Consider the following 55975-nt stretch of genomic DNA (forward strand, 5'->3'; position numbering starts at 1 on the left):
TCTCTTAGTTCACGCCGCTTTTGGTTCCAAAAACTTTGACGACGGACAGCTGAACCTAGGCCGCCTTGCCTCTTTGGGGCTTTATAGCGGAAGTGTGCGGGGAATGCACTCTTTTCCACACAGTTTTCCACAGGATCATAGCTCGGTGATTCAAAAGAGTGACACCAGTATTCCGCTCGTACGGCGCCAAGAACAAAAAGATAGGAGCGGTTAAGCAGGCATCACTTAGAGAGATCAGTCTCTGTTCCGGCCTGAGAATGGATTTTCCACAATCCCCAGGCTGCCACGTGGTGCATCACGCCAACTTCACCGTTCACGATCGCTTGGTCGATTTGAGCAGGACTCAGCGCTTCGTAGGCAAAGTCTTCCAGATCGCCGGGATTGGGTTCGGTGATGCGCTCACACACGGGCGCGGTAAAATAATGGCCCTGACACACACGTTGATTGCCATGATCGACAAACGAGCCCAGATGGATGAGTTTTTCGGCCTTCAGTCCGGTTTCTTCCAACAGCTCGCGCTGTGCCGCAGTGGCCGGATCTTCCCCGGGATCGACGTGACCGGCGGGAAATCCCAAAACCTCGCGCGCCGGTCCATGTTTGTACTGGCGGATCATCTCGACACGGCCGTCCGCAAGAAACGGAATGACCAGTGCGAAGTCCATCAGGTGCACTTTGTAAAAGTCGTCGATGACCTGCCCCGGGCGAACCTCAACCTGTTCCTGCCGAACATCCACAAAGGGAGGTCGTTTGAGCAGGCTTTGAGACGAAAGGGTTTTCCAGAACATGCTGAGTACCTTTTACCAAACAGACTAGAGGCCGTTGCCGTCAGCCTTCGATGCGCGAGAAACCGGTTCGCCCAATGCTTTCGTATGCTTCAAAGCCAGCTCGCTTGGCATCGCGGACGGAATAGATGTTGCGCAGATCTGCAAGCCGTGGTGTCGCCATTTTGCGGGCCACTTTTTTGAGGTCCAAGGCGCGGAATTCATTCCATTCCGTCAGGATCACCAAAACATCGGCGTTTTGCGCCGCTTTGTAGGCGTCTTCGACCCAGCTTACGCCGGGCAGAAGCGCCTCGCCTTCATGGCGTCCTTGTGGGTCGGTCACGCGCACTTTGGCGCCGCCGCCCACCAGAGCCGGAATGATCGCCAGGCTTGGGGCATCACGCATGTCATCGGTGTTGGGCTTGAAGGTCACGCCAAGCACACCAACGGTCTTGCCATTAAAGCTCCCGCCGCACAGATCGAGCAGTTTGTCGACCATGCGGCGCTTGATCTCTTCATTGACCTGAATCACCGTTTCCGTGATCTGCATCGGCACCGCGTTGTCCTGACCGATGCGGGCCAAAGCTTTGGTATCTTTGGGGAAACAGGAGCCGCCATAGCCGGGCCCCGCATGCAGGAACTTGTTGCCAATGCGGCCGTCCATACCCATGCCTTTGGACACTTGTTTGACATCTGCGCCAACACGCTCACACAGGGCGGCAATTTCATTGATGAAGGTGATCTTGGTCGCCAAGAAGGCGTTGGCGGCGTATTTGATCATCTCCGCGCTTTCCAGATCGGTTGTGACAATCGGGAAGTCACGCAAGTACAGAGGGCGGTAGATGTCATTCATCACTTCGCCGGCGCGCTCGTTATGCACCCCAATCACCACGCGATCCGGCTTCATGAAGTCTTCGATGGCCGCGCCTTCGCGCAGAAACTCCGGGTTGCTGGCCACATCAAAATCCAGATCGGGATTGGCTTTGCGCACCACCTGTTTGACCTGACGGTTGGTGCCGACGGGGACGGTGGATTTGGTCACAATCACCACATAGTCCTTGGCGGTGCGGGCAATCTCTTCGGCAGCCGCCATGACGTAAGACAGGTCAGCGTGCCCATCTCCACGCCGGGTGGGAGTGCCAACCGCAATGAACACGGCTTGCGCACCGTCCATGGCTTTTTCGAGATCCAAAGTGAAACTGAGCCGGCCAGCTTCGACGTTTTTTGCCATCAAGGCATCGAGGCCGGGTTCGTAGATCGGAACTTCGCCGCGTTCGAGCATTTCGATTTTTGATGGGTCTTTGTCGACGCAAACAACTTCATGTCCGAAGTCAGAGAAGCACACCCCGGAAACCAAACCGACGTAGCCCGTACCGATCATTGCTATTTTCATGTGTGCCACCCTTATTTTGGTTCTGCTCGTATTGGTCTTTTAATGGGCGCGGCAGAGAGGCCTGTCAACGTAGCAACAGACATTGCATGAGTTACATATCCGGAAAGTATCCTTCGATCTCGGCCAAGCGCAGCAGGGAGGTGCGGTCAAATAATAAACCAGCGGCGTCAGAGCCGCTGGCTGTTCGTTTCAAAGCCGTCCATCAGGGGTCAGACTATGTCAATCATGCTCGCATCAAATTGGCCTGCCCAACCAGTGATCCTAATGATATCGGATCCGAAGGTCAGTACAAAATCTAGGCCAACATCGGCGCCAAAATTGTTTATCACGTCCGTCTCGGTCAAGACTGGCCCATTTCCTGATGGTGCCCAAAGCAGATCGTCAAGTTGAAGAATATCGCTCTCCGTGGAACTGAAATTATTCACTGTATTACTGGCACCAACGCCGGTCGAGAAGACAAAAATATCGGCACCAAGGCCACCATCACCGATGTCATTCCCTGCGCCAAAATCCAGCACATCATCGCCGCCGCCGCCCAGCAGTGTGTCGTTACCGGAACCACCCAGAAGCGTGTCTGAGCCAGTGTTACCATTGAGCAAGTCAGCGTCATTGCCACCGCTCAAGGTATCGTTTCCGCTGCCACCGCTAAGAGTGTCGCCATTATCTCCGCCAAGCAAGTTGTCATCGCCGGTACCGCCGTTGAGCCTGTCAGACCCAGCATTGCCGTAGACAACGTCATTGCCATCATCGCCGCTCATCGTGTCGTTTCCACTACCCCCGTAGAGGGTGTCGTCACTGCCGCCACCGAACAGTTTGTCGTTGCCATCGCCACCAAAGACGGTGTCAGAGCCAGTATTACCGTTGACTAGATCATCACCATCGCCGCCGTTCAACGTATCTCGACCGCCGCCGCCAAAAACATTGTCAGAGCCGCCGCCGCCAAAGAGTTTGTCGTTGCCTGCCCCGCCAAACAAAGTGTCTGAGCCAGAATTGCCATCCAGAGAGTCATTGCCGTTGCCGCCAATGAGAGTGTCCAACCCTGAGCCACCGAACAAACTGTCGTTGTGGTTGCCGCCAATCAAAACGTCGTTGCCTGCACCCCCTCTCGCGAGATCGGCACCATTGCCAGCGTTGACCCAATCATTACCACCGTTTGTGTTGATCACGTTGCCAACGCCATTTCCGGTTATCCGATCGTTGCCAGCTCCTGTGTTCACATTTTCGATCACCGTGCCTAAAGCGATGCCTAGGTTTCCGATCAAACCTCCGACATCAGAGAATTCACCACCATTCATATTGATCCGAGCGTTCTGGCTATAGAACTTTAAGTCCATCAAATCAGTGCCGTTGCTGTCAAAGATTGTCATAGCAACTGGGCCATTTGAGGTGATAACCCCGTTAAAGAAATCGCCAAGATATCCGATAAGATTTGAACCCGGCCCCCAAACAGTATTTCCATACGTTCCGCCACTTGGTCCAGCCGCGCCATACAGATCCTGAATTGCCACGATGTCCACCATCATCGCACTGATGATGTTGGCATAACTTGCATTGGTACCAAGACTATCAGCCTGATCGAAATACGACATAATGGACATTTGCCAGCTGTCGTTGCCGAAGTCCTCATCGATCCCGTATTCAGCGGAACCGTTGTATCCGCCTTGATGGCCAAGCCCCAAAGCGTGACCGATTTCATGGATATAGGTCTGGAAGGAATAGCTGTTTAGGGACGTGCCGTATGTCGACAGCCAATCCGTTGACACATTGACGGTAGAAGACAAGATTTCGCCAGAGGAAACGGTAGAACTGGACCAAGCCCCCGCATCTGTGTCCTGAAAATTGATATCCGCAACGGTTAAGACTTCTTGAAAGACGATGTCCGCGACCATTTCCCAAGCCTCAAACGCCCAACGAGCCAGTATCTGACCTTCCGCACTCAAACCATTGATATTAACGGTGATCATATTGCTGACCGAGGTGTCAAACGACCGCGCTGTTGAGCCATTGCCAGTCCAATACCCAGTGGTGAGGAAATCCGCCATGTCCTGGATCGACCCATCCGCGATTGGAGTAAATGTATTGACGCTCAAATCGTAGTTAGAAGCCACCGCGTTAAAACCGTTTACGGCAAAATAGTAGGTGCCTGTGTACGTGGCCTCGAAGGTCAAAAAGGAGTTGTAGTTACCGCCATTAAAATCAATATCGTCGTTGAACTCGATGGTATTGCCGCTGGCATCCAGAACCCAGATCCGTGGATCGTCACCCGTCACGGACACCTGGTAAAAATCACCTTCGTTCAGGGTGATCGCAACAAAATCTACGTCTGTGGTATCGATGGTCCCGCGAAATGTATCTCCAACCGACATTGTGTAAGGCGTGCTTATATTTGCCGGTGCATCGCCTGCATCTTCAAGAACAAGGGCACCATTTGGATCGCCAACAATGGGAGTTTCTTTGGGGCCATCATCGTGACCATCGTCATGCCCCTCGTGAAAAATGGGTTCATCCATAGTCGGAATAAGTGCGTTCTGAATGAGCATTAAAAATCTCCTGTATCGTCGCGGCTGCTAAGAGGTCTGATCGATTTCTCGTTTTCAGCGGTGGTTTAAATTACTTTTCCCAAGGTGGCTGGCTCACGCGCAGCACATCCCTGGCGAATTTTTCTACGAGGCGCCCAAGCGGCGCGCCGTCTATCCCATCAACTTGCAATGACGGGCCTTTGTAGTTTTCGTTTGTCGCAGGGTTCTTCCATTTCAAAACCCCTTTGACATGATCTGGTCGAAAGGCTTCGACGACCAAAGTTGCCAGAACGCCCTGTGCGGCCCCGGTGTTGCTCTCCCCGGAGACAACAACCTTCCGTTCTGGAAATTGTTTTTCGATTTCATGGTGTAGCATGTCACATACAGCCTCAAGATCAGTCTCGCGCAGCTCATCAAGAGGCGTTTCACAGCTGAGATGGATTGGAGACAGGTTGGTTTGAGCATTACCGGTCATGGCGAGCCCCCCCAACATCATTGCACACAGAAAAAGATATGCCGCGGACTTCAACCACACAAACACACGCTCCACCCGGTTCCTCAACCGCCCGCACCAAACTCCGCGAATTCAAGCACAAACCTGACCCGGAAATAAGTCTGGGAAACCGTAAAAGTTAAGGATGCGTTAATCAAGTAGCAAGGGCCGTCAGCATGTCGCATGTGGGTTTTTCCCCATGGGCAAAACGGATTTTGAGGTCTCGGCTTACACAAAAAAGCTCCCGATAAACGGGAGCTTTCCAGACATCTCTTGCGGGTATGTTTAGCCCGGGTTGGAGCTGACGCCAACTTGCGCGGGACGCAGCAGGCGATCATGCAGCATGAAACCCTGCGCAGAAACCTGAATGATGTCCCCCGATTTGGTGTTTGGCACAGGGGCTTCAAACATGGCTTCGTGCACGTTTGGATCGAACTTGTCGCCCACTTCTGGCGAAATCACTTCGATGCCGTGTTTGGAGAAGGTTTTCAGCAGCTCGCGCATGGTGAGCTCAATGCCTTCGATCAGCGCGGCAGAGGCTTCCTTCTGCTCGTCCGTGATGGTCTCAACCGCGCGCTTCATGTTGTCAAACACGGGCAGCATGTCACGAGCCAGTTTGGAGCCGCCGTATTGCTCGGCATCCCGGCGGGCTTTGTCGCCTCGTTTGCGGGCGTTTTCCGCATCGGCCAGCGCGCGCATCCAGCGGTCTTTTAACTCGTCGCGTTCGGCACGCAGCTCATCCAGCTCAACAGCTTCATCTTCGAGTTCGTCCAAGCTGGCAGCAAATTCTTCTGCTTCAGCATCTGCGATGTCGTCCAGAAACTCGTTGTCTTTCGGCTCAGCCATAATCCACCTCTAACCGCGGTCGGTGATGAGTTTCCCGACCAGTTGTGCCGTGTAATCCACGATCGGCACGATGCGTCCATAGTTCAGGCGCTTGGGTCCAATGACCCCAACAGCACCCACGATCTTTCGATCAGCGTTCATATAGGGAGACACCACCAAAGAGGAACCCGAAAGTGAAAAAAGTTTGTTCTCAGAGCCAATAAAAATGCGCACGCCGTCGCCCTGTTCAGCCAATTCGAGAAAATCAGCAATGTCTCGTTTACGTTCGAGGTCGTCAAACAACGTGCGGATGCGTTCGAGGTCCTGTTCTTCCTCATCGGTGCCAAGCAGATTCGAGCGGCCCCGCACAATCAGGCGCTCTTGTTGACCTTCCTCATTGGCCCAAAGGGCAAGACCGTTTTCCACCAGGTCCGCAGCAAGACTGTCGATTTCCTGACGGCGCTTTGTGATCTCTTCCTGCACGGCTTTGCCCAGGTCACTCAGCGTGCGGCCTTCGGCAACGGCATTGAGAAAATTGGCTGCTTCGCGCATGGAGCTGGGAGTCTGGCCGGGCGGCGGTGTGAACAGACGGTTTTCCACATGGCCGTCAGCAAAAACCAGCACCACCAGCGCACGGTCGGCACCAAGACTGACAAACTCAATGTGTTTGATTGGAGCTTCATGTTTGGGCGCCAGGACCAGTGAGGCGCCTTGGGTCACGCCAGATAGCGCGGTTGAAACACGGTCAAGCATGTTGGAGACATCGCCATCCACGTCGCCCATGGTGGCGTCAATTTTTTTGCGGTCACCTTGATCCAGATCGCCGACCTCAAGCAGGCCATCAACAAACATACGCAGCCCTTGTTGGGTTGGGACCCGTCCAGCAGAAACGTGCGGGCTGTCCAGGAGGCCGAGAAACTCCAGGTCCTGCATCACATTTCGAATGGTGGCGGCGCTGACTTTCTCCGACAAAGTGCGGGTCAACGTGCGGCTGCCGACAGGATCGCCGGTTTCCAGGTAGCCTTCGACCACGCGGCGGAATACCTCGCGGCTGCGGTCATTCATTTCTGCGAGAATTTTGCTGCTGTCTGTCATTCGCCCGTGCCTTTGCCCTCTCAATAAAATAGCCTCAAAGGCAAAGGTCAATCGGGGTTGCGTCCAACCTTATCCCGCGGTTATCCCCAGCCCAAACCCAGAAAAGGATATTTGCCATGCGCCCTTCCGGCCGTCAGCTTAACGAAATGCGTGAAGTCTCGATTGAAACCAATGTGACCAAACACGCCGAAGGCTCCTGTTTGATCAAGATGGGCGACACCCATGTGCTGTGTACAGCATCCCTGGAAGCGCGTGTGCCGCCGTTTATCAAGGGTTCCGGTCTGGGTTGGGTGACCGCAGAGTATGGCATGCTGCCACGTTCCACCTCCTCCCGTATGCGCCGCGAGGCGTCCGCCGGTAAGCAGGGTGGTCGCACCGTTGAAATTCAGCGTTTGATTGGCCGCTCCCTGCGCGCCGGTGTCGACCGTGTTGCTTTGGGCGAGCGCCAGATCACCGTGGACTGTGATGTGATCCAAGCCGATGGCGGCACGCGCTGTGCCTCCATCACCGGTGGCTGGGTGGCGCTGCGTTTGGCGGTGAACAAGCTAATGAAAGCCGGGGATGTGATGACCGACCCGCTGATTTCCCCAGTGGCCGCCGTGTCTTGCGGCATCTACGCCGGTCAACCCGTGCTCGATCTGGATTACCCTGAAGACAGCGAAGCGGGTGTGGACGGCAACTTCATCATGCTCGCCAACGGCCAGATGATTGAAACTCAGATGTCGGCCGAAGGCGCCACTTACTCCCGCGCGCAGATGAACGAACTGCTGGATCTGGCGGAAAAAGGTGTGGCGGAACTGGTCTCAGCACAACAGGCAGCCAGCGCATGACCCGCAAATTTGAGGGCGACCAGCTTTTGGTCGCCACCCACAACGCCGGCAAATTGGCTGAGATCACAGAGATCCTCGCGCCTCACGGCGTTTCGGTTGTTGGCGCGGGCGACATGGATTTGCCGGAGCCCGAAGAAACCGAAGACACTTTTGTAGGCAACGCCCGCATCAAGGCCCATGCGGCAGCCAAGGCAACCGGCCTCCCTGCCCTTTCTGACGACAGCGGCATCACCATCGACGCGCTGGACGGCGCGCCGGGGGTTTACACTGCGGATTGGGCGGAAACCGCCAATGGCCGCGACTTCATGAAAGCCATGACCCGCGCCAATGACGAAATCACTGCCAAAGGGCCAGATGCGCCACGTTCCGCGCAGTTCCGCTGCACATTGGTTTTGGCCTGGCCTGATGGACATGACGAGGTGTTTGAGGGCGTGATGGCGGGCGATCTGGTCTGGCCTATTCGCGGCGAAGGCGGGTTTGGCTATGATCCGATGTTCATGCCAGACGGTTACGGCGTGACCTGCGCTGAGATGCCGAAAGAGGAAAAGAACCAGATCAGCCACCGTGGACGGGCGCTCAAAGCCTTTGTGGAAGGCTGTTTTGGCTGAGGATTGGCAAAACGGGGGCTTTGGCCTGTATATTCATTGGCCATTTTGTCAGGCCAAATGCCCCTATTGCGATTTCAACAGCCATGTCAGTCGCGAAATCGATCAATCCCGCTGGCTTAGAGCCTATTTGAGCGAGTTGGATCGGGTTGCAAAGCAGACCTCTGGGCGGGTTTTGAACACGGTTTTTTTTGGCGGCGGCACGCCCAGTTTGATGGATCCAGACGTGGTTGCCGCAATTCTGGCGCGAGTGCGCCAGCTGTGGCCCACATCAAACGACATGGAAATCACCCTTGAAGCGAACCCCGGATCGGTGGAGGCCGGCCGTTTTGCGGCCTATCGCGATGGCGGCGTGAACCGGATTTCTATGGGTATTCAGGCGCTGAACGATCATGATTTGAGACGTTTGGGCCGAATTCACTCAGTTGATGAAGCCAAACAGGCCTTTGACATTGCGCGAAAAACCTTTGAACGGGTGAGTTTTGATCTGATCTATGCGCGTCAAAATCAAACACTTGAAGACTGGATGTCCGAGTTGCGCGAAGCCCTCTCGATGGCAATTGACCACCTGTCTCTCTATCAACTTACAGTTGAACAAGGCACCGCCTTTGGCGACCGGTACAACCGAGGGAAACTGCGGGGGTTGCCCGAAGACGATCTCGCTGCAGATATGTATGAAGTGACACAAGACATCTGTGCCGACGCCGGTATGTTGCCTTATGAAGTGTCAAATTACGCTGCAATAGGCTCTGAATCACGACACAATCAGATTTATTGGCGCTATGGCGACTATGCGGGAATTGGGCCCGGCGCCCATGCGAGGCTGACGCTCAATGGTCAACGCCACGCGATTGAAACCTGGCGCAATCCAAACAAATGGTTGGAAGAAGCCGAGGCCGGAAATGGCGAGAACTTGAAAGAGGCGGTCGCTCTGGTGGATCAAGTCGCCGAGTTTCTGATGATGGGTTTGCGCCTTTCAGATGGAGTCGACTTGCGCAGATACGAAGCTCTGGCGGGTCAACCTCTAGAGGGACCACGTGTCGCAGAGTTGCAGGCCTTAGGTATGATTGAACTCAACGATCATCACCTTAAGGTGTTGCCACAGGGACGTATGGTCCTGAACGCTGTTTTGGCGGAACTCCTGGTGGAATAAATGCGCATTATTTGGCTGATTTGTGGATTGAGCTGTGTGGCCTTGGCCTTGATTGGCGTGGTGTTGCCGCTCCTGCCAACAGTGCCGTTTCTGCTTCTGGCCGCCTTTTGCTTTGCACGTTCCTCAGAACGGCTTCACGATTGGCTTTTGGCGCACAAGACTTTTGGTCCGATGATTGAAGACTGGAACAGCAACGGTGCGATCCGCCCTTCGGCAAAAAGGGCAGCAACACTGTCCATTGCAGTTGTATTTGGAATTTCTCTGGTTGTTGGCGTCAAAACCACCGTTTTGCTCATTCAAATGGTGGTTTTGAGCGCGGTACTTTTTTTCATCTGGACTCGGCCTAATTCGTAGCCGTCAAAATCCGACACAACTCATCCAACTCATCAAGCGTTTGATAAGTAATGGTAATTTTTCCATGCTCGCCGCCGGAAACGTGATCCACTGCAACTTTCATGCCCAAATTAGCCGAAAGATCGCCCTCTAGCGCGACTGTGTCGGCGTCCTTATGGGTCTTTGGTCGAGATTTTTTATTTTGCTCGACGAGAGAGCCTGTTTTTTTCGCCAGTTTTTCGGTCTGACGCACCGACAAACCATCCTTCACCACTTTGCGGGCCAACTCGGATGCGTTGTCGGTGGTGACCAGAGCGCGGGCATGACCAGCCGATAGCTGGCCCTCGCGCAACATAACCTGCACGTCATCCGGCAGATTTAGCAGACGCATCAGGTTGGCAATGTGGCTCCGACTTTTGCCGAGCGCTTCCGAAACCTTTTCCTGCGTATGACCAAACTTCTGCATCAGTTGACGATAGCCCATCGCCTCTTCCACAGGGTTTAGATCGGCGCGTTGGATGTTTTCAATAATCGCGATTTCGAGCACTTCGGTGTCGTCGTAGTCACGCACGATGATGGGCAGCTCATGTAGCTGCGCCATTTGAGAGGCGCGCCACCGACGCTCGCCCGCGACAATTTCATACCGATCGCCAGATTTTTTCCGCACGATCAGCGGCTGAATCACACCTTTCTCACGGATCGAGTTGGACAGATCTTCCAGTTGTTCCGGCGTAAAATCGCGTCGTGGCTGATCCGGATTGGGCTCAATGCGTTCGATTGGCACCACAAGATCCGCGCGACGAGGCGCAGATCCGGTTTCCTGACGTGAGGTGTCTTCGGTCACATCTGCCATCAAGGCGCTCAAACCGCGGCCAAGACCGCGTTGTTTTTTCTTATCGGCCATGCTGGCTCTCCTTTACGCGGCGACTTGGAAGTTCTTGGCGAGCAGTTCTTTGGCCAACGCGCGATAAGCCTCGGCCCCCTTGGAGGTTGGATCGTAATCCAGGACCGGCTGCGCAAACGATGGCGCCTCAGACACGCGCACATTGCGCGGGATTTTGGTTTCGAACACCAACTCACCCAGGTTGTCGCGCGCATCCTGCTCAACCTGTTGGGACAGATTATTGCGCGCATCAAACATGGTTAATACAATGCCTTCGATCCGCAGTCCTGCATTGGCAGTTTGGCGGACTTCGCGCACAGTCAACATGAGCTGGGACAGGCCTTCCAACGCAAAAAACTCGCTTTGCAGCGGGATCAAAACGGAGTTGGCCGCGATCATCGCGTTGACAGTCAGAAGGTTTAGAGAAGGTGGACAATCAATCAGGATGTAGTCCAGATCATATTTGTCCATAGCGGTCTGGCGCAGCGCGTCGTGCAAAAGAAAGCTGCGCTTTTCGTTGGACATCAACTCAATATCCGCTGAACTCAGGTCCACTGTTGCTGGTACAATCGACATAGTGCCAGATTCTGTGGTCTGGATTACCTCGTCCAGTTCCACATCTCCGGTCAAAAGATCGTAGGTGGTGTGTGTGCGATCCTCGACCTCAACCCCCAAGCCGGTAGACGCGTTCCCCTGAGGGTCCAAATCGACAAGAAGAACCTTACACCCCTCTTCAACCAAAGCTGCAGCAAGGTTGATAGCGGTTGTTGTTTTGCCCACACCACCTTTTTGGTTGGCCACTGCGATGATTTTAGGCCCTTTAGGGCGTGTGGGATCCGACACGTTTGAGCTCTCCAATCTTAAGAATGACCGCTTCTGGGTCCGTGATACTTTTTACCACTTCGCAATCAAATAACCACGATTCCTGCGCGGATTTGAGCTCTTTTTGCCAACGTGCGCCTTTTGGGAACACTGCGGTTCCGGATGCCGTCAAATGACGCTCCGCGAATTCGCACAGCAAAGACAAGTCCGCAAGGGCGCGGGCCGACAAAACATCCGCATTCTGAGGCGCAGCTTTCTCGATGCGGTCTGTAGTAACAGTTCCAGAAACACCGGTTTCGCGCAAAACCGTGCGCAGAAAGGCGCATTTGCGCTGGTCACTTTCAATCAGCGTCACTTTTTTTGGCGCTTCGGGTTCCGCTGCCATCAAAGCAATGACAAGACCAGGAAAGCCGCCTCCACTGCCTATGTCCACCCAATGAGCGGCTTTAGATGGCCCGCTGCGCAGAACTTGCACGGAATCCAGAATGTGGCGTGTCCAAAGATCGTCGATTGTAGATTTGGAGACCAAGTTGATACGCGGATTCCACTTCACCAGAAGATCCGCGAGTGTTTCAAGTCGGGTCAATGTTTCACGTGAAACATTCAGTTTGGTTTGGATGTGATCTGGACAGGACATTACGCAGATTTTGCCTTCTTGGCTTGGCGCAGTTTGGCGAGCAGCAAGGTCAGTGCGGCTGGAGTCATGCCATCAATACGACCGGCCTGCCCCAAATTCGAGGGACGTACGGCGTTTAACTTCGCCTTCAACTCGTTGCTGAGACCTTCAATCACGTCAAAATCAAAGTCGGACGGAATGATCTGCGTTTCATCCCGGCGCATCGCTTCGACATCCCGCTTTTGGCGCTCAATGTAGTTGGCATAAAGCGCATCCCGATCAAGCTGATCTTGGATCTCGGGCTCAATTTGGCCAAAGCGCTCATCCAGGGCTGTCAGTTCAGAAAAACCAACTTCAGGGAAGGCCAAGACTTGAAACGCGGTACGGCGATTTCCATCCTGGTTCACTGCAATCCCGGCAGCGTTGATTTCTTTTGGTGTGTAGCCTTTTTCTTCCAGAAGAGATTTCCCCGATGCAAGCTTCTCTGCCTTCTTTCCAAAGGCAGCCTTACGTGCCTCACCGATCAATCCCAATTTTTCGCCAATGGGTGTAAGGCGTTGATCCGCATTGTCAGCCCGCAGAGACAGACGGAACTCCGCGCGCGAGGTGAACATACGATACGGTTCCGTCACACCTCGAGTGATCAGATCATCTACCATTACGCCGATATAGCTATCCGACCGGCTGAAGTGATGTGGCTCTTTGCCTTGCGCGGAAAGTGCGGCGTTGAGACCGGCAACAAGGCCTTGGGCGGCGGCTTCCTCATAACCAGTGGTGCCATTGATCTGCCCCGCCAAGTAGAGACCAGGCACGCCCTTCACCGCAAGTGCGGCATCCAGCGCCCGCGGATCGACATAGTCATATTCAATGGCATATCCGGGCTGCAGAATCTCCACATCCTCAAGGCCAAAGATCGAGCGCACATAGGCTTCTTGCACATCCACCGGCAGAGAGGTGGAAATGCCGTTTGGGTAGACGGTGTCGTCGTCCAATCCTTCTGGCTCCAAGAAGACCTGATGGGAATCTTTATCCGCAAAGCGCACAATCTTGTCTTCGATAGAGGGGCAATAGCGTGGCCCTACCCCCTCAATATGGCCGCCATACATGGCGGAGCGATCCAAGTTGTCGCGTATGATATCATGTGTTTTGGCGTTGGTATGGGTGATACCGCAGGCGATCTGACGGGCGGAAGGCTTCTTGTTCAAGAAAGAGAACATCACCGGGTCTTCATCGCCAGGCTGGCTGTCGAGCAGATCCCACTTGATGGTCTTGCCATTTAGCCGAGGCGGTGTACCGGTTTTCAGCCGCCCCAGAGGCAGCGCGAAACTGTCGATACGTTCGGCAAGTTTGACCGAGGCGTTGTCGCCCATCCGACCTCCCGAATGAGAGACATCGCCAATGTGGATGACACCGCGCAGGAATGTGCCTGTTGTGAGAACAACCGCGTGCGCAGCGATCTCTGATCCATCGGAAAGCACGACACCCCGCACCGCTCGGCCGTCCATGCGGAAATCAATCGCTTCGCCTTCAATTACGGTCAGGTTTCGAGTAATCTCAATCTCCGACAACATTTCTGTCCGGTAGATTTTCCGGTCAGATTGCGCGCGGGGACCTTGGACTGCAGGGCCTTTACGACGGTTGAGCAGACGAAACTGAATACCTGCCTTGTCGGCGATACGCCCCATGACACCATCAAGCGCGTCAACCTCTCGCACGAGGTGCCCTTTGCCAAGCCCCCCAATTGCGGGATTGCAGGACATGACGCCTATGCCGGACTTTTTCAAAGTCACGAGTGCGGTTGATGCGCCCATGCGCGCGGAGGCCGCCGCGGCGTCTGCACCAGCGTGGCCGCCCCCAACAACAATGACGTCAAAATGTTTCACGTGAAACACTCCTCAAATTTGAATCATTTTCCGATGCAAAAACTCGAAAAGATCTCGTCCAGTAAGTTCTCTACATCGACATGACCAACGATGGAATCAAGGGCACGAATCGCGGTACGCAGCTCTTCCGCGCCGATATCATAGTGATCCGGACCCAAAGCGAGAACGGCCCGAGCGGCATCCAAGGATTCAGACGCACGCTTCATCGCGATACGGTGACGTTCGCGCGTCGCGACGCCAGACCGCCCCGCCTGTTCCAAAAGCTTCTCCGTAATTTCAGCAACAAGCTCAGAAACGCCAAACCCGGTTTTTCCGGAAATCGCGTTCTGTGGGTCAGAGAGCGTATCCGCTTTGGCTGCGCGGATCACATCGTTTGGAAGCGGGGCGAAGTCTGGCACTTCGCCTTCCGACTTAAGGAAAACCCTTAGATCAGCAGCCTCTGCCCGGTCGCGGGCGCGTTGGATGCCAATACCTTCTACATGATCGTCGGTTTCGCGCAGGCCGGCGGTGTCCAGTAAAGTCACCGGAAGACCGTTGAGTTCCATGCGCACTTCGATCACATCGCGTGTAGTGCCCGCATATTCAGAGGTGATCGCGGCCTCGCGACCAGCAAGCGCATTTAGCAAGGTGGATTTGCCAACATTGGGCGCGCCAAGAATGGCAACTTCAAAGCCGGTGCGGATACGTTCGGCCGTATCGACGCCCGCGATTTCCTTATCGAGTTCTGTACGAACGCCAGAGAGAAGTTCTGTGACTTCCGGGGTCACATCAACAGGCACATCTTCGTCCGCAAAGTCGATGGTAGCTTCGATCAAAGCGGCGGCGCGGATTAGATCCGTGCGCCATTTTCCGGCGAGATTTCCGAGGTCACCGGAAAGAACGCGCAAAGCCTGACGACGTTGAGCTTCGGTTTCCGCGTCTATCAGATCGGCGAGACCTTCGACCTGCGCAAGATCAAGGCAGCCGTTTTCCAAAGCGCGGCGCGTGAACTCCCCCGCTTCGGCCAAACGCAAGCCGTCCATCTCGGACAATTCTCGGAGCACTGCATTCACCACGGCGGTGGAGCCGTGCAGGTGCAATTCGAGGACTTCTTCGCCGGTGAAGCTAGCGTTCTCTTCGAAATACAAAACCAAGGCCTGATCCAGACGGCGGCCTTCGCTGTCTTTCAGCAGTTTCAGTGCTGCATAGCGCGGCGCGGGCAAATCGCCAAAGAGCGCCCTTCCCGTCTCCGCCACCCGCGTACCGGACACACGAACGACAGCGACCCCCGCTTTACCGGGGGCCGTTGCAAGAGCGAAAATTGTGTCAGCCACATAGGCCATCACAGCATCCTTAGGTGTTCATCGAGTCAAAGAACTCGCCATTGGTTTTGGTTTGCTTGAGTTTGCCAAGCAGGAACTCGACCGCATCGGTGGTGCCCATCGGGTTGAGGATGCGGCGCAGCACAAAGGTTTTCGCAAGATCGCCTTTGTCGACCAAAAGGTCCTCTTTCCGGGTGCCCGATTTGAGAATGTCGATCGCCGGGAAGACACGTTTGTCTGCCACTTTACGATCCAGCACGATCTCAGAGTTACCGGTGCCTTTGAATTCTTCGAAGATCACCTCGTCCATGCGCGAACCGGTGTCGATCAGCGCGGTGGAGATGATGGTGAGCGAGCCACCTTCTTCGATGTTACGGGCCGCACCAAAGAAACGTTTGGGGCGTTGCAATGCGTTGGCGTCCACACCACCGGTCAGAACTTTACCGGAAGATGGCACCACGGTGTTGAAGGCACGACCAAGTCTTGTGATTGAGTCTAGAAGGATAACAACATCTCGTTTGTGTTCCACCAGACGTTTGGCTTTCTCGATCACCATTTCAGAGACGGCCACGTGGCGTGTGGCCGGTTCGTCAAAGGTGGAGGAAATCACCTCACCTTTCACGGAGCGCTGCATGTCGGTCACCTCTTCCGGGCGTTCATCGATCAGCAAAACGATAAGGTAGCACTCCGGATGGTTCGCCTCGATACTATGCGCGATGTTTTGCAGCAGCACGGTTTTACCGGTGCGTGGCGGCGCAACAATCAAGGAACGCTGGCCTTTACCAATCGGCGCGACAAGGTCGATCACGCGGGCGGAACGGTCTTTGATGGTGGGATCTTCGATCTCCATCTTCAAACGCTCATCCGGGTAGAGCGGTGTGAGGTTGTCAAAGGCGATTTTGTGCTTGGCCTTCTCAGGCGCCTCAAAGTTGATCTGAGACACGCCTGTGAGAGCAAAGTAGCGCTCGTTGTCCCCTGGAGCCGTCATAACGCCGTTCACGGTGTCACCGGTGCGCAGAGAGTACTTACGGATCATCTCCGGGGAGACGTAGATGTCATCGGGACCCGGCAGGTAGTTGGCCTCTGGCGAGCGCAGGAAGCCAAAGCCGTCCTGGAGCACCTCAAGCACACCATCGCCAGAGATTTCCCATCCATCATCTGCGCGTTCCCGCAGAATTTGGAACATCATCTCGCCTTTGCGCATTGTGGAGGCGTTTTCGATCTCCAACTCTTCGGCCATTGCCAAGAGATCTTTCGGGCTTTTGGCTTTCAACGTGCCAAGAGCAAGCTTTTCTTGTGTCATGAAAATATCCTGTGATGCCCAGGTGAAAGGCAGTTCATGTACTCTGTATTTGGAAGACACTTAGCCCGGACGGGCCAGTTGGCGGCTTTTCTAAGCTACTTTCTTTGCCTGAGTCAAACGATTCAGAATTTCACCACAACCGAGACCACGATCAGAACCATCAAAACCGTCGGAACTTCGTTCATCATGCGGTACTGTCGACCGGTGAGCGTGTTTTCATCCCGACCAAATTTCTTGCGCATGATCATCAGCCAATGATCAAACACGGTCATAGAGATGACGCCGAACGCTTTCGTATACGGCCAGATCGCAGACCAATCGACAATGCCAGGAGTAAAGACAAGCGTGAGGCCTGCGGCCCAGGCAACAACGCTTGCAGGCGCCATGATATAGCGCTGAAGCTTGTATTCCATGATCTTCAGGGTTTCATCAAGTTGATCCCCCTTCTCTGCCCGCTCTGCGTGATACACAAACAAACGGGGAAGGTAGAAAATACCTGCCATCCAGCTGATCACTGCGATGATGTGAAGCGAGAGTACGTATGGGTAAATGTCGACGAGAAAGTAACTCATGCCGGTTTGTTCCTGAACGAAGCCCGACCCTCTCTATAATAAATAAATATATATAGAAAAGGATGATGATTAAGTAGGAACGCCCAATCCTGTGGATTATCAATTTCCCCTATGACTTACCCACATCTGAACTCTTTGCTCTGATCTGTATCAACATCTGGTGAGAAAGTTAAAAGGTCTTAATGATTTCAGCGCTTTGAAAGAAATATGACAGGGGCGTGACTGTGGATAAGCGGGTGGAGAAACAGGTATGCGGGTGATTCTTCCCACAGGCAAAGTTTTCCCCGTCCACCGTGCAGAAAATCGGGGGATTTCCGTGAGACGGCGGGGAGTTTCCCCAGCTTGCAAAACCCCACAGAAATTTCCAGAAAGGACTCTCAAGAAGTTCCTTCCCTTCTCCACGGATTTATCCACATGACCGCACCCCTGATCCTTGCTTCGGGCTCTGAGATACGGGCTCAGCTCCTATCTAAAGCCAATGTTGGTTACGAAACCGTTAAGCCGCGCGTAGATGAAGAGATGATCAAGCGATCTTTGCAGGTGGAGGGGGCCACGCCGCGGGATGTGGCGGACGCGTTGGCGGAGTCCAAAGCGCGGAAAGTCAGTTTGAAGCGGCCAGAGGCGTTGGTTTTGGGCTGTGATCAGGTGCTGGATTTTCAGGGTACGATTTTTTCAAAGCCCGCCAGTGTGGATGATGCACGCAATCAGTTGCTTTTACTACGTGGGCAGCGCCACATGCTGCTTTCCGCCGCGGTGATCTATCAGAATGGCGAGCCGCTTTGGCGCCATGTGGGTGTTGTACGGCTGTTCATGCGGCAATTCAGCAACGACTTTCTTGAGGGCTACCTGGATCGCAACTTTGACAGCATCCGTTATTCGGTTGGCGGTTATAAGTTGGAAGAAGAAGGCGTGCGGCTGTTTGATAAGATCGATGGGGATTATTTTACCGTCCTTGGTATGCCGCTTGTAGAAATTCTGTCGTTTCTGACGACACGGGGAGAACTGCCACAATGACATTGCCGTCCATTCCTTTGGCGGGTGTGATCGGGAACCCGATTGCGCACTCAAAATCACCGGTCCTGCATGGGCATTGGCTGAAGACGTATGATATTGCCGGCCATTATGTACCGCTGGAGGTCGAGGCGGATGCTCTGGGCGATGTTTTGAAAGCCATGCCAAAGATGGGGTTTGTCGGTTGCAACGTGACGATCCCGCATAAAGAGCGGGTGATGCAATTTGTGGATCAGATCACGGATCGCGCAACGCTGATAGGGGCGGTGAACACGCTGATCTTTCTCAACGACGGAAGTATTCTGGGCGACAATACCGATGGCTATGGGTTTATTGAAAACCTGCGCCAAGGGGCGCCGGAGTGGGATGCCTCGGCGGGGCCAGCGGTTGTGCTGGGCGCGGGGGGTGCCGCGCGGGCGGTTGTGGCGTCTTTGCTCGATGCCGGTGCGCCAGAGATTTTACTGACCAACCGGACGCGCGTGCGGGCCGACAAGTTGCGTGAAGACTTTGGTGCGCGGGTGAAGGTCGTTGAGTGGGTGCAGGCGGGCAATATTCTGGAAGAAGGTGCCACGCTGGTGAACACCACGTCTCTGGGCATGACAGGCAAATCAGAGTTGCGCGTGCCGATGGATGGGCTGCGCAAAGAAACCGTGGTGACCGATCTGGTGTATACGCCGTTGACCACAAACTTCCTGCGCACAGCCAATGAGATTGGCTGTGTGACCGTGGATGGATTGGGCATGTTGCTGCATCAAGCGGTTCCCGGTTTTGAACGCTGGTTTGGTCGTCGTCCCGTTGTGGATGATGAAACACGGCGCGTGGTTTTGGGATGAGCTTTAAGCTTGGTCTGACAGGGTCGATTGGCATGGGCAAATCGACCACGGCGCAGATGTTTGTCGATCTCGGCTGCGCGCTTTGGGATGCGGATGCGGCGGTGCATCGGCTTTATGATGTAGGCGGCGCGGCGGTTGCGCCGATGCAGATAAAGTTTCCGGAAGCTGTGGTTGTAGGCGCTGTGTCACGTGACAAGCTCAAAGAGGTGATTGGACGCGATCCTTCTGCGCTCAAAATGATTGAAGACATTGTGCACCCTTTAGTGGCGCAAGACCGCGCCGCCTTCATCGCCTCGGCCAAAGCGGACATTCTGGTGTTTGACATTCCGTTGCTGTTTGAAACCGGCGGAAATGAGGCAATGGATGCGGTTGTATGTGTCTCTATTCCAGCGGAACTGCAGCGAGATCGGGTTTTGGCACGAGGCACGATGAGCGAGGTTCAGTTTGAGCAAATCCGCGCCAAACAGATGCCAAATGAGGAAAAAGTGGCCCGCTCGGACTATGTTGTGACCACGGACACGCTTGACCATGCGCGCCAGCAGGTGGAGAAGATTGTGACCACCATCAGGGGACACATTGCCAATGCGTGAAATCGTACTCGATACTGAAACCACTGGGTTTGATCCGTTCTCCGGCGACCGGATTGTCGAGATTGGGGCATTGGAATTGTACAACCACTTGCCTACTGGCGAGACGTTTCACGTCTATATCAACCCGATGCGGAACATGCCGGAAGAGGCTTTTGGCGTGCATGGGATTGGGCCGGATTTGCTCGACGTGCCACGGGATGCGCAGCCGGGTGAGGTGACGCTGAAGGACAAGAAGGTCTTTGAGGCGCACGGACAAGCGTTTCTGGATTTCATCGGCAATGACAGCAAACTGGTCATTCATAACGCCAAATTTGACATGAAGTTCCTGAATGCGGAGCTGAGCTGGATGAACCTGCCGGAGATCCCGATGGATCGGGCGGTGGATACGCTGGCCATGGCGCGCAACAAGTTCCCGGGATCGCCCGCCACTTTGGACGCTCTGTGCCGTCGCTATGGCATCGACAACTCTTCGCGGGCATTGCACGGCGCGTTGTTGGACTCCGAAATTCTGGCGGAAGTCTATCTGGAGCTGATTGGTGGCCGGCAGCCTGATTTGGTTCTGGCCTCTGGCGGTGGTGGTAAGACCAAATCAGTGCAGGTGGATGATTGGCGGCCAACAAAACGCGCAACGCCCCTACCCTCGCGTCTGACCGAAGAAGAGGCGACAGCGCATAAAGAGTTTGTCGAAAAGATGGGCGACAACGCCCTTTGGACCAAACTGGGATAATCCACAAAAAAGGCGCCGCCCGCGAAGGCAGCGCCTGAACTCTTAAAAGCGGATCGTTTAGTTGGCGATAGGCTGCTCTGCGGCCTGCTGCTCTTGCGCCCGGCGTTGCAGTTCGGAGCGATACAGAGCCACAAAGTCGATGGTTTCCAGGTTCAGTGGCGGGAAGCCACCGTCGCGGGTTACGTCAGATACGATGCGGCGTACAAATGGGAACAACATGCGTGGGCATTCGATCAGCAGGAATGGGTGCAGCTGGTCTTCTGGCACACCTTCCACGTGGAACACACCAGCGTAGTCCAGTTCCAGAATGAACATTTCAGCGCCGTCTTCTTTGTTCTTGGCGGTGATGTTCAGCTTCATGGCCACTTCGAACTGATGGTCCGCGGTGCGCTTTTTCGCATCAAGGTTCACCTGAACCTGAACGTCAGGCTGCGGGTTACCGGCAGAACCTTTCTGAGCCAGGATGTTTTCGAACGACATGTCGCGCACGAACTGGGTCAATACGTTCATTTTCAGCTGCGGCGCTTGTGCTGCACCGTTTTCGTTTTCCGCCATGGGAAGTCTCCAAAAGAATTCGTTTGCCCTGCTTTATCAGGTCAAATTACGGGGCTCAATGTTTAGTCCAACCGGATGGTTTATGCGTAGGTTTTTTGACGCTGTCCACCTGTGGATGCGGGCTTTCTGGAGCGGGATCTACTTCGGAGAATTCACCGTCAATCACATCAGAGCGTGCTGGACGGTGGCCTTGATTTGCGGGACCTGAATGAAAAGAGGCAGAGTGTGTGCTGCCCATGGTAAAGCTCTGAACGCGCACGCGTTTTCGGGCAAATTCAAACATGATTTTGCGGAAGGCTGGAGTCAGGAGGGCAAATCCAACGGCGTCTGTGAAGAAACCTGGCGTCAACAGCAAAACACCAGCGATCAGGATCATGGCGCCGTGGGCCAAAGGCTCGGTTGGATCGTTGAGTTCATTGAAGGATTGCTGCACGTTTACGATGGCGGCAAGCCCCTGAGAACGCACCAGATGTGTGCCAAGAATGGCCGTCAGCAGGACAATCGCCAAGGTCGGCCACAGGCCAATGGCGCCGCCAACGCTGATGAACAGGGCGATTTCGATCATCGGGATCGCGATAAAGGCCAACAAGAGCCACATCTTAGCTTTACTCCATTGCTACATTTGGCGAGGTGGACTTGACCCCGCCCGTGACTTACATAAGTGCGAGAGAACAGTGTTTCCATGCCCAACATGAGGTTTAAATGAACTCCTCCCTAATTCAACTTCTGGTTCTTGCCGGTATTGCCGTGTTTCTGATCTTGCGTTTGCGCAGTGTTTTGGGGACTCGAGAGGGCTATGAAGAGCCACGTCAGGAAGGTGCTTCTCAGGCCCGTCGCAAGGGGCCGGACCTTGAGGTGATCGAAGGTGGACCGGATCAGGACATTTTGGACCACGCCGAAGAGGGCAGCGTGAATGCGCTGGCATTGGCGAAGATGAAGTCGATGGAGCCGCAGTTTGGCGTGAACGACTTCCTGGGCGGTGCGCGTGGGGCCTATGAGATGATTTTGATGGCCTTTGAGAAAGGTGATCTGGCGAGCATCCAGCCGTTCCTTGGCGAGGAAGTTTACGAGAGCTTTGCGCATGTGGTGGAGATGCGCGCGGACAAAGGTCTGACCGTGGAAAGCGAATTTGTTGGGGTGCGTGAAATGGTGCTGCAGGCGGCGCATTTTGACGAGACCACCAAAGAAGGCGAAATCACTGTGCGCTATGTGGGTGAGTTGACCCATGTTGTGCGGGACAATTCCGGTGAGATTGTTGAGGGCAGCGAAAGCCAGATTAAGCGGCAGAAGGACGTTTGGACCTTTGCCCGCGTGATGGGATCGGACGATCCAAACTGGCAGCTTGTTGCCACGGGCGAATGATCCGGGCGTTTCGGGCGGCTTTGGCCGCGGTCTTTGTGATGGCCGGAGGGGTAGCCATGTCCGAAACACATATGAAAATCCTGTCGTTTGACGACCTGGACGGGTGGGCCGCGGATGATCACGAGGCCGCCCGTCAAGTTTTTCTGAACACCTGTGCAGACTTTGACGCGCCGGATTGGCAGACTTTATGCGCGGCGGCGACGGGTATTGAAGATGCGCGCAAATTCTTTGAGCTTCTGTTTCGGCCGGTGCTGATTGAAGAAAAAGACAAATCGGCACTGTTCACCGGTTACTTTGAGCCGGAGCTGGAAGGGTCTTTGACACCAAGCGGGCGGTATCGCTTCCCTGTCTACAAAATGCCGCGTGAGGCCAAAGGCGGCCAGTGGTTGACCAGGCGCGAGATTGAGACCAGCGGCGCGCTTCAAGGGCGCGGGTTGGAGATTGCTTGGGTGGATGACAGCGTGGAGCTGTTTTTTCTGCAAATTCAAGGCTCGGGGCGCATTCGCCTGCCCAATGGGTCCTACATTCGTGTCGGCTACGGTGGCGCCAATGGCCACAAGTACCGCTCTATTGGCGCGGAGTTGGTGCGGCGCGGTGTGTATAATGCGCATCAGGTGAGCGCGCAGGTTATCAAGAATTGGGTGAAACGCAATCCGGTGGATGGGGCGGAACTGCTGCGCCACAACGACAGCTTTGTGTTCTTCCGCGAAGTGAACCGCGTGCCAGCGCACAAGGGCCCGTTGGGGGCGATGAACCGCTCGATCACGGCGATGCGGTCGGTAGCGGTGGACCCGAAGTTTACGCCTTTGGGCGCGCCGGTTTGGGTGGAAAAAGATGGTGCGGGACCGCTGCGGCGGTTGATGATCGCCCAGGATACCGGATCGGCCATCAAAGGTGCGCAGCGGGCCGATATCTTTTTTGGCACTGGGGATGAGGCCGGTAAGGCGGCGGGAACGCTCAAAGATCCGGGTCGCATGGTAGTGCTTTTGCCCATTCAGCGGGCCTATGCGATGTTGCCGGAGTCGGTGCTGTGACACGGCGGAAACTGAGTGAAGAAGAAGTCACCCTCTGGCGGAAGGTGGCAGATACTGCTGAGCGGTTGCATCCCGGCACAAGCGCGCATGAGTTGCCAAAACCCAAGCCAAAACCGATCAAGAAGCCAAGGCCACATCTTTCCCCTGCTCTGCCGGATTTCGAAGTTGGCTCAAAAGCCAATGCCAGCCCCTCGATGCATGATTTGATGGGATCGGTCTCCGAACGTGTGGCACGGCAGCCCGTGCAGATGGATAAGAAAGCCTTTGGCCGCATGAAGCGCGGGAAGCTGGTGCCTGAAGGCAAGATCGACCTACATGGTATGACGGCAGATCAGGCACATGGAGCGCTGACCGGCTTCATTATGCGCTCTCATGGGGAGGGCAAGCGGCTGGTTCTGGTGATCACAGGCAAGGGCAAAACCAAACGGGACGAAGGGCCGATCCCAACCCGGCGTGGGGTGCTCAAACATCAAGTGCCACAGTGGTTTGCATTGCGGCCAATGAAGCAGTGCATTTTGCAGGTGGCGGAGGCGCATATCCGGCATGGCGGTACCGGGGCGTATTACGTCTATCTACGCCGCCGTTGAGTTTCGAGCGCGCTCGAAAGGCACCACCATCACAGCGCTGGCGACAGCGAAGCAGATCGCAAAGCCTTGCAGTTGCGATTGGTAGTTGATGCCTTGATCAATCATCCAACCGGACAGACCCGGACCCAAAGCAGACCCCAACACGCCAAAGGCGGCAACGGTTGCTTTGATGGCGCCCAGATGCTGAGTTCCAAAAAACTCTGACCAGACTGACGCGGGCAAGGTGGCCATGCCGCCGCCCGCCATGCCCATGAGGATGACGCCCACAGCGACCCAGCTGACCGATGGCGCCCAAGCGTGGATGGTGAAGGCGGCGACCAGTGGCAAGAGGTAAAACGGCATAAGACGCGCAGCTCCAAGTTTGTCGATCAACCAGCCATAAACGATTGTGGATATGCCAAAGGAAAGCGTTCCCAACGGAAACACCGCCACCAAAGACAAGTGCGACCAGCCTTTGATTTCCGCAAAATAGGCTTGCTGAAAGAAGAACACCGTGGCGAAGGCGGGGAAGGCCATCATGGCGGGAATGGCAGAGAGAAATACAGGGTGGCGGACGGCTTCCCAGCGGGTCCAGTTGCGTCCATCCATGCCAAGTGCCTTTTCGTCTTTGGCAAGGCTTTGCGGTTCACGCTCTTGCCGCAGCAACAAAAACACCACTGGCGCCATGGCAAGACAAAGAAGGCCTGCTGCGAACCATATCCACTGCCAGTGAAATTGCGTTTTGAGGCTTACAGCCGTGATTGGCATGACGGCTTCGGCGCACATGAACCCCATGGTGGCAAAAGCCAGTGCGCGTCCACGCGAAGCGGCAAACCATCGTGCCATGGCCACGCCCGCGGTGTGGGTCAACATGCCCTGTCCTGTCAGGCGCAGCGCAACGATCACAAAAGGCAGAAGCCAGACCGAAGATAGCTGAGATAGCGCGATGCACGCAGACGCCAGCAAGAGCAGCATGAGTGGGCCAAGAATACGGACACGGATGTGGTCAGCGGGTGTCCCTGCCCAGAGCATGATGACCGCCGAGGTGCCGGTGCCTAACATGTAGATGGCACCCCAAGCCCCGTGGGTGAGATCAAAATGCATCCGAATGTCGGCAGCAAAGGTACCAATAAAGAAAGTTTGTCCGAAGCAGGACATAAACATCAGCATCGCGCCGGGCAGCAAGTAGCGGCCGTTTTGTTTGACGAAGGCCGTCGTGGAAATCATGTGCCGCCACCAGGCCCAGCAACCTGAATGGCAATCGCCTCATTGGACACGCGCACCCGCTCTGCCTGACGTAGCAGGAAATTCGGGTCGTCTGGTGCCAGCAGTTCATCAAAGGTGCGCGCGTCACGAAGCAAGGCGATCAGTGCCGGGCTTTCGGCAAAGGTCATGTGGTTGCTGCTGCCATCTGCAAAGCTGGATACGTCAAACACGATCACAGGGAGGTCTGCCAAAACGTCGGGGTTGGAAAGTTGTCCGAGCCTTTGAGATGAGCGGTTGATGCGGCTGGAAAGGCGCAGGGCGCTGTCTTCGGTTGAGGTCAAAATTACTGTGGAACCCGGCAAGGCGTCAAAGGGCTCCAAATTGCGCAGAAACAAATCCACCGGCATGTCTGGGGAAATCAGGGCCAAGGCGTCAATGTTGAGCGCAGTCCAACCAGGCTCTTTTTGTTCGATCTGGCGCAGGGTTTCGGTGATTAAAAACGTGCCCAGGGAATGGCCAACCAGCAGCAGGCGATCTGATCTTGATTTGGCGAGTTCACGTAGGGTGCGTTCCAGATCATCGCGCGAATACAGTGCGCTTTCACGATCATGCGCGTAACCAAGCGGACTGCCAGCGCTGGCCCAGGCGAAGTTCACCACGGTGCCGGGTAGATTAAAATCGTTCTGCAACTGAGCGATGCGGAATAAGCTGTCCTGATAGGTGTTGTAGAACCCGTGCACAAAGACGGTGACCTCCCGATTGCGGCGAGGATTGCCCGCGAGGCTGGCGGAGACTTTCCTGGCGAGGTCCGGAAGCGTGGCAATGGGGGTCTCTTTGGCAATCACAAAGTGTTTTTCCGGGTCGGGGTTGGCCTTGAATGTGGGGGCTTCGCCTGATGTGTGGGACGGCGGGATAGAGACGGTTGTGTCCAGAAAGGTCAATTCGTCATTGCGGGATGTTGCGAGATAGCCCTCGGCGTTGCGTTGGCGGTTGGTCACCACAAAGATCTGGCGTGTGTTGGGTGCGTTGAGCGCCTCTGGTTGGATGGGCGCGGTGATGCGATCTGCGCAAGCAGACAGTATCAAGCAGGTGGCAATGAGGATGAGGGTACGCACGAAAAATCCCGGCAAAACTGGTTTGCCGGGACTATGCAAGTGAATGCGCGGAGCTGCTAGGGGGAAATCAGAGCACGTAGCGGCTGACGTCCATGGATTTGGCCAACTCGCCGAGATTCGTCTCTACAAAGGCAGAATTCACAACAATTTCCTCGCCTGAGCGGTCTGGGGCGGAGAAGCTGAGTTCCTCAAACACGCGCTCCATCACTGTGTAAAGCCGACGTGCGCCGATGTTTTCCACCGACTGGTTCACTTCGGCAGCAATTTTCGCCAGTGCCGCGATGCCATCCTCAGTGAAGGACACAACAACCTCTTCAGTGCCCATCAGTGCGGTGTACTGGCGGGTCAGGGCGTTGTCGGTTTCGGTGAGGATGCGCACGAAGTCTTCTTCCGTCAAGGCGCGCAGCTCGACGCGGATTGGCAGGCGACCTTGCAGTTCCGGCAGCAGGTCCGAGGGTTTTGCAATGTGGAATGCGCCGGAGGCGATGAAGAGGATGTGGTCGGTTTTGACCGGGCCGTGTTTGGTGGAGACGGTGGTGCCTTCGATTAGGGGCAGCAAGTCACGCTGCACACCTTCGCGGGAGACATCGCCGCCACGGGCCTCCTGACGGGCGCAGACCTTGTCGATTTCGTCGAGGAAGACGATGCCGTTTTGCTCCACCGATTGCAGCGCGGCGGCATTCACGGTTTCGTCGTCTAGCAGTTTGTCCGCCTCATCCGAGATCAGGACTTCGTAGCTTTCTGCGACGGTCATGCGCTTCTTGGTGGTGCGGCCGCCCATGGCTTTGCCAAAAATGTCGCCAAGGTTCATCATGCCCATCTGGCCGCCTGGCTGGCCCGGAATATCAAACATGCCGCCCAGGGGATTGGAACTGTCCGCCACTTCAAGCTCAATTTCGGTGTCGTCGAGTAAGCCGTCCTTGAGTTTCTTGCGGAACATGTCGCGGGTGCCTTCACGCGCATCCGGACCGGCGATCGCGTCAATTACGCGATCTTCGGCTGCGGCGTGGGCTTTGACCTTCACGTCTTCGCGCATGTGTTCGCGGGTTTGAATGATGGCGGCGTCGACCAGATCGCGAATGATCTGTTCCACGTCGCGGCCCACGTAACCCACTTCGGTGAATTTGGTGGCCTCAACCTTGATAAAGGGCGCGCGGGCCAGTTTGGCCAATCGGCGCGAGATTTCGGTTTTGCCGACACCGGTGGGGCCGATCATCAGAATATTCTTGGGGTAGACTTCATCGCGAATGTCATCAGCCAGCTGTTTGCGGCGCCAGCGGTTGCGAAGGGCGACAGCGACTGCGCGTTTGGCGTCTTTCTGGCCGATGATGAAGCGGTCGAGTTCAGAGACAATTTCGCGAGGCGTGAGATCAGTCATAAGGGTGTCCAATCAGTGGGATGGCGGCAGGCGGTGCAGCGGCAAGATGCTGGACAGCGGCGCAAGAAGGGCCGCGCGGAAACGGGACCAGAAGGCGCCCAGCACCACCAGAAAGATGCCGAGGAAGAGAATGGTGAAGGCGGCGCCTTCGCCGTCAAAGACGATGCTGGCCAGTGCAACGGTGTAGCCGATGGCAGCAATCAGGAAGGAGCGGCGGTCGATGATGATGGCGATGGCGGCAAACCCCAGAAGGAAGAGCATAAGCGCCAAGTGTGCGCCGTTGCTGCCGGCCTCTAGCAGCGTGAGAGCCACGGTGTTGATCAACGCGGGCGCGGCGACAACATGCAGCCAGAAGCCTTGCGCGCTTCGGCGGGTGACGCGGTGCGGGTCGGACATGTCAAAATGCATGGCAACGGCAAATACGGCGATGCCCACGCCCAAAGTGATGAAGGCAAAGGGTCCCCCGGCGGAGAGCAGGAAAAGGTCTTGCGGGCTGGTTGGTGTGCCGGATTGGTTGGCGCCGATCATGAGCGCGATGCCAAAGACGCCAAGCGCGATGAGCGCCATGGCAAAGGGCACGCGAAAGCGCAGCCAGAAGATCAGTGTGGCCAAAGTGGTGAGCGCCAACGGAAGCGGTAAGCTGGAGAAGTCTTCTTGAGCGAGCATGAAAGGCTGCGCGAAATAGGCGGTGATGCCGGAGCCAGCGTTGATCGCCCAAAGGATGGACAGCGCAATGGCCGGGGCCACCATACGGCGGCGGCGGATGAAGTACTCTGCCAGCGCCCAAATCACAGCGCCGGAGATGGCGGTGGTGGTCACAATCTTGGTTTTGTAGTTCACCACCTCGGCGGCCATGGCGATGCCGTTGACCGCTGCCCAGCCGCTAGCGAGGATCAGCAGACCAACTACAATGAAGATCTCGTTGAAGCCTTTGAACAGCTCAAACGGTTCATCTCCTACCGCAAGGTCTTCGCGTGCACCGCGTCGGCTGTCGGCAAGTGCTGCGAGGGACGCAGCCTGTTGTTCGTTTAGCAGGCCAGAGCCAACCGCGGCGCGAAGATCATCTTTGTCAATCATGAGGTGTGGGTCTCTCGTTACGCGAGCACTTTGGCAAACAATTCGTCTTTCATCATGTCGTCAAACCACTCTGGATAGCGACGACCCGGTGCAGCGGCGGCGTCCAGAGTGGCCATTTCTGCCTTGCTCAACACGATATTGGCCGCAGCGATGCCGGTTTCAAGCTGGCTAAGCTTTGAGGCGCCGATGATCACCGTGTGGTCGCGGCGTTTGTTTAAAATCCAGGCTTGAGCAATTTGCGCCGGTGTTGCGTTGTGCGCTTCGGCGGCGTCTTTTAGCGCGGTGATCGCGGCCAGCGCTTGTTCTTTGGAGACTTGCAGGAAATCGCCTTCGGCCAGACGGCCGTCGCTGTCTTCCAGCTTGTTGAGATCATATTTGCCCGTCAGCAGGCCGCCGGCCAATGGTGACCACGCCATCAGGCCGATGCGAAGCTCCGCGCCCATGCGCAGAATGTCCATTTCGATGTCGCGACCCACAGCGTTGTAGAGGTACTGACCGGCGATAAACTGGCTCATGTTGTTGTCGCGCTGGAACTGAACTGCCTGTGCCACCTTCCACGCGGGCCAGTTGGACACGCCAATGTGGCGCACTTTGCCTGCGTCGATCACCGATTGTAGGGTCGACAGGGTTTCTTCCATTGGCGTCGTGAAATCGGTTTTGTGCAGCACCAGAAGGTCGATCCAGTCAGTATCGAGCCGTTTCAGGCAGCCATCCACGGAAGACAGGATGTGTCCACGTGAGAGACCGGCGTCGGTGACGCGATCGCTTTGGCGGAACCCAAGTTTGGTACAGATCACCGCGTCGTTGCGCTTGCCTTTGAGGGTTTTGCCAAGAATGTCTTCGGCTTCGCCGTTGGAATAGCCGTCTGCGGCGTCAAAGAAATTGATGCCGCCGTCCAGCGCCACATCAACCATGCGCTGGGCATCGTTAAGGCCAACTTTGGCAACGCCAGGGATCCAATCGGAGCCATGAGTGAAGGTCATGGTGCCAAGCGCCAGACGGGAAACAACCAGACCAGAATTGCCCATGCGGGTGTAGGTCATGTCGCTCATTGTTTGATGGTCTCCACTGTCAGGTTGCCATTTGTGTAGACGCAGATGTCGCCAGCGATGCCCATGGCTTTGCGCGCCACCTCTTCGGCAGACAGATCGGTGTCCATGAGCGCGCGCCCTGCGGCCAGCGCGTAGTTGCCGCCAGAGCCAATGGCGGTCACGTCGTGCTCAGGCTCAAGCACGTCCCCTGCCCCAGTGATCACAAAGATGTCGGCGCCGTCCGAGACAATCAGCATGGCTTCGAGCTTTTGCAGGTATTTGTCGGTGCGCCAGTCTTTGGCCAGTTCCACGGACGCGCGGGCCAGTTGGCCGGGGGTGGCTTCCAGCTTGGCTTCCAAGCGTTCCAGCAGCGTAAACGCATCTGCGGTAGAGCCTGCAAAACCTGCGACAATCTCAAAGCCGCCGGGGCTCAGGCGGCGCACCTTACGTGCAGTGCCTTTGATCACAGTCTGGCCAAGCGAAACCTGCCCGTCGCCGGCAATCACAACTTCGCCACCCTTTTTTACACCAATGATGGTGGTGCCGTGCCAACCGGGGAATTGATCCTCAGACATCCCAAAGCTCCTTTTGTCCTTCGCCCTATATGAGCCTGCGATCAGAAAGGCACAAGAGTTTGGGTTGTTTGCTGGGGTTGCCCCTGCGATTTCAAGCGCATAGCCTCGCCCTATGGACGAAGAACAGGATGTTCGCATAGAATCTGCATTGCAGGACTTCTTGCGTTTGCAGCGAGATTTGGACCTACCTGATGAGTTGGTGACACATGAATTGCTGTGGCAAAAGAATGACCACCGCAGCCATATCGTTTTGCGGCTTGATTGCGGTGACAAGTCCTATGTCCTGAAACGGGTGTTTGGTGCTGATAATTCTGATCAGTTGATACAAATGGCCCAGGCGCAGGTTGACGCCAGCAACGCCATGGGAAATGCGCGGCGGATGCGGGCGCCGAAAGTACACTATGTGAGTGAGGACGGCGCTGTCCTGTTAATGGATCACGTGACCGGAAACACATTGGATACGTTGCTTTACCGTGGCCGCGATCCAAAAAGCCTTCTGAAGCGGAGCGGGCGGTGGTTGGCCACTTTTCATCGGGTCATGGACCGTCGAAAGCGCCCTTTTCGGCCAGACCAGATGGTCGCGCATATTGAGCAGTTGGCACGTCAAATCGAAGATGGATCTCGGCGCGTAGTTGCGCCAAAAAGATTTCTAAAATGCGCCTCTCAGATTCCTGAACGGGCGGCACAGTTTGCAGGTCAAAAGACAGTCGTGGCACGACGTCACGGGGATATGAACCTTCGAAATTTGATCTTTGCCCAAGACGGCCTCTACGGCATAGATTTTCATCCACCCAATCAGCTGTCTGTTGGGTTTGATATCGTTCGGCTGTTGTTAGATTTTGCCGAGATCCATCAAGATAACACTGCACTCAAATCCGGCGCGTTTCTGCTCGATGACGTGGTGTCATCGTTTTTTGAAGGTTACCGTTTGATCAAACCCGATGATCCCGGTTTTCGGTTTCTTCAACCTGTTCGTCTGCTTCTGGATTGGTGCGCTATTCCAGTTGACCCAGTGGACCGCAGTTGGCGGCAACAGGATCGATGGCAGAACATGGAGTTACTCATAGAAAATGGGTTCGAATAAAAAAGGCGCTCCGAATGGAACGCCTTATTATCTGGTATCTGATACGGATCAGAGGGAGTCTTCGATCCAGCTTTGCAGCGCGGCTTTAGGCGCGGCGCCTGCGCGGTTGGAGATGACTTGACCGTCTTTGAAGATGAACAGCGCAGGGATGCCGCGCACGCCCAGAGCGGCGGCTGCGCCCGGGTTGCTGTCCACGTCAACCTTGGCAATTTTCACCTTGCCGTCCATCTCAGCCGACAGCTCTTCGAGCGCTGGGCCGATTTGTTTACATGGGCCACACCATTCGGCCCAGAAATCTACGACGACGGGTACGTCGGCGTTTTTTACTTCTTCGTCGAAGGTGGCATCGGTGACAGCAACAGTTGCCATTGTGGAGGTCTCCTGAAAGAGGGTGCTGGTAAGTCTTGGTTCGAGGGAACCTAGGTTTGCGAGGCGGGGGCGTCAAGATATCCTGTGGCCGCAAGGGACTTTGTCACAAGATCGTGTGGCAGTTCCATCAACTCTGCTGTTGCCGTCCACAGGATTGCAGCGCGGATTGGCAGGTCAAAAATTTGTTCCAAAGCATGGGTATAGGCCCCCATTTGCCGCAAAATGCCATCTGGTGTGGTTTTCGCAGTGGTCGGGACCGTGGCGTTGGTTTTGAAATCGATGGCCCAGACACAATCTTCCTGTATCACCAAGCGGTCGATGATTCCGTGCAAGCGGTTGGGGCCAAGGTTGGCGGTCACTGGCACTTCTGCCAAAGCGGATGGATCAAACAGCCAGGCGAGCTCTGATTTAGACAGAGTTTTCGTGGCTTCGGCCAACAAGTCTTCGAACTGCCCATCCTGCATCTCAACCAGATCATCTTGCAGAAGTGAGTGGGCAATTTCTGACCAGTCAGCTTGTGGATGGTTGGGCAAATGTTCGAGCAGAAGGTGTAGCCAGGTGCCGCGTTGCATGGCAGCTTCCTGATCTAATCCTTGCTCACCTCCCAAAGCTTTTGCGCCGCCAAGGTCGGACGGGCTAAGCGCGTGTGGTGGCGCTGTCAGCAGTGGGGCGGCGGATTGCAGAAACGCCGGAACTTCGACCTTTGTGGGTGCGGATTCGTCTGCTACATCAGAGACTGTTCCTGCCCAATTCCCATGATCCAGGCGCAGACCTTCGCCTCCGTCAAACTGACAAGGCGTGGCATTAGAAGCGATCATCGCGGAGCGAATAGTGTCATACCAACTCTTGCCGTCTTTGCCTAAGTCCCCGGCAGCCGCCACGATCAGCCATTTCTCTGCGCGGGTCATGGCCACATAGAGCAAGCGCAGCCGTTCGGCTGCTTGCGCCTCGGCCAGAGTTTCACGCGCAGTAGCCAAAGGAGCCGGTGCGCTGTCGGACGGCATGTTCCAAAGCGCGGCGTCGCCTACGGGCACAATTGGGGCATCGGTTTTTATCAGCCGTTTGCCGGTGTCGGGCATGATAACAATCGGGGCTTCCAAACCCTTGGAGCCATGCACCGTCATCACGCGGATGCGGTTGGTGGCGCTGTCCATCTGCCGCTTGATTTCCAGATCGTCGGTTTGCATCCATTGCAAAAAGCCAGTGAGGCTGGGCACTGAGGATTTTTCATAGGCCAGTGCTTGGGACAGTAGCGCGTTGATGCCATCTTCCGCCTCTGCCCCGAGCCGGGCGAGGAAAGCGTGGCGGCCTTTGTGGCGGGTCAGCACACGTTCGATTAGGTCGTAGGGGCGCAGGAAATCGGTGTTCGCGCGCAAATCATCCAGCACGGCCATGGTTTTAGCGAACTCATCGCCCCTGTCACGCAGTGCCGCCCAAAGGTAGGTTTTTGGGGCACGGCGATGTGCGAGGTCAAACAGCGCCTGTTCCGACCAGCCAAACAACGGAGACCGTAGGATCGTGGCCAGCGACAGGTCGTCTTCCGGAGTGGCGAGGAAGGACAACAGCGCGCCGAGGTCGCGCACCGCCATTTCGCCGCCGACTTTCAGGCGGTCGGCACCGGCAATAGGCAAACCATGCAGTTTGCAGGCGCGGATGATTTCGTGGAACAGATCAGAACGACGTTGCACCAGAATGAGGAAATCACCGGGTTCAATTTGGCGCTGGGTGAACTGTCCGTCGGGCCCGCGCTTGTAGGCAATGGTGTCTTGTTTGATCATCCGTGCGATCTGCGCGGCGATGCGATCTGCCAAAATGACCGTATGGTGGGTGTCGCCGAGGCGGTCGACAGGATCAAACCAGTCATCTTTCTCCGCCTTTGCGACAGGTTCTACCACCGGCCAGAGGTCCACGCGGCCCGGCATGTCGTCGTTAAACGCAATGTGGCGATTGCCGGTTGGAAAGCCTGCGTCCGTGTGGTTTTCAAAACATTTGTCGACGAGGTTCAGAACCGCCGGCGAAGAGCGGAAGGAGTATTCTAGGCTCAGGTCTTGCAGTTGGTTTTCCGTGGCATGCAGCCGGTTGGCAAATTCATCACGCATGCGGTCAAATTCCGCTGGGTCCGCGCCCTGGAAGCTGTAGATCGACTGCTTCTTATCGCCCACCACAAAGATGGTGCGGGTGTCCTCGCCCCGTGCGCCGGAGCCGGAGGTGAACTCTTGCGCGAGACGCTCGATCACCTGCCATTGCACCGGACTGGTGTCTTGGGCTTCATCCACGAGGATGTGGTCAATTCCGCCGTCCAAGCGATACAACACCCACTCCGCCACCGCCGGCTCGTTGAGGAGGTTGCGCGCCCGCAGGATAAGGTCATCAAAGTCGAGCCATCCGCGATGTTGTTTGGCGGTGTCATAACGTTCCAGGAAGCGCGCGGCGAAGGCGTGCAAGGCGGCACTGCGATCTTTGGCTTGAAGTGCAAGGCGGCGCGCCCGAGCGTCTTCAACACGAAGCATGAACGGCCTGATACGTTCCATCAAATCCGCATGGCTGGTGCGCAGCGCTTTAGTTGGAAAAGAGTCTAACTTGGCGCAAAACGGTTCTTTTGCACCTTTGCCTGTCAGGAAGACGGATTCCAGAATGGGCAACGCGGACACAGCGCAGGTGGTGATCGCACTCAGTTTTGTGGCCGCTGTCGCGTCGGTTTTGCCCCCTGTTTGAAGGACGCCGATGAGCGCGTCTATCAGCTCTGTTTCGCCGCCAAGAAACACGTCAGATTGTAAAGCATCATGATCATAGCCTTCCGGCAGACCGAGCAAATCGCACAGGTCCGACGGCGAAACGGGATGACGCAGCCGGTCCGCGTGGCGACAGATGTCTGCGGTGAGATCCTCCAGTGCGGCGCCAGTGAAATGCGTGGCAAGGTCATGCACCAGAACGGCGTCTGCGCCCTCGGCCATCTGCTCAACAATTTCTTCGCGTAAAAGGGCTGCGGCGCGGTCTTCCATTTCAGTGAACAGAGGTGACACGCCTGCCTCAAGTGGGAAGCGGCGCAGCATCGAGGCGCAGAACGAGTGGATGGTTTGGATCTTCAAACCGCCCGGCGTTTCGATGGCGCGGGCAAACAGAGTACGGGCGTTGCGTAAATCATCTGCGTTGGATTTGCCCACAACACCGAGGTCTGCGAGCTCTTCAGACAACTCCGCATCGGATTTCATCGCCCAACTGCCCAACCGTTTGAACAATCGGTTCTGCATCTCGCTGGCGGCGGCCTTGGTGTAGGTCAGACACAGGATGTGTTGTGGCAAGACCCCTTCCAGCAAAAGCCGCGCCACTCGGTCCGTAAGCACGCGGGTTTTGCCGGAGCCGGCGTTGGCGGAGAGCCAGGTGCTGGCATCCGGACGCGCGGCGGTGATCTGACGGCGGGTGGCGTCGTTCATTGGCTGGGCCATGACAGCGCCTCCGGGGTGGGTTCATCGGTGGCATCCCATTCGCCAAAGCGCGCCAGTTGGTCGTAGTCGCTCTCGTCGCGCTCAGTGCGCATCGCGCGGCGAGAGGTGAAGCCTTTGCCGTCGGCGAGGTAGTGCTCGATCAGGGCGATGAACTCTTCCCAGACTTTGGTTGGGGGCGTTTCTAGCAGTGGCGCGGGCTGATCCTTTGGGTTGGTGCCAAGGCCGATGTAAATCGCGTCGGCGACGTTGGAAGGATCAATATCCTTGAACCCGCCCTGTTCGGCCATGGCAGCCTCCAGCAGGAGTTGCTTTTCAAAGTAGGTTTGCTCGTTTTTCGAGGGGGGCGCGCCGGTTTTATAGTCATACAAGATCAGCGCGCCGGTTTCGGTGCGATCGACACGGTCCGCTTTGGCGGTGAGCCGGAAGCCAAGCTCGGGAATGGTGCCTACGGCCTTAGTTTCGAACGCCAGTGGTTCGCCGCGTGCGCGACGTTTTTCTTCGCCATGTACGATGTGATCTGCAACCCGATCCAGTCTGGCCTGCCACAAGGCACGCGCCGTGGCCCAAGGTACGTTTTGAGTCAGAACAGTCTCTGATATGGCTAAAATTTGATCTCGTGTTACGGGTGTTTGGTCGGCTACGGATGTCTTGATCAGCGTTTCCAGGATCTCATGCACGATGATGCCCCGCAACAGCGCGTCCGGCGTGCGCATCAGCGGATCAAGCGGGCGCAGGCGCAGGACATGCTTGGCATAGATCGCATAGGGATCACGGATCAGGCGTTTGATTTCGGTGACCGAAAGTTGTCGCGGACGGGCCTCGGGCGGTGGTGTCGGCGAGGGGCGTGGGGCGGCGGGCACCATGGGCACGGTTTCCATCGCGCGGACATAGGCCAGCCACGTGTCACCGCGGGATTTCATCTCTTCAAGTGCGTTTGGTCCGTTTTGGTCTGGTAGGCCACTTAGCAAATTCACAAGGCGATTGACCCACCGGGACGGCACGGTTTCCGCTTCATCCGAACGGACAGAACGGGTGATCCAGACTTCCGGGGCACCGATGGCTTGTTGGAAATCATGGGCTGAGAGGCCAATGCGGCGTTCCGGCAGCAAGAGGCACGCATCATGGCGCAGTTTGCGGTTGAGCCAAGGGTCGGGACTTGGCGCTTCTGGCCAGCTGCCTTCGTTGAGGCCACCAAGGATCACAAGGTCCGCGCCTTGCACGCGTGCCTCCAACGTACCCCAGATCAAAATGTTGGGATGACCGGCGTCGCGGTCCCGCACTTCTGCGCGGGAGAGTAAAGCGCCAAACAAGTCGGCGTAGTCTGTCGGTGCGATGGAGCCGACGACCTGGGCATGATCTTTCACCTCGGCCATAAGTCGGGATGCCGCGCGACCAGCTGCCTGATCCCAAAGACCGCCGCTGCCTTCGCCGGGGCCTTGGGCGACTTTCTCAGACAGGGCGAGGTGGTCGTTTAGGAGCGCGGTCATGTCCACTTGAGAACGTACCGCAGCACAGAAACATGCGGTGACCCAAGCCATCCATGCGGATATTTCTTCGTTGCGAGCTGCGGCCCAAGCCTGCAGTTTTTCGGATTCGGGATAGGTTATACCATTGCGGCGTATCCATAGCTCCAGGTCACGGGTGAAACGGAGGTGATCGCCGCGGTTTTCGCCGCTGTGGGTCAAGGGGTGTTTGAGTAGCGTTAGAAGAGCTTCGGAGGTGAGCTTTTGGTGTAATAGAGCCGCAGTGTGGCGGAGGAACCGGCCTGGAGGGGACAGCTGCAAGGGTTGTCCGGCGCTGTCGTCTGGCACGATATCCCAGCGATCCAAGGCGGCTGTTACTTGGCGGGTGAGCATCCGATCTGGAGTGATCAATGCACAGGTCAGCCCTTCGTCCGCCGCCTTGCGCAGGCGGGCGGCGATGGTGAGGGCCTCTTCGCGTTGTGTGGTGGCCTCGATGAGCGTGATATCTTTGGTGGCGGTGGTCAGGTCGCCGAGGTTGGGACCTTCGCTGAGCCATTGGTCTGTGACCGGCGCGGGGCGCAGGGCAAGTGACACCAGCTTGTTGCGCGCAGCGGAGGGCGCGGCGCAGTTGTGCCAGAGCTGTACGTCCTGAGCGGACATACCTAGGTCGCTCACCAAAGCGCGGAAGCGGTATTGCGGATGATCTTCGCTTTGCAATCCGTCTGACAAGTGATCCCAGGTTTCAGGTGGCATGTCGAAGTCGTAGCCGGGCAGGACCACTGCGCCCTGCGGGAGAGCCGCGACTGCCTGCATCAGAAATTGCATTGTGCCGCGGGAGCCGGTGGAGCCCGACAGAATGATAGGATGTTGAGGCGGCGTGTCTTCCCAAGATTGCACAATCGCCTCAATCGCGCGGCGCTGGCGGGCTTCTTGACCTGGTGCGCTGTCGAGGTTTTCCAAGAAATGGCGCGCGATGCCAAAGAAGGATTGCGCGCGGGCCCAGTGACCGGATTGGTCGCTGACATCTAAAGCCTCTATGACATCCACAGGCACGCCTTCACCGGCCATCTCGTCAAACAACCCTGCGAGGCTGTCGGCGAGATCATAGACGGACGCGCGCGCGGCAAGGTCAGGCTGTTGTTCCAGCAGTCGTGTGACCAGTTGGATCAGCTCAAACCGTTGACGGATGGCGGGTGTCGCGGGTGGAAGATGTGCTGTGGCGGCATTTGCAAATTCACCCAACAGTTGGATGCGGGGCAGGAGGGTCGCCGGGCCTTCGTCAAACAGGGCGTGCACGCGGCGGGCCATGCGGGCGGTGTTTACGATCACGGTTGCCTTGGCGATGGCATCGGGACGCTGACCTGCAAAGCGCGCCCGAATGCCTTCCACAAGGTAACGCGGGAAATCTGCGCCGGGGGGCAGGGCGAAAACCCGGGGCATGTCGCTTGGCTCAAACATCGGGTGCCTCCAGCATTTTTTCGGCAAGCGTGATGCCTTCGGGGGAGCCAACGTCACACCATTTGCCGGGGTATGTCAGACCATAAAGGCGGTCGCGTTTGTGCATTTGGTCCCAGAGCAGGTTAAGCGAGAACGCGGTTTCTGAGATGTCGTGCAGCCCGTCCGTTTTGAGGATCTGGATACCGGAATAGACAACCCCGGGCCCGCGTGAGATTTGACCGGTTTCGCTCAGAACAAAGTCGCCTTTGCCTTTGTGACCAATGGCGTTTTCTTTGGGAAGGCACAGCAGAAGCGCGTCCATTTTTTCTGGTTGCCAGGCCTCCTGCAGCATTTGGAATGGGTTGGGACCGCGCCAGACTGCGTCGGTGTTGCTAGTGAAAACAGGTCCGTCTCCAAGCAGTGGCAAGGCATTGCGCAGGCCACCGCCGGTTTCCAAAATCTCAGGTGTTTCGACAACGACCTGGACCGGCTTAGCCTTTAGATGATCCACCACCTTTTGATGGTGATAATGCGCATTCACAACAGTGCGGGCTGGAGAGATCGCGTGGGTCAGGTCCAGAGTGCGATCGAGAAGCGCTTTGCCGCCCACCCGCAAAAGTGGCTTCGGCGTGTTACGGGTCAGCTCACCCATGCGCGTGCCAAATCCGGCGGCGAAGAGCATTACGGCGTCGGGATGGTGGCGCATTTTGATTTCAGTTTCTCTAGTATGTCTTGAGTTGGGGCGGGCAAGGTGCCGGCAAGTATGTCGGCGGGCTCTTTGAGGATGGGATGTCTTAGATTGCGCATCGCCAGATCATAGACACGCGGGATCATGTCCACATAGTGCGGCTTTCCGTAGTGCATACAAAGCCTCGCAAAGACACCGACGATCCGCAGGTTGCGCTGTGCGCCGAGCAGGGCGTAGGCTACGTCAAACGATTGTGGGTCTAGGCCTGCGTTATGCACGAAATGCGCTTTGGTCTGACGCTCGACGTCAACTGGAACGTCACGACGGGCGTCTTGCAGGAGGGAGACCAGATCATAGGCTTTGTGGCCCTGCAGGGCGTCTTGAAAGTCCAGCAGTCCAACTTTGCCAACGCCGTCGCGGTCGGGCAACCACAACAGATTTTCGGCGTGATAGTCTCGCAAAACGAGCACGTCCGGCGTTCCGAGGCGGTCTTTCAGGATTGGAGCAATGGCATTGTGAAACGTCTCCCAAGCCTGTTGCCAAGGTCGGTCCGCACCGGCGACGTACCAGGAAAACAGCGGTTCAATCATCTCTGCCAAAGTGGCCGCATCCATTTGACGCAAGCCAGAGGGCGGAGTGTGTTGATGCAAGACGGTAAGCACATTGGCGGCGGCTGTATAAAGCGAGACTTCTGTGCCTGGGTTATTGGGAATGACACGGGCAAAGAGGTCATCGCCCAGGTCTTCCAACAACAACAAACCTTGGCTGTGGACTTGAAGGTAAATCTTCGGCGCAGACAGACCTTTGGCGGTCAAATATACGGCCATGTTGGCAAACTGTTCTGTACCGTTACCGCCTTCAACTGGCGCGTCCATTAGCACCGCAGTATTTCCGTTGGGTAGTTCCAAACGTTTGTAGCGACGGGCGGAGGCATCGCCGGCAAGGTCGAAGTGTTGGGCTGTTTCCCACTCGGTATTGGCCAAGAAGGTTTCAATCACAGCGTCGCGGGTTGTCATGTTGGGATGCCGGCAAGTTTTTCCGCCCAATGATTGGATGCGGAGGTGAGCGTCAGGGTGCGATGCTCTTCTTGCGGGGCAATTTCAAACCGCAATGTGAGGGCATTTTCCGGGGCAAGTTCCGCCAAACGGTCGGGCCATTCCACCAAACAAATGGCGTCTTCAAACGCATCGGTCAGGCCCAGTTCCACCACTTCGTCCGGTGCGGAGAGGCGGTACAGATCAGCGTGCCAGACTTCAGAATTTGGACCGTCATAGACCTGCACCAATGTGAAGGTTGGCGAAGGCACGTCTTCCATGACCGGCAGTAAGGATTGGATCAGAGAGCGGGCAAAATGGGTTTTACCGGCGCCAATTGGACCCTCAAGCAAGACAACGTCACCTGGCAATAGGGTGGCCGCCACCTGAACCGCAAGAGCTTGCGTTTCCGAAGGGGAATGTAGGGAGAGCGTGCGAGAAAAAACCGTCATAGCGCCACAGTAAAAACGCGGCCCGTGACCTGCAAGCGGGTTTGGGACTTAGTGTGCGGTTGGCAATGGCACGCCAGCCGGACTGATTTCCTTAAATGTTAACAGCGTGACACCGCCAGCAACAGGTGTGACCTCCACAGTCAGGACTTCGCCTGTGGTCTTGGAGACGGAAGCGGACCATGCGCTGCGATCAGAAGTTGAGAGAATCCGCTTTTTAAGCTTGTCCCAAACAGGAGAGGCTTGGCAGTCCGCCTGCCAATGCTGGAATGCATCGTGGAAGGTGTATTCGGCAAAGGTCCGCTCCGGGTCGCTTTTCCACAGATCGCGATAGGCCTGGTTGCACATGCGCAGTTGGCCGGTTGGGGAAAATAGGATCAGCGCGCTTTTAACGGTGTCCAGAACGCTGTGGACCTGTTCCAACTCACTGCGAATGCGGCGGGTGACGGTGATCTCTGCGGTGATGTCTTCGACCAAAAAAACCAGCGCGCCGTCCGGATGGGGGCGACCCGTCACCTTGTAGGTCACGCCGGTCGGCAGCGTCCAAGTCTCGCTGTAATCGCCGGTTTGAGCTTCCTGTACGATTCGGGACACCTGTGCGCGCCAATCCGTCTGGCCGTTCGGGGCCGGGGCCACATGGTGTTCCCGCAGCTGATCAAAAAAGGAAAAGAGATCACAGCGGTTGGTAAGGAAGTCGACGGACAAACCGGTCAGTTCGGTGAGCGCCGGATTGAATAAAACCAGACGTTGGTTTTGATCAAAGATGGCGAGCCCTGTGGAAAGCTGCGCGAAGGTTTGCGAAAAAGTCTGCACAAAGCTGCGACGGGCGTCCTGCGCAGAAACTTCTGCATCCGCTTCGGTGGTATAAAACATGGTGTCTGGGCCGGCATGTACGGCGGTCACGTTGAACCAGTGGGCCAGGGAGCCGTCCGGACGGCAGAGTTTGAAGCGCAAAGGTGGATCGCCTGGCGAAAGGGTTGAGGTGTCAAAAAGTGCTTGGGTGTCTGGGGCAAACCCAAGTGTGGCTCCAAGGGATTTGTAGGCGGTGTTGCGCCACACAATCACGCCTTTTGCGTTGATCTTCCAAATGGGATTGGGTGCCTGAAACATCGCCTGCAAAATCGCCGTGCGGCGAGCCATGTCCGGGGCGTTGTCCTGTTCCAATGTCACGCGGGCGACATCGTTCCATTGATCCAGAGTGACAATTGAGGCGTCATTGGGATCATTGGATTTGAGGACGGTTACATCCCGCTCTTGGGCAGAGCCTTGCGCATAGGGGAAATCGGGAAAACTGGCCGAGAGTTTTTTGCGCAGGGCTTCCCAATCGAAGCGCTCAGTTGGTGTTTCCGAGCACAAGCGAAGGGCGGCTGTATTGGCGTCAACCAAGGTTCCCGCGCGAAACAGGAAGCGAGCAACCTGCTGTGACGGAGGCGATGGTTCGTCCAAGGGAAAGATGGTCTGCGAAAGCGAGCCGCGGAATTGTCTGACCACTGCGGCGGTTGCGAGGCTTGAAAGAACCAAAAGCGCAAAAAATAGGGCACTGAATACAAACATGGAGATCCCCAGAGTTATTTGGAAACAACGAGGAGTGTGTAATTAGATTACCCAAATAGCTTACTCAAAATTGCGCTTTTTTTCAAGGCCGTGCGTTCGATAGGTTAGGAATGGTGCAACGGATTATCACCTTTTCCAATTGCAGAGGCGTTCATGGCGGCATCAACTTTTTCCCGCGGCCAAATGACTTCAACAACGGCACCGCGAGCATCCTTTTCGGCTGAATTTTCTCCTAATATACTGTATCCGTTCGCAAAACTAATCTCTGCGCCAGAACGTTCTAGAAGGGTCTTGGCAATAAACAAACCTAAGCCCATGCCCTCATACCCGGGTCGCTTTTTGACGTCTTTTGCCGATTTGCGATAGCGGACAAAAGGGTCCCCTATTCGCCCAATGAGGTGCGGTGGATACCCGGGGCCATCATCCAAAATTCGGACAGAAACCGACTCAGTTGAACACTCGGTTTCAACCCAGACAGAGGTATTGGCAAAATCGACTGCGTTTTGAATCAGGTTGCGCAGACCGTGAATGATTTCGGGGCGGCGCAGGATTTCCGGACCGTCCAGCAGATCAAAATGGTCAAATATGATTTCTTTTCCGCGGCCCATATGTGGCTCGGCGGCTTCTTCGATCACAGTGGATAGCGGCGCTTTTCGCAGGTGCAAGTCGTCCTTCCCGGCGCGCCCCATGGAGCGCAGGATGTCTCGGCAGCGGTCGGCTTGTTGACGGATCAATGCAGCGTCTTCGTAGAGGTCTGGGTTATCCTCCAACTCTTCCATCAATTCCGCACTGGTGAGTTTGATCGTGGCCAAAGGCGTGCCCAATTCATGAGCCGCTGCGGCCACAACGCCACCGAGGTCAGTGAGTTTTTGTTCGCGGGCTAAGGCCATCTGAGTGGCGGCCAGAGCCTCACCCATGGAGGACATTTCAGACACAACCCGGCGGGAGTAGAGCGACGAGAAAAACAAGGCGATGACAATCGCGGCCCAGTTGCCAAAGAGGAAGACATCCGGCACGCGCAGGATGAAAAAGTTCTGCGTACGTAAGGGGATATGAAACTCCAGCAAGGCAGTGACTAATACGATGGTCAGACCGCCCAGAAATAAGGCTGAGCGGATTGGCATTAAGGAAGCGGCGATGGAGACAGGCGCAACAACCAGGAAGGAAAACGGGTTGTGCAAACCCCCGGTCAAAAAAAGCAAAAAGCTGAGTTGAAGCACATCAAACAGCAACACCGCCATGTTCTCTTTTTCCGTGAGCAACCTATTTTCTGGGAAGACAAAAGTCGCTATCAGGTTGCCGGTGACCGAGACGCCTACCGCCATGTAGCAGAGCCCATAGTACAGCTCTAATCCGAAGCCGAATTGCGCCACCAGAAGCGCAACAATCTGGCCGCAAATGGCAATCCAGCGCAGCATGATGAACGTGCGCAGGCGGATCCAGTTGCTGCGACGATTTGTATTAAGCAATGCGCCTGACAAATCCGTCATTTTGGGGCCTTTCCGCTTGTGTCTTTGCGCAACCTTGATAGGTCTCAACGCCAACTCCCGCAACTAAACTTGATGAGGTTTGAGATGGTTCGGATGGTGGCGGCTGTGGCCGCGTTTGTAGCGATCTTTGCACTTGCTGGCATGTGGTATGTGAGTCGTGGCAACGGTGACGGCGATCAGTTTGCGCAATGCCGTCAAGGGCAGGTTGCCGGTGGCACCAGCGCGATTGGGGGGCCGTTTGAGCTGGTGAACGGCGACGGGGAAACTGTCACGGACAAGGATGTTTTGACCGAACCGTCACTGGTCTATTTTGGCTATACGTTCTGCCCGGATGTCTGCCCGTTGGACAACACGCGGAACGCAGAAGCTGTTGATATTCTTGAAGCAGACGGCAAGATCGTGACGCCTGTGTTCATCACCATCGATCCGGAGCGGGACACGCCGGAAGTGATGAAAGACTATTCCGGTTATGTGCATGAACGAATGATTGGGTTGACCGGGTCTTTGGAGCAGGTGAAGAAAGCCAGCCAGGCCTACCGCACTTACTACAAGAAGCAGGCGCCGGAAGATGGCGATGACGAGTATTACCTCGTGGATCACTCGACCTTCACCTATTTGACGCTGCCTGAGCACGGCTTTGTTGAGTACTTCCGCCGCGATGTGACTCCTGAAAAAATGGCCGAAACGGTCGCCTGTTTCGTAGACAATATGTAGTGGCATTGGGTCTGTTTGACCCAACACACCAGGGACGCTAATACTTGTCCAAAGACGCAGTGGGGAACAGGCACATGACGGAAAACGCGCTGTCGGAGATCGGGCCGGACAAATCACTTCTGTTGGTAGATGACGACGAGCCGTTTCTGCGTCGTCTTGCTAAGGCCATGGAAAAACGCGGTTTTGAGGTGGAAATGGCCGGGTCGGTTGCGGCCGGGCAAGCGATTGCCACAGCCCGTCCACCTGCCTACGCCGTGGTGGATCTGCGCCTTGGTGATGGCAACGGTTTGGACGTTGTTGAGGTCATTCGTGAAAAGCGGGCGGACAGCCGGGTTGTGGTGCTGACGGGCTATGGCGCGATTGCGACTGCTGTGGCTGCGGTGAAGATCGGGGCGACCGATTACCTCAGTAAGCCAGCGGATGCGACGGATGTGATGAACGCGCTTTTGAGTGGGCCGGATGAGCTTCCACCGCCGCCGGAAAACCCGATGAGTGCGGACCGTGTGCGCTGGGAGCATATCCAGCGGGTCTATGAACTCTGTGATCGGAACGTGAGTGAAACCGCACGTCGGCTGAACATGCACCGACGGACGTTGCAGCGGATTTTGGCGAAGCGTTCGCCGCGTTAAGACCAGATCGGAGCGCGTCCAAAACAACGTCGGTATCGTGTCGGTATCGCGACTGTTTTGCGGAGGTGCGCCAAGTGTTAACAAACCCGGTCCAGGTGGCCGGGTTTGTTGCGTTTTGGGGAATTGATTGGCTGACCAATCGATCCGGTTCGGGGATTGGCACCATCCAGAATGGTTGCCTTACCGTGACATCAGATACAGCCCGAAAACCCAAAACGTGAAAAACCCGGCCGCAAGGGCCGGGCAGTGGGTTCCAAGAGAACCGGAACGTCCCTCTCAGGAGAGGGGACGATTATCATGGGGTTATGGTTTAGGCGGCTTTGTCCGCCAGCATCTCGTCCACGATGGCCACAGCCACATCCGCCGGGCTGCAATCCATGGTTTTGGCGCGGGCAAAGATGCGGTCCAGCGTGTTTTCCACCGCGGCCAGCTTCTCGTCGACATGTGCGGCCCGGTTGTCGATGGCGAGCACCTCGGTGGCAACGTTGATGATACCGCCCGCGTTGGCGACGAAATCCGGCGCATAGAGGATGCCGCGCGCATGCAGGCGGGCGCCGTCCTCAGCCGTGGCCAGCTGGTTGTTGGCGCCGCCGCAAACGGCCGCAACGTTGAGCTTGGCAATGCTGTCCGCGTTCAGGATGGCGCCAATCGCGCAGGGGGCAAAAATGTCTGCCTTCACGGTCAGAATCTCATCTGGGCCAGCGGTTTTGGCGTCGTACTTTTGTGCAAGTTCTGCGACGCGTTTGGCGTCAATGTCTGCCAGGATCAGTTTGGCGCCCGCCTTGTGCAGGAGGTCGCAAAGATAGGTGCCAACGTGACCCAGGCCCTGAACGGCGATGCTGCGACCGGTCAGATCTGCGCTGCCAAATTGATGTTTGGCGGTGACTTTGATTGACTCAAAGATGCCACGCGCCGTGATTGGGGAGGGATCGCCGGAGGCGTGTGGTCCGTCTGGCAGGCCAGCAACAAACTTGGTTTCGGTGGCCAGAAGCGCCATGTCGGATGGGCTCATGCCCATGTCTTCGGCGGTCCAGTAGTCGCCTTCGAGTGTGTTGATGGCGCGGGCGAAGGTCAGCAGCTGTGCGGAGGTTTTGGCCGAGGCGTCGCCAATGATGACGGCCTTGCCGCCACCCAAGGGCAGGCCAGCAGCAGCGTTTTTGTAGGTCATGCCCTCAGACAGGCGCAGCGCGTCGGTCAAGGCCGCGTCTTCACTCTCGTAAGGACGCATCCGTAGGCCACCCGCGGCCGGGCCAAGTTTGGTCGAATGCACCGCGATAAAACCGGTGAGGCCAATGCTGGCGTCATGAACGCGCAAAACGGTTTCGTGGGTGGGGGTGGCCAGGCGGGTGATTTGCATTGGACGTTTCCTTTGTTCTTGTCGCTGTGTCCCAGGCGCGAAGTGGCGGCAAATTGACACAGGATCGACAGAGGTTTTCTCCAAATGCACCTATGCGGGCGGGTAAATTTCGGAGATAATGCGCCAAATATGGTTAACTTTTGGAGATTTTCCCTATGGATGCCATCGATCGTAGAATCGTGAGAGCGTTGCAGCTGGACGGGCGCATGAAGATTGGAGATCTGGCGGAGCAGGTCGGGCTGTCGGCAACGCCCTGTGCGCGGCGGTTGGAGCGGCTGCAGGCGGATGGGGTGATCACCGGCTATGGCGCGCGGGTGGATCCACGCAAAATGGGGGTTCCGGTGACGATTTTTGTGTCAGTGGAACTGGAAACCCAAGGCGCGGACCGCATCAAAGAGTTTGAACGGGCGGTGCGTGGGTTTGAGGAGGTCATGGAGTGTTACCTCATGACCGGCTCGCGGGATTTCCTGCTGCGCGTGGTGGCGGCGGATTTGGACGCGTTTGATGCATTTCTGGAGCATCGGCTGATGAAGGTGAAAGGCGTGCGCAATATGCGGAGCAACTTTGCCCTGCGGGCCTTGGTGCGGCGGGATGTGCTACCGGCGATGTAAGCGTTCAAAGATTGTAGCGCTTGTGGATTTTTGACACCTCGGTGCCGTTGTCCAAGCGCACGCCATCTTTGCGTTTGTAGTTTTCAAAGCCGCGGCTTTGATAGTAAGCCAGTCCGCCTTCGTTGTCGGCGCGGATTTCGGCGTCCATCCATGTGTAGCCCAAAGCGCGGGCGGCAGTCACGCTGGCCTCAAACAGTTTGGAGCCAATGCCCAGACCTGTGCGGCCGACTTTCACAAAGGTCCCAATGCCACAGGCTTCGGGCGGCAAGTCTCCCCAAGGGCCGACCCATTGGAACCCCAGAAGTGTGCCGTCGTCCGTCATGGCCACATGCCATGTGCTGCAGTCCTGATCCGCCATCAGCCAGGCTTCCAAGTCATCACGTGACATTGGTTTGGTCATTGCGGTGGTGCCGCCGATGGCGATGATCTCGTTGAGCAGGTCTGCGGTTTGGCGCAGGTCTACGGGGCTGCCTTTTTGGATGGTGATTTGGGACATGGATAACTCGATATCAGAGACTAATACGGCCTAAAGTGCGGCCAAAAGGGTTTCAACGCGGGTGGTGTAATCGGTGCGCACTTCCACAGGGGGGCGCAGGTGGATGGACAGGCCGTCGATGATTTTTGGGTCCGGCACGCCAAAGAGTTTGTTGGCCTCGGGCACCGAGAAGCCGGCGATTTGCGTGGCCTCCATCCAGGCGGAGATTTTGTCGGCCTTCTTGATTTGCGCCTTCAGACGTTTGGGCGTTTCAGCAGGCAAGCCAAAGCGGATGTGGATTGCGGCCATGAGACGATCATCGAGCGTTTCATAGCTGGGACCCACAGCAGCTTTCACCGGCGAGATCATGTCGCCAATCACATATTCCGGCGCATCGTGCAGCAGGGCTGTCAGGCGGGTTTTGGGCGTGGCGGATTTGTACATCCGACCGTAAAGCTCTTCGACCAGCAGGGAATGTTCGGCCACGGAATAGGCAAAATCACCGTGGGTTTGACCGTTCCAGCGCGCCACAAAAGCCAACCCGTGGGCGATGTCTTCGATTTCGATGTCCACGGGGGTGGGGTCCAGCAGGTCCAGCCTGCGACCGGACAACATACGCTGCCATGCTCGTGCCAAAGGGGTGCCTCCCGGTTGTGTGCAACCGGTGTACGCCAGCCAAGTGGCGATGCGCAACAGTCAGGCGAACAGGGGATGCGCTGGTATCAACCAGCAGCCACACCGGATGTGACCAACGCATTGGTGATCACAATCAAGGTGCCCATCAGCAAGACGGCGGGGATGAAGAAAGCAGACCGAAACATGGCCCTTAGTGGCGGGAAATTCATGACCAAAAACCTAACAAATAAAGGTTTCTTATACCTTGGTTACGAATGTCTTAACAGTCAGGGGAGTCTGACCTTCGGATAGGGCTGTTTGCTGCAAAATGAGGCGCCGCCACATTTTGGCCATATTTGAGGCGCACCCTATTTTGTAGTCGGGATCACGTGCTGCCACAAAACAACGTGATCAGGCGTGTTTTGAAAAAGCGCACCGCGATACCGACGTTACTAGCGAGGGGGGCACGTTTCTACATCGGCTTCCTCCCGCGTGTCCCCCTCTCCAAACCTCAATGTATTGCGCCCAATGGGCCAATCTGCGCGAGAAAGGAGAGCGCTATGTTTAAGAGAATAGTTGGAGCAGCCCTGCTGTTTGGCATGGCCGCAGCAGCCCCACCGGCGATCGCCGCCGGATGTGCGGACAGAGACCTCGTGGTGAAGCGTTTGCAGAGCAAATACGCTGAAGCCATGGTGGCTGGCGGGCTGCAAGGCAGCCACGACAATAAGATGACGATGCTGGAAGTGTGGTCATCAGAGAAAACCGGGACATTTACGGTGATCATGACCAATGCGCAGGGGGTGTCCTGCATCCTGGCCGCCGGAACAGACTGGTTTCAGCAAGAGGCGGTGCTGCCGCCTGAAGGAATCGAAGGCTAGTAACGTTGTAGAAAGGCCTTCTGAGTGTTATCTGGTCGCCAAAGCAAACCCGTAAGGAGCTGGGCGCAATGGCGACCGATTACACTGTTAAAGACATTTCCCTGGCCGAGTTTGGCCGCAAGGAACTGGATATTGCCGAAACCGAGATGCCGGGCCTGATGGCGCTGCGCGAAGAGTATGGCGATAAGAAACCACTGGCCGGTGCGCGCATTGTTGGCTCGCTGCACATGACCATTCAGACCGCGGTTCTGATTGAAACGCTGGTGGAGCTGGGCGCGGACGTGCGCTGGGCGAGCTGCAACATCTTCTCCACACAGGACCACGCGGCGGCGGCGATTGCCAAAGCAGGCATTCCTGTGTTTGCGATCAAAGGTCAGAGCCTCGAAGAGCACTGGGACTATCTGGACAAGAGCTTCCTGTTCCCGGAAGGCCCGAACATGATCCTCGACGATGGTGGCGATGCGACACTCTATGTGTTGCTTGGTGCCAAGGCGGAAGCGGGCGAAGACCTCGGCGTGCCGGGTTCTGAGGAAGAAGAAGTCATTCACAAGCAGATCGCCAAGCGTATGGCGGAGAGCCCAGGCTGGTTCACCAAGACCCGTGATGCGATCCAGGGTGTGTCTGAGGAAACCACCACCGGTGTGCACCGTCTGTATGACCTGGTGAAAAAGGGCGAGCTGCCCTTCCCTGCGATCAACGTGAACGACTCTGTGACCAAGTCCAAGTTTGACAACAAATACGGCTGTAAAGAGAGCCTGGTAGACGGCATCCGCCGCGCCACCGACACCATGATGGCCGGCAAAGTGGCGGTTGTTTGTGGCTATGGCGACGTGGGCAAAGGTTCTGCGGCTTCGCTGCGCGGCGCGGGCGCGCGCGTGAAGGTGACCGAGGTTGACCCGATCTGTGCTCTGCAGGCGGCGATGGACGGTTTTGAAGTGACCACGCTGGAAGACGAAGCGGCGACCGCGGATATCTTCATCACCACCACCGGCAACAAAGACGTGATCCGCATCGAGCACATGCGCGAGATGAAGGACATGGCGATTGTTGGCAACATCGGCCACTTCGACAACGAAATTCAGGTGGCGAACCTGAAGAACCACAAGTGGACCAACATCAAAGAGCAAGTGGATATGATCGAGATGCCATCTGGCAACCGCATGATCCTGCTGTCTGAAGGCCGCCTGTTGAACCTTGGCAACGCCACCGGTCACCCGTCATTTGTGATGTCCGCGAGCTTCACCAACCAGGTGCTGGCGCAGATCGAGCTGTTCACCAAAGGCGAGCAGTACAAGAACGAGGTTTACATCTTGCCCAAGCATCTGGATGAGAAAGTGGCGGCGCTGCACCTCGCGAAAGTGGGCGCGAAACTGTCCAAACTCAGCAAGGAGCAGGCGGACTACATCGGTGTTGGCACTGACGGTCCGTTTAAGCCGGAGCACTACCGCTATTAAGCTTGGTTGCTTCTTTTTGTGATTGCAAGGAACCGATTATTCGCTGCCTCTCCCTTCGGTCGAACGCGAAAAGCGGTGCTGCTTGCTAGGCAAATCACAAAAAGTCTAAGAGACTGAATTTGAGAGCGGCGTCCCGGATTGGGGCGCCGTTTTTGGTTGGTCATGTGCTGTCATTTTTGGAAGTTGACGTGAGGAAACATTGTCTGAGAGACTGAAGGGACTTTTCGAGTAATTTGATTTTTGGAGTTTGTTATGACGAGTACTGTCGAAATTTCGGCCAATGAATTAAAAGCTTGGGAGGCAATTTCGCTCAACGAAGACGGCGCGTTGCCTCCTGAAACAGATGACAATCATGGCCTGCGGGCTCGCACTCATCGCAGGCCAACAAGCGTGAACACCTCACTCTTGAGCCCGACCAATAAAGGTCTCAATTATTGTGGTCAGGCCGCCGCAGCGAGTGTGATATCGGCTTGGAACAAAGGTGGTGGGAAGTCTGCAGTGCAGATTTTGGACGACGTGCTTTCGCGTTTTCCACCGGATTTGAATGTCGGTGAATTTAATTTCGGAACTTCACCTAACAGGATAATGCAGATTCTGAACACCTATGGTTTGAAAGCGTCTTTTTTCAATATTCCAGTATGGCAAAGCGGCGGCTTCATGAACCCGCTTAACCAACCTGGTTGGCATGCGTACCGCTCGCAAATCGAGGGGTTCATGCACTCGGGGTACACGCCAATTGTTTTGGTTGATACAGGCATGTTGCCAAATCGAACCAATGATATTTGGTGGAGCTTGCATTATACCGTGTTGCAATCCACTGGCGGTGGCCAGACAACTCTATGTAATAGTTTTGGGAGCGACGGGCGCTACTCTGATGAACCTATGCCAGAAAATCGTTTTCACGAAGCGTGGGAAGCGCGCGCTTGGCCTATTCCGTGGCTGAAGTTTGCCACGATCATTGCATATGAGTAAGCCGACCAGATCTTGGCAGTATTAACTCACTGTCTGAGGAAGGTGGCTCTCGATCAAAGAGAGTCGTTTTTCCACTGCAATTCGCCTCGCGCAGGTTCCTTCGGATCGCTGGAATAAATCGCGATTTTGTTGCCGTCCGGGTCGCGCAGGTAGCTGACGTAAAAGTGCGGGCCGTAGTCGGCGCGGAAGCCGGGTGAGCCTTCGTCTGTGCCACCAGCGGCGAGGGCGGCGGTGTGCAGGCTGCGGACCTGCGCTTGGCTTTTGGCTTCAAAGGCAACCATGGTGCCGTTGCCAACTGAGGCGGTTTGGCCGTCAAATGGCGGTTTCACGTAGAAGTCGGGTAGCAACGGGCGTTGGCCTTCGGGAACAGGCAGCGCGTAGCTGAGGCCTTCGGGGCCTTCTTTCACGCTGTAGCCCAGAGCGGGCAGGACGGCGGCGTAAAAGCGTTTGGCGCGGGGGATGTCATTGGAGCCGACGCAGACGTATCCGATCATTGGGCGGTGTCCTGACTTCGCGCGGCGGTTTCCCACTCTGTCAGAAACCGCATGATCTCGAGGCTGTCGGATTGGCGTGGCGAGGGGCGTGGCGCTTCTTTGGCACCCATAGCCTGCGCGCGTTCGACCATTTTGGTTTGATGATAAAAGGCGCCGTGTTTGGTTTCGACCACAATATCGCGGGCGGGGCCGTCGTAGGGTTGCCAGATCATTTTGTTTTCCCCTGCGACGGGTAGCCATGGGTTGGTGGCGAAGCACAGCGTGCCTTTGGTGGTCACGATGGTGAAGGCGTGCGCCATGCCGTGGCCGTCGGTGCTGTGCAGGTTGGCAAGCACGCCGTTGTCAAAACGCACGGAGAGGCTGGCGTCTTGCAGGGTGCTGTCTTTGCCGATGTTGCCAAAAGCGGCGATGGATCGACTGGCGAAGGCCCCTTCGCCGCACATGGTTTGCACCACCAGATGCAAGAGGGAGACCGGGTAGCAGCCGAGGTTGTAGAGCGTGCAGCCACCTGCGGGGTTCACAACTTGCCAGATGTCGGCGGCGTAGAAGCCCGAGACGGAGCGCAGTTCGCCCACGGAGGGGTCGCGCAGAACGGTGACCAGTTGCTGCATGAAGGGGTGCGCGAGGTACATCAGGCCTTCGGCAAAGAAGATGTTCGCGGCTTGCACCGAGGCGATCAGCGCGTGGGCATCCTCCATCGTGGTGGTCAGTGATTTTTCGCAGAGCACTGGTTTGCCTGCGGCCATAGCGGCCTCGGTGGCGGCGCGGTGCAGGTGGTTGGGCAGGGCGATGTAGATCACATCCACATCCGGATTGGCGAAGAGCTCGGCTTGATCGGTGGTTGTGTTGGTGACGCCATATTGTGTGGCAAGCTCGGACAATGCGGCTTCGTTGCGGCCATAGAGCATTGCCACCGCGGAATTTTCACTGTCGCGGATTGCGCCCAGCATAGCATGAGAAATGAAGCCGGTTCCAAGGATACCCCAACGCAGCATCGCGTCCTCCTGTGGTGTGCAAATGCGCAGAGGGTCAGCCTGGGCAGCGATTCTTCAAATGACCAGCGGGATCTGTGCTAAGGGGGAACGGGCGCGGTCTTTCCCCTTAATTGACGTCTACGTCAACTGTAGGAAAGGTTTCAAGGACGCCGCGCAGACCACGAATTCAAGCGCATTTATCGACAATTGGGAGAATATCTGATGGGCAAACGGGACGAGTTGATCGCGAAATACGCAGACGATCTGAAAAATAAATGTGGCATCGAGCCAGACATGACGCTGTTGGAAAAGGTTACCATCGGCTGTGGTCCAGCGATTTACAACGACGATGCGTCCACCGTGGCTGGCTCCCAGCCAGAGGAACTGGAAACTGTGAAAAACAACTTCCTCATCAAGAAGTTGGGTATGAGCGATGGTCCCGAACTGATGGATGCCATCAACTCTGTGATTGAGACTTACGGCAAGTCTGAGCGTAACAAGTATCGGGCTGTTGTTTACTACATGCTGACGAAACATTTCGGCAAAGAGGCCCACTACGGGTAAAACCACCACTCGCGGTTTGGCGCGTCCGGGACCTGAGGGTTTCGGGCGCGTTTTGCGTTTGGTTGCGAAAGTGCTGCGGGAACCGCTCAGATTGTAGATACTTGATAATTGAACTGCTTGGTTCAGTTGGGCTACACATGTGATGTCGGGCTAGGATGGCCGGACCCTAAGAGATACAAAATCGCGTGTGGTGGTATGGGATACACGCGGGGTGCATAGGGGGTCTGGCTGGAGCGGAGACAGGCCCCCTATGTTTTATTTCCCAAAATGATTTCCCTGCGGACTGTTGGCGCGGCTCTTGTCTGAGCGGCGCCTTTTGTTTTTTCCGGGTGATGTGGCGTGGCGCTTAGAACAGCGTCAGAACCAGACCCATGGTGGCGCATCCGAGCGTGGCATAGCCGCCGTCAATCAGCATCAAAGCGCGTTTGCGACCGGCAAAGCTGTAATTGGTGACAATCCAGGGGGCGGCCAGAAAGAGCCCAACGCCAAGGCCCGCAATCAGCCCTGCACCCATGGTGTCGATCCCGGACAGGGAAAACACGTGACGCATCATGCCCGCAACAAGGACGGCGCAGAGGAAAGCGGTGATGTAGGGCAGCGGATCGCTGGCATTGGCTGGGCGGCCGGACTCGTCGGTCTCGATCTCGGCCGCTTTCATCCAAGGCTTGGCCAGCGTCATGTACCAGACCGAGCCAGCCACATATGAGGCCAGCGCAGCCGCCAGCACCGATAGAATTTCCATGGAACCCTCCCCGTTCATGTTTTCGGGGAGAGTATGACCAATTTTTTAGCTTTGAGAACCGCCGAGCGCGAGGATGATATTCCACTCTTCTTCGGTGACCGGCTGCACGGAGAGGCGGGAGTTTTTGACCAGCACCATGTCGGCCAGCCGGGGATCGGCCTTGATCATGTCCAGAGTGACCGGCGTTAGGATGGGTGCGACGGCTTTGATGTCGACGCATTCCCAGCGGTCGTCATCCGTGGTGCTGTCGAGGTGCGCCTCGGCGCAGACCTCGACGATGCCAACGACGGATTTCTCTTTTTGAGAATGGTAGAAAAAGCCGCGGTCGCCCACGGCCATTTCCCGCATGAAATTGCGCGCTTGGTAATTGCGCACGCCGTCCCATTCCTCACCCGCGTCGCCTTTGGCGACTTGCTGGTCCCAGCTCCAGGTGGAGGGTTCGGATTTGAACAGCCAATAGCGCATCAGCCCAGCACCTTGTTCCAGGGTTTTAGCTCGACCGAAGCGAATAGATCGGCGGCTTTGTAAGGGTCGTTTGCGGCCCAGGCCTCGGCTTCACCCATGTCGGCGACGTTCAAAATGATAAGAGAGCCGCACATGTCGCCAGCATCATCTAGAAACGGGCCAGCCATCATGATCGTGTCGCCAGAGCCTTTCAGATAGGCGACGTGCGCGTCGCGGTTGGCTTTGCGGATCTCCAGTGCGCCAGGTTTGTCTTTGGCGATCAATGCTACCAGCATGATTATTCCTCCTTGGGTGGTCTTGCCAGCAGCATTTCCATGGCGTCGCGGATTTGCAAGCCCCCATCGAGGATGGCGACGACGGCTTGGGTGATGGGCATGTCAACCTGCATGGTTTTGGCGCGTGCAAGGGACGCGCGGGCGGTGGCGGCGCCTTCGACGGTGATGCTTGGATCAAAGTCTGCGCCACGTCCCAGCGTGAGGCCAAAGCGGTAATTGCGCGATTGTTCGGATGAGCAGGTTAGGGTGAGGTCGCCAAATCCCGACAGGCCAGACAGTGTGTCGGTTTTTGCGCCCAGTGCCTGCGCCATGCGTTTCATCTCGGCATAGCCGCGCGTCATCAGGGCTGCACGGGCGCTGTCGCCTAGCCCGGCGCCAATGGCGATGCCGCAGGCGATGGCGATCACGTTTTTCAGCGCGCCGCCAAGCTCTGCGCCGACGGTGTCGGTGGTGCGGTAGATACGCAGATTGGGCGAGATCAGTCTCTGTTGCAGGGCTTTTCCGGTGGTTTCGTCGGCGATGGCCAAGGTCAGCGCCGTTGGCAGACCGCGGGCGATGTCGGCGGCAAAGCTGGGGCCTGTGAGAATGGCAGGCGTGGCGTCTGGCAGCACGTCGCGGATCACGGCGACCGGGCCAAGTTGGGTGCCGAGTTCGACGCCTTTGCAGCAGGCTATCAGGGTGCGACCGGAGAGTTCTGGGTGGTCCTCCAACAGGCCGCGCAGCTTTTGCATGGGCACCGCCAGCAGGACCACATCGGTGAGCGCATCGGCGAAATCGGCCGTCACAGAGACTGTTCTTGGCAATTCCACGCCGGGCAGACGTGGATTGACGCGAGTGGTCTGCATGGATTTGGCGGCGTCGGTATTGCGGGCCCAGAGGGTCACGTCGGTGCCGCTTTTCGCAAAGGCGATGGCTAGTGCGGTGCCAAAGGCGCCTGAGCCAAGAACGGAGATCATGCTTTGGCTCCTTTTTTGCCGCTTCCCAAAAGCGCGGGGGCGGTTTGATCGAGCGGCCAGCGTGGGCGGGCGGAGAGGTCCATGCCGTCACGGGCGCCGGTGTGGTAGCGCTCCAATCCAGCATAAGCGATCATCGCGGCGTTGTCGGTGCAAAGCGCCAATGGAGGTGCGGTGAAAGTCACGCCTTTGTCGGCGCAAACAGTCTCTAATTCAGCCCGAATGGCGGTGTTTGCCGCCACGCCACCAGCGACAGCGAGTAGTGGCTCGGATGGCGTTTCAGCCAGATAAATGTCCAGCGCGCGGCGGGTTTTCTCGGCGAGCACATCGACAATAGCGGCC

General features: G+C 56.4%; 59 protein-coding genes (1 of these 59 cut by a window edge). 20 read left to right on the top strand and 39 right to left on the bottom strand.

What is annotated here, in order from left to right:
- Positions 1–214: hypothetical protein (locus MK208_RS06825; RefSeq protein ID WP_294115253.1), on the top strand; the 214-nt coding region annotated here is incomplete at its 5' end.
- A 7-nt stretch (positions 215–221) separates the two neighbouring features.
- On the opposite strand, the gene MK208_RS06830 is transcribed toward MK208_RS06825, so the two are convergent.
- From MK208_RS06830 to hrcA, 6 genes are all read right to left on the bottom strand, one after another.
- Positions 222–785 carry an NUDIX hydrolase gene (locus tag MK208_RS06830; protein WP_294115255.1) on the bottom strand — a complete coding sequence of 188 codons (564 nt, stop codon included), beginning with the start codon at positions 783–785 and terminating at the stop codon, positions 222–224.
- Between the two features lie 40 nt (positions 786–825).
- On the bottom strand, positions 826–2154 hold the full coding sequence (locus tag MK208_RS06835; protein WP_294115257.1) for a UDP-glucose/GDP-mannose dehydrogenase family protein: 1329 nt from the start codon (positions 2152–2154) through the stop codon (positions 826–828).
- A gap of 209 nt (positions 2155–2363) precedes the next feature.
- Complete coding sequence (locus MK208_RS06840; protein WP_294115259.1) at positions 2364–4694, bottom strand: M10 family metallopeptidase C-terminal domain-containing protein; 2331 nt, start codon at positions 4692–4694, stop codon at positions 2364–2366.
- A gap of 70 nt (positions 4695–4764) precedes the next feature.
- Positions 4765–5148, bottom strand: coding sequence for a hypothetical protein (locus tag MK208_RS06845; protein ID WP_294115261.1), 384 nt, complete (start codon positions 5146–5148; stop codon positions 4765–4767).
- A gap of 303 nt (positions 5149–5451) precedes the next feature.
- Positions 5452–6012, bottom strand: coding sequence for a nucleotide exchange factor GrpE (locus MK208_RS06850; protein ID WP_294115263.1), 561 nt, complete (start codon positions 6010–6012; stop codon positions 5452–5454).
- Positions 6013–6021: 9 nt separating this feature from the next.
- Positions 6022–7086, bottom strand: a complete 1065-nt coding sequence (gene hrcA / locus MK208_RS06855; protein ID WP_294115265.1) for a heat-inducible transcriptional repressor HrcA — start codon at positions 7084–7086, stop codon at positions 6022–6024.
- Positions 7087–7202: 116 nt separating this feature from the next.
- Between hrcA and rph the strand changes: the two genes are divergently transcribed.
- From rph to MK208_RS06875, 4 genes are read left to right on the top strand one after another with little or no spacing between them, the layout of a single operon-like run.
- Complete coding sequence (gene rph / locus MK208_RS06860; RefSeq protein WP_294115267.1) at positions 7203–7916, top strand: ribonuclease PH; 714 nt, start codon at positions 7203–7205, stop codon at positions 7914–7916.
- The gene (rdgB, locus tag MK208_RS06865; protein ID WP_294115268.1) at positions 7913–8524 is read left to right on the top strand and encodes an RdgB/HAM1 family non-canonical purine NTP pyrophosphatase; all 612 of its coding nucleotides are present in this window, start codon (positions 7913–7915) and stop codon (positions 8522–8524) included. Before rph ends, rdgB begins: the two co-directional genes overlap by 4 nt.
- Entirely contained in the window at positions 8517–9674 is a 1158-nt protein-coding gene (hemW, locus tag MK208_RS06870) for a radical SAM family heme chaperone HemW (protein ID WP_294115270.1), read from the top strand. Before rdgB ends, hemW begins: the two co-directional genes overlap by 8 nt.
- Positions 9675–10028 carry a YbaN family protein gene (locus tag MK208_RS06875; RefSeq protein WP_294115271.1) on the top strand — a complete coding sequence of 118 codons (354 nt, stop codon included), beginning with the start codon at positions 9675–9677 and terminating at the stop codon, positions 10026–10028.
- Here MK208_RS06875 and MK208_RS06880 read toward each other — a convergent pair.
- The 7 genes from MK208_RS06880 to MK208_RS06910 form a co-directional block, all read right to left on the bottom strand.
- Complete coding sequence (locus tag MK208_RS06880) at positions 10018–10911, bottom strand: ParB/RepB/Spo0J family partition protein (RefSeq protein WP_294115272.1); 894 nt, start codon at positions 10909–10911, stop codon at positions 10018–10020. The two genes, MK208_RS06875 and MK208_RS06880, sit on opposite strands and share 11 nt — an antisense overlap.
- 12 nt (positions 10912–10923) lie before the next feature.
- Entirely contained in the window at positions 10924–11733 is an 810-nt protein-coding gene (locus MK208_RS06885; RefSeq protein ID WP_294115274.1) for a ParA family protein, read from the bottom strand.
- Positions 11711–12349: a 16S rRNA (guanine(527)-N(7))-methyltransferase RsmG gene (gene rsmG / locus MK208_RS06890; protein WP_294115276.1), complete on the bottom strand. Its 639-nt coding sequence runs from the start codon at positions 12347–12349 to the stop codon at positions 11711–11713. The genes MK208_RS06885 and rsmG overlap by 23 nt, the downstream gene beginning before the upstream one ends.
- Entirely contained in the window at positions 12349–14211 is a 1863-nt protein-coding gene (gene mnmG / locus MK208_RS06895) for a tRNA uridine-5-carboxymethylaminomethyl(34) synthesis enzyme MnmG (protein ID WP_294115278.1), read from the bottom strand. The genes rsmG and mnmG overlap by 1 nt, the downstream gene beginning before the upstream one ends.
- 23 nt (positions 14212–14234) lie before the next feature.
- A complete protein-coding gene (gene mnmE, locus MK208_RS06900; RefSeq protein WP_294115280.1) occupies positions 14235–15533 on the bottom strand; it encodes a tRNA uridine-5-carboxymethylaminomethyl(34) synthesis GTPase MnmE in 1299 nt (432 codons plus the stop codon).
- Between the two features lie 10 nt (positions 15534–15543).
- Positions 15544–16815: a transcription termination factor Rho gene (gene rho, locus MK208_RS06905; RefSeq protein ID WP_294115281.1), complete on the bottom strand. Its 1272-nt coding sequence runs from the start codon at positions 16813–16815 to the stop codon at positions 15544–15546.
- Positions 16816–16937: 122 nt separating this feature from the next.
- Positions 16938–17387: a CopD family protein gene (locus tag MK208_RS06910; RefSeq protein ID WP_294115283.1), complete on the bottom strand. Its 450-nt coding sequence runs from the start codon at positions 17385–17387 to the stop codon at positions 16938–16940.
- Between the two features lie 414 nt (positions 17388–17801).
- On the opposite strand from MK208_RS06910, the gene MK208_RS06915 reads away from it, so the two are divergent.
- The 4 genes from MK208_RS06915 to dnaQ are packed head-to-tail and all read left to right on the top strand — an operon-like array spanning position 17802 to position 20548.
- Positions 17802–18401, top strand: coding sequence for a Maf family protein (locus tag MK208_RS06915; RefSeq protein WP_294115285.1), 600 nt, complete (start codon positions 17802–17804; stop codon positions 18399–18401).
- Positions 18398–19231 (top strand): shikimate dehydrogenase, encoded by an 834-nt coding sequence (locus MK208_RS06920; protein WP_294115287.1) that lies wholly within the window; start codon positions 18398–18400, stop codon positions 19229–19231. The genes MK208_RS06915 and MK208_RS06920 overlap by 4 nt, the downstream gene beginning before the upstream one ends.
- Entirely contained in the window at positions 19228–19821 is a 594-nt protein-coding gene (gene coaE / locus MK208_RS06925; protein WP_294115289.1) for a dephospho-CoA kinase, read from the top strand. The genes MK208_RS06920 and coaE overlap by 4 nt, the downstream gene beginning before the upstream one ends.
- Positions 19814–20548, top strand: a complete 735-nt coding sequence (gene dnaQ, locus MK208_RS06930; RefSeq protein WP_294115291.1) for a DNA polymerase III subunit epsilon — start codon at positions 19814–19816, stop codon at positions 20546–20548. Before coaE ends, dnaQ begins: the two co-directional genes overlap by 8 nt.
- 57 nt (positions 20549–20605) lie before the next feature.
- On the opposite strand, the gene secB is transcribed toward dnaQ, so the two are convergent.
- Both secB and MK208_RS06940 read right to left on the bottom strand, forming a co-directional pair.
- Complete coding sequence (gene secB / locus MK208_RS06935) at positions 20606–21103, bottom strand: protein-export chaperone SecB (RefSeq protein ID WP_294115293.1); 498 nt, start codon at positions 21101–21103, stop codon at positions 20606–20608.
- Positions 21104–21158: 55 nt separating this feature from the next.
- A complete protein-coding gene (locus tag MK208_RS06940; RefSeq protein WP_294115294.1) occupies positions 21159–21701 on the bottom strand; it encodes an FxsA family protein in 543 nt (180 codons plus the stop codon).
- Between the two features lie 104 nt (positions 21702–21805).
- Here MK208_RS06940 and MK208_RS06945 point away from each other — a divergent pair, with 104 nt between their 5' ends.
- From MK208_RS06945 to MK208_RS06955, 3 genes are read left to right on the top strand one after another with little or no spacing between them, the layout of a single operon-like run.
- Entirely contained in the window at positions 21806–22465 is a 660-nt protein-coding gene (locus tag MK208_RS06945) for a Tim44/TimA family putative adaptor protein (protein WP_294115296.1), read from the top strand.
- Positions 22462–23499, top strand: coding sequence for an MltA domain-containing protein (locus MK208_RS06950; RefSeq protein ID WP_294115299.1), 1038 nt, complete (start codon positions 22462–22464; stop codon positions 23497–23499). The genes MK208_RS06945 and MK208_RS06950 overlap by 4 nt, the downstream gene beginning before the upstream one ends.
- Positions 23496–24086: a Smr/MutS family protein gene (locus tag MK208_RS06955; RefSeq protein ID WP_294115301.1), complete on the top strand. Its 591-nt coding sequence runs from the start codon at positions 23496–23498 to the stop codon at positions 24084–24086. Before MK208_RS06950 ends, MK208_RS06955 begins: the two co-directional genes overlap by 4 nt.
- Here the strand turns inward: MK208_RS06955 and MK208_RS06960 are convergent.
- From MK208_RS06960 to hslV, 6 genes are all read right to left on the bottom strand, one after another.
- Positions 24072–25292 carry an MFS transporter gene (locus MK208_RS06960; RefSeq protein ID WP_294115302.1) on the bottom strand — a complete coding sequence of 407 codons (1221 nt, stop codon included), beginning with the start codon at positions 25290–25292 and terminating at the stop codon, positions 24072–24074. The two genes, MK208_RS06955 and MK208_RS06960, sit on opposite strands and share 15 nt — an antisense overlap.
- Entirely contained in the window at positions 25289–26356 is a 1068-nt protein-coding gene (locus MK208_RS06965) for an alpha/beta fold hydrolase (protein ID WP_294115304.1), read from the bottom strand. Before MK208_RS06965 ends, MK208_RS06960 begins: the two co-directional genes overlap by 4 nt.
- Positions 26357–26453: 97 nt before the next feature.
- Positions 26454–27764 (bottom strand): ATP-dependent protease ATPase subunit HslU, encoded by a 1311-nt coding sequence (gene hslU / locus MK208_RS06970; RefSeq protein ID WP_294115306.1) that lies wholly within the window; start codon positions 27762–27764, stop codon positions 26454–26456.
- Positions 27765–27776: 12 nt separating this feature from the next.
- Complete coding sequence (locus tag MK208_RS06975; RefSeq protein ID WP_294115308.1) at positions 27777–28841, bottom strand: hypothetical protein; 1065 nt, start codon at positions 28839–28841, stop codon at positions 27777–27779.
- A 17-nt stretch (positions 28842–28858) separates the two neighbouring features.
- Entirely contained in the window at positions 28859–29893 is a 1035-nt protein-coding gene (locus tag MK208_RS06980) for an aldo/keto reductase (RefSeq protein ID WP_294115310.1), read from the bottom strand.
- The gene (gene hslV / locus MK208_RS06985; protein ID WP_294115312.1) at positions 29890–30447 is read right to left on the bottom strand and encodes an ATP-dependent protease subunit HslV; all 558 of its coding nucleotides are present in this window, start codon (positions 30445–30447) and stop codon (positions 29890–29892) included. Before hslV ends, MK208_RS06980 begins: the two co-directional genes overlap by 4 nt.
- 112 nt (positions 30448–30559) lie before the next feature.
- On the opposite strand from hslV, the gene MK208_RS06990 reads away from it, so the two are divergent.
- A complete protein-coding gene (locus MK208_RS06990; RefSeq protein ID WP_294115314.1) occupies positions 30560–31531 on the top strand; it encodes a phosphotransferase in 972 nt (323 codons plus the stop codon).
- 48 nt (positions 31532–31579) lie between these two features.
- On the opposite strand, the gene trxA is transcribed toward MK208_RS06990, so the two are convergent.
- From trxA to regB, 8 genes are all read right to left on the bottom strand, one after another.
- On the bottom strand, positions 31580–31900 hold the full coding sequence (trxA, locus tag MK208_RS06995; protein ID WP_294115316.1) for a thioredoxin: 321 nt from the start codon (positions 31898–31900) through the stop codon (positions 31580–31582).
- A gap of 50 nt (positions 31901–31950) precedes the next feature.
- Positions 31951–35346 (bottom strand): double-strand break repair helicase AddA, encoded by a 3396-nt coding sequence (gene addA / locus MK208_RS07000; protein ID WP_294115318.1) that lies wholly within the window; start codon positions 35344–35346, stop codon positions 31951–31953.
- Positions 35331–38267, bottom strand: coding sequence for a double-strand break repair protein AddB (addB, locus tag MK208_RS07005; RefSeq protein ID WP_294115321.1), 2937 nt, complete (start codon positions 38265–38267; stop codon positions 35331–35333). Before addB ends, addA begins: the two co-directional genes overlap by 16 nt.
- Positions 38260–38952: a nucleotidyltransferase family protein gene (locus MK208_RS07010; RefSeq protein ID WP_294115323.1), complete on the bottom strand. Its 693-nt coding sequence runs from the start codon at positions 38950–38952 to the stop codon at positions 38260–38262. Before MK208_RS07010 ends, addB begins: the two co-directional genes overlap by 8 nt.
- Entirely contained in the window at positions 38928–39950 is a 1023-nt protein-coding gene (locus MK208_RS07015) for a phosphotransferase (RefSeq protein ID WP_294115326.1), read from the bottom strand. Before MK208_RS07015 ends, MK208_RS07010 begins: the two co-directional genes overlap by 25 nt.
- Positions 39947–40420, bottom strand: coding sequence for a tRNA (adenosine(37)-N6)-threonylcarbamoyltransferase complex ATPase subunit type 1 TsaE (gene tsaE / locus MK208_RS07020; RefSeq protein ID WP_294115327.1), 474 nt, complete (start codon positions 40418–40420; stop codon positions 39947–39949). Before tsaE ends, MK208_RS07015 begins: the two co-directional genes overlap by 4 nt.
- 48 nt (positions 40421–40468) lie before the next feature.
- Positions 40469–41803 carry a PAS-domain containing protein gene (locus tag MK208_RS07025; protein ID WP_294115328.1) on the bottom strand — a complete coding sequence of 445 codons (1335 nt, stop codon included), beginning with the start codon at positions 41801–41803 and terminating at the stop codon, positions 40469–40471.
- A gap of 272 nt (positions 41804–42075) precedes the next feature.
- Positions 42076–43461 carry a sensor histidine kinase RegB gene (gene regB / locus MK208_RS07030; protein ID WP_294115332.1) on the bottom strand — a complete coding sequence of 462 codons (1386 nt, stop codon included), beginning with the start codon at positions 43459–43461 and terminating at the stop codon, positions 42076–42078.
- 84 nt (positions 43462–43545) lie between these two features.
- Here regB and MK208_RS07035 point away from each other — a divergent pair, with 84 nt between their 5' ends.
- Together MK208_RS07035 and MK208_RS07040 are read left to right on the top strand one after the other, a co-directional pair.
- On the top strand, positions 43546–44175 hold the full coding sequence (locus MK208_RS07035; protein WP_294115335.1) for an SCO family protein: 630 nt from the start codon (positions 43546–43548) through the stop codon (positions 44173–44175).
- 74 nt (positions 44176–44249) lie between these two features.
- Entirely contained in the window at positions 44250–44804 is a 555-nt protein-coding gene (locus MK208_RS07040; RefSeq protein ID WP_294115338.1) for an ActR/PrrA/RegA family redox response regulator transcription factor, read from the top strand.
- 310 nt (positions 44805–45114) lie between these two features.
- On the opposite strand, the gene MK208_RS07045 is transcribed toward MK208_RS07040, so the two are convergent.
- Positions 45115–46161 carry a Glu/Leu/Phe/Val dehydrogenase dimerization domain-containing protein gene (locus tag MK208_RS07045; RefSeq protein ID WP_294115341.1) on the bottom strand — a complete coding sequence of 349 codons (1047 nt, stop codon included), beginning with the start codon at positions 46159–46161 and terminating at the stop codon, positions 45115–45117.
- 155 nt (positions 46162–46316) lie between these two features.
- Between MK208_RS07045 and MK208_RS07050 the strand changes: the two genes are divergently transcribed.
- Positions 46317–46772 carry an Lrp/AsnC family transcriptional regulator gene (locus tag MK208_RS07050; RefSeq protein WP_294115342.1) on the top strand — a complete coding sequence of 152 codons (456 nt, stop codon included), beginning with the start codon at positions 46317–46319 and terminating at the stop codon, positions 46770–46772.
- A gap of 4 nt (positions 46773–46776) precedes the next feature.
- Here the strand turns inward: MK208_RS07050 and MK208_RS07055 are convergent, their stop codons facing one another.
- A complete protein-coding gene (locus MK208_RS07055) occupies positions 46777–47268 on the bottom strand; it encodes a GNAT family N-acetyltransferase (protein WP_294115344.1) in 492 nt (163 codons plus the stop codon).
- A 30-nt stretch (positions 47269–47298) separates the two neighbouring features.
- Positions 47299–47862 carry an HD family hydrolase gene (locus MK208_RS07060; protein ID WP_294115786.1) on the bottom strand — a complete coding sequence of 188 codons (564 nt, stop codon included), beginning with the start codon at positions 47860–47862 and terminating at the stop codon, positions 47299–47301.
- A 560-nt stretch (positions 47863–48422) separates the two neighbouring features.
- Between MK208_RS07060 and MK208_RS07065 the strand changes: the two genes are divergently transcribed.
- The 3 genes from MK208_RS07065 (at position 48423) to MK208_RS07075 (ending at position 51166) form a co-directional block, all read left to right on the top strand.
- Positions 48423–48740, top strand: a complete 318-nt coding sequence (locus MK208_RS07065) for a hypothetical protein (protein ID WP_168591227.1) — start codon at positions 48423–48425, stop codon at positions 48738–48740.
- 68 nt (positions 48741–48808) lie between these two features.
- Positions 48809–50194: an adenosylhomocysteinase gene (gene ahcY, locus MK208_RS07070; protein WP_294115354.1), complete on the top strand. Its 1386-nt coding sequence runs from the start codon at positions 48809–48811 to the stop codon at positions 50192–50194.
- Between the two features lie 252 nt (positions 50195–50446).
- Positions 50447–51166: a hypothetical protein gene (locus MK208_RS07075; protein WP_294115357.1), complete on the top strand. Its 720-nt coding sequence runs from the start codon at positions 50447–50449 to the stop codon at positions 51164–51166.
- Between the two features lie 53 nt (positions 51167–51219).
- Here MK208_RS07075 and MK208_RS07080 read toward each other — a convergent pair whose 3' ends face one another.
- Positions 51220–51660, bottom strand: coding sequence for a VOC family protein (locus tag MK208_RS07080; RefSeq protein ID WP_294115360.1), 441 nt, complete (start codon positions 51658–51660; stop codon positions 51220–51222).
- Positions 51657–52655: a Gfo/Idh/MocA family oxidoreductase gene (locus tag MK208_RS07085; protein WP_294115362.1), complete on the bottom strand. Its 999-nt coding sequence runs from the start codon at positions 52653–52655 to the stop codon at positions 51657–51659. The genes MK208_RS07080 and MK208_RS07085 overlap by 4 nt, the downstream gene beginning before the upstream one ends.
- 201 nt (positions 52656–52856) lie before the next feature.
- Between MK208_RS07085 and MK208_RS07090 the strand changes: the two genes are divergently transcribed.
- Positions 52857–53198 (top strand): DUF2853 family protein, encoded by a 342-nt coding sequence (locus tag MK208_RS07090; protein ID WP_294115363.1) that lies wholly within the window; start codon positions 52857–52859, stop codon positions 53196–53198.
- Between the two features lie 346 nt (positions 53199–53544).
- On the opposite strand, the gene MK208_RS07095 is transcribed toward MK208_RS07090, so the two are convergent.
- The 5 genes in view from MK208_RS07095 to tsaD are tightly spaced (at most 45 nt apart) and all read right to left on the bottom strand, a layout consistent with a single transcriptional unit that may run on beyond the window.
- Positions 53545–53940, bottom strand: coding sequence for a DUF1761 domain-containing protein (locus MK208_RS07095; protein WP_294115365.1), 396 nt, complete (start codon positions 53938–53940; stop codon positions 53545–53547).
- Positions 53941–53985: 45 nt separating this feature from the next.
- Positions 53986–54405, bottom strand: a complete 420-nt coding sequence (locus tag MK208_RS07100) for an EVE domain-containing protein (protein ID WP_294115367.1) — start codon at positions 54403–54405, stop codon at positions 53986–53988.
- A complete protein-coding gene (locus tag MK208_RS07105) occupies positions 54405–54680 on the bottom strand; it encodes a YciI family protein (RefSeq protein WP_294115369.1) in 276 nt (91 codons plus the stop codon). Before MK208_RS07105 ends, MK208_RS07100 begins: the two co-directional genes overlap by 1 nt.
- Positions 54681–54682: 2 nt before the next feature.
- The gene (locus MK208_RS07110; RefSeq protein ID WP_294115371.1) at positions 54683–55636 is read right to left on the bottom strand and encodes an NAD(P)H-dependent glycerol-3-phosphate dehydrogenase; all 954 of its coding nucleotides are present in this window, start codon (positions 55634–55636) and stop codon (positions 54683–54685) included.
- Positions 55633–55975, bottom strand: the final stretch of a protein-coding gene (gene tsaD, locus MK208_RS07115; RefSeq protein ID WP_294115372.1) for a tRNA (adenosine(37)-N6)-threonylcarbamoyltransferase complex transferase subunit TsaD. It continues 755 nt past the right edge of the window; 343 of the gene's 1098 nt are visible here — the last part of the coding sequence; its start codon lies off the right edge, out of view — the gene reads right to left on this strand; its stop codon occupies positions 55633–55635. Before tsaD ends, MK208_RS07110 begins: the two co-directional genes overlap by 4 nt.

The sequence above is a fragment of the Shimia sp. genome (assembly GCF_022448905.1).
Classification (GTDB): Bacteria; Pseudomonadota; Alphaproteobacteria; order Rhodobacterales; family Rhodobacteraceae; genus Shimia.

Coding starts and splice junctions, on each gene's coding strand:
- MK208_RS07080 (WP_294115360.1), bottom strand. CDS start 51,660: ATGATCGGATACGTCTGCGTCGGCTCCAATGACATCCCCCGCGCCAAA.
- MK208_RS06835 (WP_294115257.1), bottom strand. CDS start 2,154: ATGAAAATAGCAATGATCGGTACGGGCTACGTCGGTTTGGTTTCCGGG.
- regB (WP_294115332.1), bottom strand. CDS start 43,461: ATGACGGATTTGTCAGGCGCATTGCTTAATACAAATCGTCGCAGCAAC.
- coaE (WP_294115289.1), top strand. CDS start 19,228: ATGAGCTTTAAGCTTGGTCTGACAGGGTCGATTGGCATGGGCAAATCG.
- rsmG (WP_294115276.1), bottom strand. CDS start 12,349: ATGTCCTGTCCAGATCACATCCAAACCAAACTGAATGTTTCACGTGAA.
- ahcY (WP_294115354.1), top strand. CDS start 48,809: ATGGCGACCGATTACACTGTTAAAGACATTTCCCTGGCCGAGTTTGGC.
- MK208_RS07110 (WP_294115371.1), bottom strand. CDS start 55,636: ATGATCTCCGTTCTTGGCTCAGGCGCCTTTGGCACCGCACTAGCCATC.
- MK208_RS06950 (WP_294115299.1), top strand. CDS start 22,462: ATGATCCGGGCGTTTCGGGCGGCTTTGGCCGCGGTCTTTGTGATGGCC.
- MK208_RS06975 (WP_294115308.1), bottom strand. CDS start 28,841: ATGATTGACAAAGATGATCTTCGCGCCGCGGTTGGCTCTGGCCTGCTA.
- MK208_RS06875 (WP_294115271.1), top strand. CDS start 9,675: ATGCGCATTATTTGGCTGATTTGTGGATTGAGCTGTGTGGCCTTGGCC.
- MK208_RS07045 (WP_294115341.1), bottom strand. CDS start 46,161: ATGCAAATCACCCGCCTGGCCACCCCCACCCACGAAACCGTTTTGCGC.
- MK208_RS06920 (WP_294115287.1), top strand. CDS start 18,398: ATGACATTGCCGTCCATTCCTTTGGCGGGTGTGATCGGGAACCCGATT.
- MK208_RS06915 (WP_294115285.1), top strand. CDS start 17,802: ATGACCGCACCCCTGATCCTTGCTTCGGGCTCTGAGATACGGGCTCAG.
- MK208_RS06980 (WP_294115310.1), bottom strand. CDS start 29,893: ATGAGCGACATGACCTACACCCGCATGGGCAATTCTGGTCTGGTTGTT.
- hslV (WP_294115312.1), bottom strand. CDS start 30,447: ATGTCTGAGGATCAATTCCCCGGTTGGCACGGCACCACCATCATTGGT.
- MK208_RS06850 (WP_294115263.1), bottom strand. CDS start 6,012: ATGGCTGAGCCGAAAGACAACGAGTTTCTGGACGACATCGCAGATGCT.
- rho (WP_294115281.1), bottom strand. CDS start 16,815: ATGACACAAGAAAAGCTTGCTCTTGGCACGTTGAAAGCCAAAAGCCCG.
- MK208_RS07075 (WP_294115357.1), top strand. CDS start 50,447: ATGACGAGTACTGTCGAAATTTCGGCCAATGAATTAAAAGCTTGGGAG.
- MK208_RS07035 (WP_294115335.1), top strand. CDS start 43,546: ATGGTTCGGATGGTGGCGGCTGTGGCCGCGTTTGTAGCGATCTTTGCA.
- MK208_RS06910 (WP_294115283.1), bottom strand. CDS start 17,387: ATGAGTTACTTTCTCGTCGACATTTACCCATACGTACTCTCGCTTCAC.
- MK208_RS07060 (WP_294115786.1), bottom strand. CDS start 47,862: ATGTTGTCCGGTCGCAGGCTGGACCTGCTGGACCCCACCCCCGTGGAC.
- MK208_RS07100 (WP_294115367.1), bottom strand. CDS start 54,405: ATGCGCTATTGGCTGTTCAAATCCGAACCCTCCACCTGGAGCTGGGAC.
- MK208_RS07050 (WP_294115342.1), top strand. CDS start 46,317: ATGGATGCCATCGATCGTAGAATCGTGAGAGCGTTGCAGCTGGACGGG.
- MK208_RS06830 (WP_294115255.1), bottom strand. CDS start 785: ATGTTCTGGAAAACCCTTTCGTCTCAAAGCCTGCTCAAACGACCTCCC.
- MK208_RS06840 (WP_294115259.1), bottom strand. CDS start 4,694: ATGCTCATTCAGAACGCACTTATTCCGACTATGGATGAACCCATTTTT.
- MK208_RS07105 (WP_294115369.1), bottom strand. CDS start 54,680: ATGCTGGTAGCATTGATCGCCAAAGACAAACCTGGCGCACTGGAGATC.
- MK208_RS07085 (WP_294115362.1), bottom strand. CDS start 52,655: ATGCTGCGTTGGGGTATCCTTGGAACCGGCTTCATTTCTCATGCTATG.
- MK208_RS06945 (WP_294115296.1), top strand. CDS start 21,806: ATGAACTCCTCCCTAATTCAACTTCTGGTTCTTGCCGGTATTGCCGTG.
- mnmE (WP_294115280.1), bottom strand. CDS start 15,533: ATGGCCTATGTGGCTGACACAATTTTCGCTCTTGCAACGGCCCCCGGT.
- MK208_RS07095 (WP_294115365.1), bottom strand. CDS start 53,940: ATGGAAATTCTATCGGTGCTGGCGGCTGCGCTGGCCTCATATGTGGCT.
- dnaQ (WP_294115291.1), top strand. CDS start 19,814: ATGCGTGAAATCGTACTCGATACTGAAACCACTGGGTTTGATCCGTTC.
- MK208_RS06990 (WP_294115314.1), top strand. CDS start 30,560: ATGGACGAAGAACAGGATGTTCGCATAGAATCTGCATTGCAGGACTTC.
- MK208_RS06940 (WP_294115294.1), bottom strand. CDS start 21,701: ATGTGGCTCTTGTTGGCCTTTATCGCGATCCCGATGATCGAAATCGCC.
- hrcA (WP_294115265.1), bottom strand. CDS start 7,086: ATGACAGACAGCAGCAAAATTCTCGCAGAAATGAATGACCGCAGCCGC.
- rph (WP_294115267.1), top strand. CDS start 7,203: ATGCGCCCTTCCGGCCGTCAGCTTAACGAAATGCGTGAAGTCTCGATT.
- MK208_RS06880 (WP_294115272.1), bottom strand. CDS start 10,911: ATGGCCGATAAGAAAAAACAACGCGGTCTTGGCCGCGGTTTGAGCGCC.
- trxA (WP_294115316.1), bottom strand. CDS start 31,900: ATGGCAACTGTTGCTGTCACCGATGCCACCTTCGACGAAGAAGTAAAA.
- secB (WP_294115293.1), bottom strand. CDS start 21,103: ATGGCGGAAAACGAAAACGGTGCAGCACAAGCGCCGCAGCTGAAAATG.
- addB (WP_294115321.1), bottom strand. CDS start 38,267: ATGTTTGAGCCAAGCGACATGCCCCGGGTTTTCGCCCTGCCCCCCGGC.
- tsaE (WP_294115327.1), bottom strand. CDS start 40,420: ATGACGGTTTTTTCTCGCACGCTCTCCCTACATTCCCCTTCGGAAACG.
- addA (WP_294115318.1), bottom strand. CDS start 35,346: ATGGCCCAGCCAATGAACGACGCCACCCGCCGTCAGATCACCGCCGCG.
- MK208_RS07040 (WP_294115338.1), top strand. CDS start 44,250: ATGACGGAAAACGCGCTGTCGGAGATCGGGCCGGACAAATCACTTCTG.
- MK208_RS07015 (WP_294115326.1), bottom strand. CDS start 39,950: ATGACAACCCGCGACGCTGTGATTGAAACCTTCTTGGCCAATACCGAG.
- MK208_RS06845 (WP_294115261.1), bottom strand. CDS start 5,148: ATGACCGGTAATGCTCAAACCAACCTGTCTCCAATCCATCTCAGCTGT.
- MK208_RS07090 (WP_294115363.1), top strand. CDS start 52,857: ATGGGCAAACGGGACGAGTTGATCGCGAAATACGCAGACGATCTGAAA.
- hslU (WP_294115306.1), bottom strand. CDS start 27,764: ATGACTGATCTCACGCCTCGCGAAATTGTCTCTGAACTCGACCGCTTC.
- MK208_RS06960 (WP_294115302.1), bottom strand. CDS start 25,292: ATGATTTCCACGACGGCCTTCGTCAAACAAAACGGCCGCTACTTGCTG.
- rdgB (WP_294115268.1), top strand. CDS start 7,913: ATGACCCGCAAATTTGAGGGCGACCAGCTTTTGGTCGCCACCCACAAC.
- MK208_RS07065 (WP_168591227.1), top strand. CDS start 48,423: ATGTTTAAGAGAATAGTTGGAGCAGCCCTGCTGTTTGGCATGGCCGCA.
- MK208_RS07010 (WP_294115323.1), bottom strand. CDS start 38,952: ATGCGCCACCATCCCGACGCCGTAATGCTCTTCGCCGCCGGATTTGGC.
- MK208_RS07055 (WP_294115344.1), bottom strand. CDS start 47,268: ATGTCCCAAATCACCATCCAAAAAGGCAGCCCCGTAGACCTGCGCCAA.